Below are 56,015 nucleotides of genomic sequence, written 5' to 3'. Positions count from 1 at the left end.
CAGATCACCCCGATGCCGACCACCGTGGTCACATCGGGGGTATGGTTGAACACCAGCCAGCCCAACAACCCCGCGAACACGATCTGGCAATAGCCGAACGGCGCCAGCAAGGCCGGCGCCGCGAAGCGGAACGCCTGGGTCAGCATCAAGTGCGCCGTCATTCCGCAAGTGCCCAGGGCCAGCATCAATGCGCCGTGCCACAGGGTCGGGATCTGCCAGAAGAACGGCACCATCGCACTCATCACCAAGGTATTGCACAGGCCGGCAAAGAAGTTGCTGGTGGTGGGCGTGTCGTATTGGCTGAGAATGCGCGTGAGCAGTTGGTAGAAGCAGAAGAACAGCGCCGAACACAGCGGCAGCAGTACTGCCGGGGTGAACAATTCGCCACCGGGGTGGATGATGATCAGCACGCCGACAAACCCGCAGATCACCGCCAGCCATTGGCCACGGGTCACGTGTTCACCGAGCAGCGGCACCGAGAGCGCCGTCACCAGGATCGGCGCCAGGAAGTTCACCGCCGTGGCTTCCGCCAGCGGGATGTAATGCAGCGCCGCGGTAAAAAACAGACTGGTGCCCAACAGGCACAACGCCCGCACCACCTGCATCCCGGGTCGCTTGCTGCGCAGCACGCGCAAGCCCGACTGCGGCAGGAAAATCCCGGCCATCAACAAGGTGTGCACCAGGTAACGCGCCCACACCACCATCACGATCGGGTAGAACCCCGCCAGGTATTTGGACAAGGCGTCGTGACTGGAAAACAGAAACGTCGCCAAAACAATCAGCAAAATGCCCTTGAAGGGATGGTTGACGCCGGATAAAGGGGTACTGACGGTCATCGGATTCTCGTGTGTGGCGCGCGGTCGAGCTCAACCCGGTAATCTAGCAGCCGGGTCGGAGCCTGCTCCAAGAGCATAACCAAACACCGTGCGAACAGCGCACTAAATCACCGGTTTCGAGTCCAACGCTGCACGTTGACCGTCCAGTTGTACACTTTTCAACCAAGGCCTTGCTGCTATGAAAAAAATCCTCTTTGCTCTTTCTGCCCTTGCCCTGCTCACCGCCTGCAATCAGGAAACCAAGGAAGCGCCCAAACCCGCGCCGGCTTCCGTACAAGCCACCCTGGTGCCGCAAACCCCGCCCACCGACAAATGGGTCGGCAAATGGATCGGCGTCGAAGGCCTCTACCTGACCATCGCCAAGGACGACAGTATCGGTCGTGGTCACTACCTGCTGACCATGAAATACGGCCTAGATGATGACGACGCCGGCACCTTCAAAGGTGAAGCCAACGAAGATGGCATCGCCTTTACCCGCCCGGACGGCCCCCAGCAGCTGAGCGCCGGCAACGGTGAAGCCACCGGAATGAAATGGTTGGCGGATAAAAAGGATTGCCTGATTGTCGATACCGGCGAAGGTTATTGCCGCGATTAACGGCCATACTCTTTCCCAATCAATGCAGGACCGTTCACCGAGAGGATTGCCCCATGCTATGGAAAAAAGGCCGACGCAGCGACAACGTGGTGGATGCCCGCGATGACAGTGGCGGCGGCGGTGGCGGCATGCGCTTTGGTGGCGGCAAGGGCCTGAGCCTGACGGCCATTGTGCTGATCGTCGGCATCGGTTGGCTGACCGGCCAGGACCCGTTGCAGATCCTCGGCCAGTTGACCGGCCAGATGGAACAGGCGCCGTCGGTGAGCACCCAATCACGCCAGGCGCCGCCGGCCAACGACGAACAAGCGGATTTTGTCCGCGCAGTGCTGGGCGATACCGAAGACACCTGGGCCCAGGTATTCCAGGAAAACGGCTTGGCGTACAAGAACCCGAAACTGATTCTGTTCCGCGGCCGGGTGAATTCCGCCTGCGGGGGGGCCACTTCGGCCAGCGGCCCGTTTTATTGCCCGGCTGACCAGCAGGTGTACCTGGACCTGGATTTCTTCCGGGAAATGTCGCAACGCTTTCAGGCCGCCGGTGACTTTGCCCAGGCTTACGTAATCGCCCACGAAGTCGGGCACCACGTGCAGACGCTGCTGGGTATCTCGTCGAAGATCCAGGCGGCGCGCCAGCAAGGCCGGCAGATGCAAGGCGACGGCGGCCTGCTGGTCCGCCAGGAACTGCAAGCCGACTGCTTCGCCGGGGTGTGGGCCAACCGTGCGCAAAAGCGCCTGAACTGGCTGGAACCCGGCGACATTGAAGAAGCACTGAATGCGGCCAACGCCATCGGCGATGACCGCTTGCAGCAACAGGGTCAAGGGCGCGTGGTGCCGGACTCGTTTACCCACGGCACCTCGGCACAGCGGGTGCGCTGGTTCAAGACCGGCTTCGCCCAGGGCCAGATCACTCAATGCGACACCTTTTCCGCCAAGAGTCTCTAAATGAAAAAACGATGGGGATTACTGCTGGGCTTGCTGGTCACCGGTTCCGCCTTGGCTGCCGGGCATAACGTCAACGAGGCCAATCTCGATCGCTTCCCCCTGAAGGCCGGGGATCTGAGCCTGGGGTTGAGCCAGGATTGGCGCCAGCCACTGCCCAACGTCACCCGTGCGTTGATCATCGTGCATGGGCGCCTGCGCGATGCGCAGACCTATCTGGAAAGCGGCGAGAAAGCGGCCGAGAATGCCGGGCAAGCGGCCAACACCTTGGTGATCGCGCCAAGGTTTCTCATTGAGTCGGATGCGCGGCACGAGCATCTGGACAATCAGCTACTGCGCTGGACCGACAATGGCTGGATGGCCGGCGAGCCGTCCACCGGCCCAGGCCAAATCAGCTCCTACGGCGCCCTCGACCAGATCATCAAGCACCTGGGCAACCGCAAACTGTTCCCTGCGTTGAAAGAAATCGTGGTGGCCGGGCATTCCGGGGGTGGCCAGGTGGTACAGCGGTTTGCCCTCACCAGCCACGACCATCCGAAACTGCAAACCGAAGGCATCCGCCTGCGTTACGTGGTGGCCAACCCGTCCTCCTACGCCTACTTCACCCCGCAGCGCCCGGTGAAATTCGACATTGCCAGTTGTCCTGGTTTCAACGACTGGAAATACGGCCTGCAAAACCTGCCGGCCTACGCCAAAGGCCAGAGCGCCGAACAGCTTGAACAGGCGTATGTGTCACGCAACATCACCTACCTGCTGGGCCAACAGGACATCGACCCAAACCATCACGCGCTGGACAAAGGTTGTGAGGCCGAAACCCAGGGCGCGTATCGCCTGATTCGCGGACACAACTATTTTGACTACCTCAAGCAGCGGCATCCGCAGTTGAGTCATAAGCTGGTGGAAGTGCCGGGGGTGGGGCATAACGGGGATGGGATGTTTACGTCGCCGGAAGGGCAGCGGGTGTTGTTCGTCCAATAACTGACGGAACCGGATAAAACTGTGGGAGCGGGCTTGCTCGCGAATGCGGTGTGTCAGTCACTGAAAATGTTGACTGGCACACCGCATTCGCGAGCAAGCCCGCTCCCACATTTGATCTTCAGAGGCCGATCTAGATCATTCGGCGCAAGGCCAAGCAATCCTCGGCATGCCAATCGGCCAACTCCGGCCAAGGATTCTCCGGCAAATTCACCAACACCGTGCGCGCCCCCGCCGCTCGGCCACAGTCCAAGTCGAAGCGGTAATCACCGACCATCACCATCTCACTCGGCGCCACGTCCCAAGCGGCCGCCAGCTTCAGCAAACCATCCGGGTCGGGCTTGGGTTGCGCATCATCACGCCCCAACACGTCCTTGATGGCAAAGCAGTCCGCCAAGCCGATCGCTTCCAGGGTGACGTGCGCCAACTCGCGCGCATTGCGGGTCAGGATGCCCAGGCGGTAACCACGCCCGGCCAACTCGCGCACCAGCTCAACCGCGCCTTCTGCCGCAACTGAACCCAGCGCCAACTCGCGCTCATGCTCCAGCAACCAGGCATGCTTGGCCGCCGCGACATCCGCCGGCAACGCCGCCAGGTGCGTGAGGATGTCGTCCTCGGGCGGAATCTCCAGGGCCACGCGAATAGCCGCGAAGTCATGCACGGCCACCGTGAGGGTGCCGTCCATGTCGAACACCCAGTGTTTTACCTCCGACAGGCTCATGCCCAATCCTTGCGATGGCGGATCAGGCCTTCCTGGGTCACCGAGGCCACCAGTTGCCCGGCGCGGTTGTACACGCTGCCACGGGAGAAACCCCGGGAATTACCGGCCCATGGGCTGTCCATGGCGTACAGCAACCAGTCGTCGGCACGCAGGTCGGCGTGGAACCACAGCGCGTGGTCGAGGCTGGCGACTTGCATGTCTTTCTGCCAGACCGTCTTGCCATGGGGCAGCAAGGAGGTGGTCAGCAGGCCGAAGTCCGAGGCGTAGGCCAGCAGGTATTTATGCAGCGCCGGCGAGTCGGCCAGGGCGCCATCGGCACGGAACCACACGTACTTGACCGGGTCGGACGGCTGCGGGTTGAACGGGTCTTTTTCGGTGACCGGGCGCACTTCGATGGGCTTGGGGCACAGCAGCTTGTCGCGCATGTGCTCGGGGATCAGGTGTGCGCGTTGCTGGGTCAGTTCCAGCTCCGACGGCAGGTTTTCCGGGCCCACGACCACGGGCATGGTGGTCTGGTGGTCGAAGCCTTGTTCGTCGTACTGGAACGAGGTGGTGCAGGTGAAGATCGGGTGGCCCTTCTGGATCGCGGTCACGCGGCGCGTGCTGAAACTGCCGCCATCGCGCACACGGTCCACCGAATACACCACCGGCAACTTAGCGTCACCAGGGCGCAGGAAGTAACCGTGCAGGGAATGCACATGCCGCGCTTCTTCTACGGTCTGGCTCGCAGCCGACAGCGACTGGCCGAGCACCTGGCCGCCGAACAGTTGGCGAAAACCCAGGTCCTGGCTGCGGCCGCGAAAGAGGTTTTCCTCGATCGGCTCCAGGGTCAGCAAGTCCACCAGATCTTCCAATACTTGGCTCATAGAGCAACTCCTAAAATCTACGGGGCATTCCGGGCTGCCTATCCGTGCAGCGTGTCCAACCATTGGGCGCGGGTGATGCGGTACAAAACATGAGGGCGCAGCGGGTCATCGGCTGCGACCTTGGGGTGTTCAAAATCTGCCTGGGGATCGTAATGCATACCGATGGCCTGCATGACTTTTTGTGAGGGCAGATTAGCTTGCGTGGTGAAGGCGACGATTTCGTCCAGATTCAAACGATCAAACCCACAGCGCAACGCGGTCCACGCGGCCTCGCTGGCATAGCCCAGGCCCCAGTGTTCGCGGGCCAGGCGCCAGCCGATTTCCACCGCCGGGGTAAAGTCGGCCTCGAAGCTGACATTCAGCAACCCGGTGAGGCCGATGAATTCCCCGGTGTCCTTGCGCTGCAACGCCCACAGGCCAAAGCCATACTCGGCGAAGTGCCCACGAATGCGGCCGATCAACGCGGCGCTTTCCAGGTGGCTCAGCTTGGCCGGGAAATAACGCATCACCTGCGGGTCGGCGCACATGCGCGCGAACTCCGCCAGGTCGCTGTCGCGCCATTGGCGTAGCACCAGGCGTGCGCTTTCCAATTCCAGTATCGGCTCCATGGGTCCCCTCCCTTGCCATGTGCGTGAGTGTACAACGCGGGTAAGATGCGTCGCAGGTTCCCGTCAGAAAATCCCATGCCTTTGCCATTGATCTACCACGATGACTACAGCCCCGAGTTCCCGGCGGACCACCGGTTCCCCATGGACAAGTTCCGCCTGTTGCGCGACCACCTGGTGGACAGCGGCCTGACCGAGGACAGCCAACTGCTGCGCCCACAACTGTGCCCACCGGAGATTCTGGCCCTGGCCCATGACGCTGGGTATATCGAGCGCTACATGGGCGGCGAATTGTCCCGCGAAGACCAGCGTCGCCTCGGCCTGCCCTGGAACGAAGCCCTGGCCCGACGTACCGTTCGGGCGGTGGGCGGCTCGATTCTCGCGGCGGAACAAGCCCTGGAGCACGGCCTGGCCTGCCACCTGGCGGGCGGCACCCACCACGCTCACTACGATTACCCGGCGGGTTTCTGCATCTTCAATGACCTGGCGGTGATCAGCCATTACCTGCTGGCCAGCGGCCGGGTCAATCGCGTGCTGATCTTCGATTGCGACGTACATCAGGGCGATGGCACCGCGCGTATCCTCCACGACACGCCAGACGCCATCACCGTGTCGCTGCACTGCGAAAAGAACTTCCCCGCGCGCAAAGCCCAGAGCGACTGGGACATCCCGTTGCCCATGGGCATGGGCGATGCCGACTACCTCAAGGTGGTGGACGATGCGCTCAACTACCTGTTGCCGCTCTACCAACCCGACCTAGTGCTGTACGACGCCGGCGTCGATGTGCACAAGGACGACGCCCTCGGCTACCTCAAGCTGACAGACCAAGGCGTCGCCGCCCGTGATGAGAGCGTGATGCGCCACTGCCTGGGCCGCGACATCCCGGTCATGGGCGTGATCGGCGGCGGCTACAGCAAGGACCGCCCCGCCCTCGCCCGCCGCCACGGCATCCTGCACCACAGTGCGCAACGGGTGTGGACGTCATCAGGTTGTCATTGAACTGTGGGCGTTACCCACAATCCCTGTGGAACCACCTGTGGATAACTTGAGCGTAAGGGCCTGAAAGCCAGTAGCCGTATGGCCTGTAAGAAACTGTACGTTTTTTGACCAGATACTTTTCCACAGCCGTGAAACGTTGTGGAACTTGGCGTCCGCCGCCGTTTTGCAACAAAACTGCCGCACGCCGTCGTCAACCTGAAGGCCTCTCCCGCTTTCAGAGTACCCCGCGATGGCAACTTACAAGATCGGCAGCAGTGCGACGCCCGGCAATGACGACGCCCTGAAGAAAGTCGCCGCCACCTTCGACGCCGCGATGTCCCGCGCTGTGTCCGGCTTCAAGGAAGCCGCCCACCCCGGTAATTTCAAAGTCCTGGCGGTGACCGACAACACCAAGGACAAGAAAATCGCTGACGTCAAAGCCACCGGCGACCAAGAGGCGATCAAGCGCCTCAACGACCCGAACCTGGCCGACATCAGCAACACCGGCGTGCCGCTGGCCAACATCGCCAGCATCACCAAGATTTCCGACAACGTCCTGGAGCTGAAAACCCGCGACGGCAAGGACATCATCATTATCAAGCAGATGACCCCCTATCTGTTCGACGGCATGGCCGGCAAGGTCGACGCCGTGGACGCGCTGAACAAAAGCAAGGCCGACGGCTACCGCATCGCCCAGGCCGGCGACACCGCGCCGGGCCTGGACACCTACAAAGGCATCGGCCCGGCCGATGAAGTGGGCCCGGGGATGATTCGTTACGAAACCCTGTCAGGCGACAAGGTCGTCGTCAGTAAGGAAACCAACAGCGACCTGTATGAAAAGGTTAAGTCCGATGGCGAGACCTGGGGTCTGATCAACGACAGCAAAAAAGACGGTTATCGCCTGGCAAGCGCCGATGAGGCCGGCAGCGTGAGCCTGGTGGGCAAGCCGGAAGAACTCGGCCACGGGTTGATCCGCTACGAAACCGCCTCCGGCGAAAAAATCATCGTGTCCCAGGCCATCAGCCCAAACCTGTATGCCTCGGTGGTCAAGGAGTCCAACGGCATCTTTGGCGTCGACGGCGCCGTGGACACCAACTGGATCGACAACTCCAAGTACGCCAGCGCCAAGGACTGGGACAAGATCGTCGGCAACACCAGCGGCACGCCGACCCAGGAAGAGCGTGATCTCGACCGCCCACGCGCCGCCTCGAAAATGCTCAGCGACAACTGGGACAAATGGGGCCTGCACGACCGCCCCATCGACTTCTCCAACCCGCCCGCCGACCTGCCGCCCGAAGCCCAGGCCTGCCTCAAGTACCTGGCCGGCAGCCCGAGCCTGATGAACGCCCTCGACAGTGGCGGCCTGGGCAAAAGCGATGGGGTGATTACCCACGCCGATGTGGATAAGTTCATCAGCCAATCGAACAAAGATCTGTCAGCCGCTTCGAAATCCTACAGCACCTTCCTCAGCAAGAACCCCGACGCCACGGGTTTGGCCAAGGAAAACGCCAAGTCCGCCGCCATCGTCATGGCCAATATTTCCCTGGTGAGCAGCGCCGGCCCGGAAATGCAGGGGCCCAACCAGCGTGCCAACAACGGCAGCCTGAACACCGCCAACCTCAAGGCGATCAAGGATGACTCGGGCCTGAGCCCCGAGCTGACCGGCTCCGCAGGCTATTGGTCCACCCCCGGCATGCTGCGCACCCTCGACATGGCCGGCGACCTGCCCGCCACCGCCAAGGCCGACGGCATCACCCAACAGAAAAACCTTGGCGCCTGGCTGGAAAACCAGGCGCCCAAGGACGACCACGGCGTGTTGATGATGCTCAGCAACGCCGCGGTGCGCAGCTCGGTGGCCGACGTCGACACCTCCAAACTGACCAAGGATGTGCTCGAACACCCGGAGAACTACGACGGCAAGACCAAAGCCGCCGTGATGATGGAAATCAGCGACGCCCGTGCGCGCATGGCCGCCAGCGACAAAGTGGGCGACGGCGACCTGTATGCGGGGATTACGGCGGACACCGAATACCACCTCAACCCGACCAAGTCCAAGGTCACCGACCAGCTCGACGCCGCCATCGGCAAGTTGTCCAGTGACCCGGATGTGAAGACCTTCCTCTCGCAAAACCAAGCGTCCGGCATGCGCGATATCGTCAACAGCGACCCGGCGATCAAGCATGAACTGCAGGCCTATCAGGACGGCCAGATCAACAGCGGCAACGTGCTCAACACCGCCCTGAACACCAAAGGGGCCGACGGCAAACCGCTGTCGTTGATGGACGCCATGAGCCTGGCCGGCACAGACGCCACCCTCACCGACCTGGCCCTGGGTGGCGACGGCCATGTGGACCTCAGTGTCATCGCGCAAAAGTCCGGTAAATCCGGGGACATCGAGCAGTTCTTCAAGGACCACATCCTCAACGGCAAGGACCTGGAAGACGCCCTCGCCCAGCCGAATGCCGACCCGATGACCGCCATCGGCCAGTACGCCGCCCACGCCGAGTTGGTCAAGGAGTTCCTCGGCGACAAGGTCTCGGCCCAGGACGCGTCGACCGTGCAGCAATACGTCAACCAGGCGGTGTCCGACTCGCTGGTCAACGGCGCCAACGACGACGTGCTCAAGGGCGCATTCGGCGATGCCAATGGCAACTTCGACGAGGCCAAGACCACGGCCATCATCGAGAAAGCCATGGCCGACGACCCGGACATGTTCAAGGACGCCAGCGGTGCGCAAATCAAGCCGCAGGACGTGATCTCGTTGATCCGTTCGATGTGGGACGTGAACCGTCAGGGCCAGAAAATCAGCGACGTACTGCCCAAGGCCGTCGACGGGCTCAAGCTCAACGTCAGCGACTCCTATAAACAGGGCCTGCTGCACATCGGCAGCGCCCTGCTGGCCGGCGGCGTGCTGGCGGCGCGTTCAGCCACGGGCGGCAACAGCCCGGCGGACAACGCCGGGCGCGTGGCGGCGGGCATGCAGTTTGCCGGCCTGATCACCGAAGGCGGCACCAAATATGCCAAGGAAGCCGGCTACGGCATGACCTGGAAACCCACCCCGATCGACCCGAACAAACCCCAAGGCATCGGCGATTTCCCCACCGGCAAAATGGTGCAGAACACCGACGGCCTCAACCGCCTGGGCAACCTGGGCAAGATCGTCGGAGGCAGCGGCAGCTTCATCGGCGGTGTGTTCGGCCTGATCAGCGGGGTCAACAGCGCGTTTGCCGGGGATAAACTCAACGCCGGTTTCTCCCTCACCAGCGGCGCCCTGGGCACCGGCGCGGCAGTCGCCTCGATCATCGAAGGCGGCGCGGGCCTGTTCGGCATTGCCGATGCGGCGGCCATCGCGGGGACCTTCGCCGGCGTACTGGGTTGGGCCACCGCCGGTCTGGGCATCGTGACCAGCTTTGTGTTCCCGATCATCGAGGTGGTAAAGCGGGAAAAACAACAGGACGCGTTCTTTGGCAACTTGGTGCCAACCCTGGATAAATATGGCCTGACGGGCGGCCCGATCACCGACGCCGACCGCAAGGATGAATACCCGCCCTACGCCAACACCGGTTTTGCCTAAAGCCCGGTCAGCTTGTTGTGGTGAGCGGGCTTCCTGTGGCGAGCGGGCTTGCCCCGCGTTGGGCTGCGCAGCAGCCCTAATAGAGCCACCGCATTTTCTCAGAAAAAATGCGGTAGCCGTTTTTGGGGCCGCTTCGCAGCCCAACGCGGGGCAAGCCCGCTCGCCACAGCGGTCCATCCAACCACCACAATTGCGCAGCATTGCTTACAATGGGCGCCCTTTGTTTTTGACCAGGCCTGCCGATGTCCGCTACTGCTTCTCCCCACGTTGCCATCATCGGCGGCGGCCCTGCCGGGCTGATGGCCGCCGAAGTCCTGAGCCAGGCGGGCGTGCGGGTGGACCTGTACGACGGCATGCCCTCGGTGGGGCGCAAGTTTCTGCTGGCCGGCGTGGGCGGCATGAATATCACCCACTCCGAAGCGTACCCGGCATTCCTGTCGCGCTACGCCGAACGCGCGCCGTACATGGCGCCGTTACTGCGTAGTTTTGGGGCCGAGGCGTTGTGTGAATGGATTCATGGCTTGGGCATCGAAACGTTTGTCGGCACCTCCGGTCGTGTGTTTCCCACCGACATGAAAGCCGCGCCCCTGTTGCGCGCGTGGCTCAAGCGGCTGCGAGATCAAGGCGTGGTTATCCACACCCGTCATCGCTGGCTGGGCTGGACCGCCGAGGGCGACTTACTTATCCACAGCCCCGAAGGCGAAAAAACGGTCCACAGCGACGCCGTGCTGCTGGCCCTTGGCGGCGGCAGTTGGTCACGGCTGGGATCTGACGGCGCCTGGCTCAGGTTGCTGGAGGACAAAGGCGTGCCTTACGCCCCGCTGCAACCGAGCAACTGCGGTTTCGAGGTGTCGGCCTGGAGCGAGTTGATGGTCAGCAAATTCGCTGGTGCGCCGTTGAAAAATGTCGCCATCGGGTTGGGGGATGACAAGCCTCGGTTGGGCGAATGCGTGATCACTGCCACGGGCATTGAAGGCAGCTTGATCTACGCGCTGTCGGCGCCGATCCGCGAAGCCATCAACCGCGACGGCTCGGCCACTGTGCATATCGACCTGCTGCCGAGCAAGCCACTGGACAAGGTTCAGGCCGCGCTGGCGAAACCGCGTGGCTCACGCTCGATGAGCAAACATCTGCACAGTCAGTTGGGGTTGGATGGGGTCAAAGCGGCACTGCTGCGCGAGTTGGCACCGGCGGAGCACTTCAACGATCCGGCGCAATTGGCGGTGGCTATCAAGGCGCTGCCTTTGACGCTGGTGCAAACCCGGCCAATGGATGAGGCGATCAGCACCGCCGGCGGCGTGCCGTTTGAGGCGTTGGATGAGCGCTTGATGCTCAAGCAATTGCCAGGGGTGTTTTGCGCGGGGGAGATGCTGGATTGGGAAGCGCCGACTGGCGGGTATTTGCTGACGGGGTGTTTCGCCAGCGGACGAGCCGCTGGGCGAAGCATCAGGGAGTGGTTGAACGTGTAAAAAACGGGCTTTGTTCATCACATCCTCGAAAGAATGCAGACTTTACAGGTGGTGTTTTTTTAACCCGGATGGGAAGGAATGATGCACCTTCATCTGCCCCGCTGTATTGACGAGTGTGTCTTGAGCCATATGCAAAAATGCGTTCAAACTCTTTTGGACATGCTCGTCGACAGGCAGTTTTTTCTCCGCGTCAGGGTTTGAAAATGCAGGAGGCCAATGATCACACTTCTCCATGACTGTCGCCCCTCCATTTCGCACCACTGCCAACTCTTCGAACAGCAAGGCACTCTGGCGCTCCGTCAGGGAAAAGTGCTCGTTAAAGTGCCTTATTAACGCCTCGTAAGTTCTACCCGAAGACAGAAAGTCTTTTTTTTCTTGAAAGTCAGAAACCCTTTCCATCAATTCGTGCACGTTCTTTATAGCACTCGTTTCCTGCGTTACGACATCCATATGCGCCGGCAACAACGTCCAGACAACCGACGTTTCTATGATAAATGGTATCTTCATAAAAGCCCCACTCCAAGACCATTCAAACTCGCCATCAATTGTTCGGCAAACTGTTCCATTTCCGATTGAAGCCTTCCTGCGCAGACTTGAACGACGGATGATCTTCACCCAGCATGACTTTCAATTTTTCAATGAACTGCTCATGATTACGATAACTGTCTGCAGGTTTCGTGAGCTCATTATTTTTACGCTTAAACTCAGATACCAATTTATCAACAGCCTTCTGCCCATTCGCCTCTAAAACTTTCAGGTTCGATTCCAACCTATTCAAACTCTCTGGAGACAAATCGTAGTTCTTCTTCATAAAGGTTACATATTCTCTAGCCGTTTCAATACCTGCCACGATCTCGCCTTTCGAAACGTGATCTTTCAACTTAGCAGTCAACTCACCCCGCGTCTTCTTGATACGATTAATACGCTCCTCAGCCCCCTCGCCAGCCAGCGCCTTAGTACCTTCATAGACGACAAACCCAGCGACTATAGCAATAATTCCAGCTACAACTGGCGCAACCATATTTCTACTCTCCACTAAAAGACTGTATTTAAATATCGGCTAACCGACTCACATCCTCAGTGGAGAAATACGCAATAAGGTTCCTATACTTCACACGACAAAATGTAAGAAACAATCAATAGAAGCATAGCTTGGCGACGTTATTTTACTGAGCAGGTTTAGCTGCTCAGTACCCTGTCGCATATATTTTCTTCAAACGTTACTTTTTCTTACGCGGCCCGGTATTAAAAACAGGCACCTTGCGCACCGGCTTGATCGACGGCTCCGACGGCGCCACTTCTCCGCTGTCCACCCACTTGCCGAGGTTGCGCTTACCGCCACCGCCCGAGGTTTTAGGCTTCTTCGGTTTCTTTGGCTTCTTCACCACCTGCCCGCTGGCATCGGTCTCTGGCACACGGTGTTCGGGTTCGAAATCCTGCTCCATGTGACGGGTCAAGGTCTGACGCGTCAGCATCTCGATGGCTGACAGCATGTTCACTTCATCGGCACACACCAGGGAAATCGCCTCACCGGTGTTGCCCGCACGCCCGGTACGGCCGATACGGTGGATGTAGTCTTCGGCCACGATCGGCAGGTCGAAGTTGACCACCAGCGGCAAGTCTTCGATATCCAGGCCACGGGCCGCCACGTCGGTAGCCACCAGGATCTGCACGTCACTCGACTTGAAGCGGTCCAGCGCACGCTGGCGAGTAGCCTGGGGTTTGTCGCCATGGATGCCGTCAGCGTTGATGCCCAGGCCCTGCAACTTATCCACCAGCGCATCCACGCCGTTACGGGTTTTGGCGAACACCAGCACCTGCTTCCAGCGGCCTTTGCGCATCAGGTGTACAAACAGCTCCGGCTTGCGCTTCTTGTCCACCGGCACAATCCACTGCTTGACCGTGTTGGCGGCAACGTTGCGCGGGCTGACTTCGATGCTCAGCGGGTCATTGAGCATCTGCCCGGCCAGCGTGCGGATCTCATCGGAGAAGGTCGCGGAGAACAGCAGGGTCTGGCGCTTCTTCGGCAGCATACGGTAGATGTTCGCCAGCTCTTCGGAGAAACCCAGGTCGAGCATGCGGTCGGCTTCGTCCAGCACCAGGGTTTGCAGTTGGTTGAGTTTCAGCGCGTTCTGGCGGAACAGGTCGATCAGGCGGCCCGGCGTGGCGACCAGGATGTCGACGCCTTTGCGCAGCTTCATCATCTGCGGGTTGATGCTCACGCCGCCGTACACCGCGTAAGTGGTCAGCGGCAGGTTTTGCGCGTACTCGGCAACGCTGGCATGCACCTGCTCGGCCAGCTCGCGGGTCGGGCACAGGATCAGCGCGCGCGCCGAGTTGGCGGCGACTTTCGGCCCTTCCATCGTCAGCAGTTGCAACAACGGCACGGCGAAACCGGCGGTCTTGCCGGTGCCGGTCTGGGCGGCGGCCATCAGGTCGCGACCGGCCAGCACCGCCGGAATGGCTTGCGCCTGCACCGGCGTCGGGGTCTGGTAGCCAAGCGTCTCAAGGGCGCGCAGCAAGGGTTCGATCAGGCCAAGGGTGGCGAAAGTCATGTGTTTACCGTAGGAAAAATTCAGCGCAAGGTCGCAATGCGCCGCAGTTTACCTTATTTCCGCCTTCGGCTTGCGCCACTGGGGCAGGCTGATCAGCAGGACGGCGCTGATAATCACCAGCATGGCCAAAGCTTCTTCCAGACCAATGGTCTCGCCGACGAACACGATACCGAGCAATACGGCGACCGCCGGGTTCACATAGGCATAGCTGGTCGCCGCCGCCGGGCGCACATGCTTGAGCAGGTACATATAGGCGTTGAAGGCAATGATCGAGCCGAACACCGTCAGATAGGCCAGGGCCAGCCAGCCTTCCAGCGGCGGCACGGCTTGCAGGCGTTCACCGGATAGCGCACTCACGAACAACAGCGCCACACCGGCGACCAGCATCTCCGCGGCACTGGCCATGGCGCCCTGGGGCAACGGCAATTGCCGGCTCCACACCGAACCGAACGCCCAGGAGGCCGCCGCCACCAACAGCAACACAGCGCCCATCGGGCTCGACTGCAACGTGCTGCCCATATTGAGCATGGCGATACCGATGATCCCCAGGATCACCCCCGCCCATTCCAGACGGGTATTGCGCGCGCCCCAGAAATACCCACACAACAAGGTGAACAACGGCACGGTCGCCACGGCCAACGCCGCCACGCCGGACGACACGCCCATGTGTTCCGCCACGCTGACGCCGCCATTGCCCACAGTGAGCAGCAAAAGACCGATCATCCCGGCCGCCTTCCACTGCGGCCACGTCGGCGCCGGCACCCCGCGCCAGCGCAGGAAGCCATACATCAACGCCCCTGCCGTACAAAACCGAATCCCCGCCAGCAGCAACGGCGGCCAGTACTCCACGCCGATGCGAATCACCAGATAGGTGGAACCCCAGATCACATACAGCGCAAAAAAGGCGGCGATCAACGGTAAGGGAAAGCGACGTGGGCCAGGCATTGGGCGGCTCTATGGCAGGAGATGGGAGGCTTATTCTAAAAAGACAGGTCGTTAAACATAAGTTACAAAACCTGTTTAAAACGCCAATACACTTTTCAAAGCATGGTTGTGAAGGCTATAAACCGTGCTTTCGAAAGTCACGCGCAACCGGAGCCTTATCATGGACAAATACGACCGCATGCTCCTCAGCGCCCTGCTCGAAGACGGCCGCGCGTCCTACGCGCAACTGGCCCGCACGGTAAACCTCTCCGCCCCCGCCGTGGCCGAGCGCGTGGCCAAGCTGGAGGCCAGCGGCGTGATCACCGGGTATCAGGCCAAGGTGGACCTGTCCAAAGTGGGCTTGCCGATTCAGTGCGTGATTGAGCTGCGATTGACCAATCACGGCAGCCAGAAGGTGTATGACGCGTTGGCGGAAATTCCGGAGTTGACGGAGTGCCATCGGGTGACGGGGGATCCGTGCGTGATCATGCAGGCGGCGGTGGGGTCGATGCCGGAGCTGGAGAGTTTGATCAACCGCGTAGCGAAGTTCGGGTTCAGCAAGACCTCTATTATTTTGTCGAGCGCGATAGAGCGGCGGGTGCCGTTGGGGCAGTTGGAGGGCAATGGGAAAAGTGGTGGCTGAGCCGCCGTCATCGCGGGCAAGCCCGGCTCCCACAGTTAAAGTGCATTCCAATGGTGGGAGGTGGCTTGCCTGCGATGACGCCAGTTGCATCAGAGCAGATTTGAGCGCTCAACAATCAAATCGACAATCTGCTTGATCGTGGTGATGTGATTCCAATCTGCCTGAGTGGCCTGCAGGTTGAACTGCCATTTGATCTGCATGACGAAGCAGGTCAAGTCGTCATCGATAATCTTGAAGTCGCGGATGAAATCCGTTTGCTCCGTCACCTGGCTTCGGTCGATGAAGCCAATGATGTCGACGAACAGTTGAATCACCTTTTCGCTGATCTCGGCCCTGGTCAGATTACCGTCCATTTCTTGCCTCATAGGCACACTTACCAATACTGATTAAATCAAAGACGGCCAATCCTGCAGCAACGAAGGGAATGCCTCGCCCAATAATGCCAAATACCCGGACTGTGCCAAACGTTGCCTTAGCCATCCTAGCCATTGTGGGCTGCCTGATCAGCGTGCGAGGGAAAAAGCGCATGCCAATGAGGCTAGCCAGGTTTGTCGTTTTGCTTGAACCCACGTGAACCCAAGTACCCACGGCTATTTTGCTGATTGGTATGCCTGCCGACGCGGTGACAAATGTTGCTGCCGTCAACCCATAGTGCTCCTGAGTGCATTTCCAGAGGTCCTCGGCCGTGGTGTTTGGCCCCATAGAATCGGCATGAATGGGTTTAAGCAGGTGATAACTGCCGCCACTGCTAATACCTGGGGAGTTCGGTAGTGCAATGACCGCAGGACAGCTTGTCATCGTGTTACCCAAGTGAAACGCCAGGCTAGAGGTTGAGCCAAGATCAATACGATCTAACCCGAGCTCGAGCTGACTTCTCATGATTGCTGTATGAAGATCGCTTTCCTGCATGCCTGTAATCCCTGTACGTAAATGGCAGGCGGGATGGTAGGTCGCAAAAAGAGGTGGTAGTCGGATGAAGTGGAAAAACAGAAGGGTCCTAGGCAGCGATAGGATTCTACCTACTGACCATTCAGAAGCCTGCCTTCAAAAGCCAAGTTTTCAATGGACAGCAAGACCCATCTCTTTCATTTGAAGGACGTTTCCGAGAGAATCCCACGGCCTTGTTTCCGTCGGATCAGGTAGCTAGTCTCGCTCAGTCATCGAATGTTCGGTGATCGGACGTGCAAGTCCGACGGCAAGCAGAATCCACAGATCAACCTACAGCATGATGCCCAGCTTGATGCTTGGCGTTCGCCCGTTATGGCGGCTGTGCGTGGGAGGCCTTCGGGCCTGCTGGGTTTAGCTTCTTGCCCCGGTCTTGCACACCTACGTACAGTTGCCACCCTCATTCGTGTGCAAGCGAGGGGTGTCGACTTCTTCCCTGCAAGGAGTGTTCACCATGATCAAAGTCACCCCCGATCCACCCAGGTTCCTCAGCGAAGACGCCCTGCTCAATCGCCGAGCCATCGACTACTACCTCAAAGCGTCCGCCCCGGATGCGCCCCATTTCATTCTGAATGACAACCTGAGCTTCGAAGACGCCCTCGCCCATGCGGCGGATTTGCTGCATTGCGCGGTGGAGACGGTGCAGGATTCGGCTGAGTTGCTGAGCGCGCAGCAGCGGGCGGTGATGCATTTGGTGGGGATGGCGAAGGGGGTGGTGGATCGGGCGTTGGAGTGTGTGCAGCCTCGGTAGGAAAGTTGGCAGGACGGGCGCCATCGCCGGCTTGCCGGCGATGGCGCCTTCAGAACCCGCGATGCTTCTTCAGGTGCTCATTGATCTTCGCCGCCGGCACTTTCTGCAAGGTGCACAGCAGATCATGGGACAGTTCACGCAAGCCATGGGTCCCGCGCAGTTCCTGGGCCAGGTGGGCCGTGAGGTTGGCGGCCATCTCCGCATCCGCCATCGCCCGGTGAGCCTTGCCGGTGTGGGGCAGTTGGGCGTAGGCGTTCAGCGTGCCGAGCTTGTGGTTGGGCGCCGATGGCATGAGGCGGCGGGCCAGCAGCAGCGAACAGGCGAACTTCTGCAAACGGGTGCGGCGAATCAGCCCCAGCTCAAAGTCCCAGAACTTTTGGTCGAACGCGGCGTTGTGCGCCAGCAACGGCGTGACGCCGACGAACTCATTGACCTCATTCATCACCCGCTCCGCCGGCGGCGCGCTGCGCAGCATGGCGTTGCTGATGCCGGTGAGTTGTTCGATGAACGCCGGCACATGCACGCCGGTTTTCATCAGGCTCTGGTAGCGGTCCACGATCTGGCCACGCTCAAGGATGACCACCGCGATTTCCGTGGCACGGCAGTGGCTGCTGGGGGTGATGCCGGTGGTTTCAAAGTCGATGACCGCTATACGTTCCAAACCTGTTCCAACTCCGTCTTGGCATTTATTTGAGCAACAGCGCGCCTTCGATCGGCACATAACGGCTGGCGGCGCGTATCAATGAATTGGCCGTCAGCCCCGGTACGCCATAGGCCACGGCTTCGACGCCGTGCTTGTGGATAACCCGGTCGAGCAGCATGTCGAAATCGCCGTCGCCGGAAGCCAGCACGATTTCGTCGACGTGGTCGGCGGCGTCCATGATGTCGAGGGTGATACCCACGTCCCAGTCGCCTTTGGCCGAGCCGTCGCTGCGCTGGATGTAGGGCTTGAGTTTTACCGTAAAGCCCAGGTTGCGCAGGATCTGCTGGAATTGCTGCTGCTTGCTGTCGCCACGGTCGATGGCATACGCGTACGCCTCGACGATCTGCCCGCGCGCGCTGATGTCAGCCCACAGCGCGGCGTAGTTGAAGTGGCAACCATAGGCCTGGCGGACGGTGTAATAGAGGTTTTGCACATCGGCGAACACTGCAATTTTCTTCACCGCACTTCCTCATGACAGCCAGGCGCCAAGGCCCGGAAAGGGTGCAAGTATGCCAGCCGCGAGAAGGTTTCCGGGAAAAATCAGACCGGGGCAACGAGTCGCCCCGGTCTGGGTGGGTCAGACGAAGGAATCGTCGTCGCCGAAGGAGGAAGAATCGTCGGAGTAATCGCTGTCGGCAAAGCTGTCCGAATTGTTGCTGCCCCAGCTGTCATTGCCGGCGTACTTCTGGTCGTCGTTACCCCAGCTGCCGTTATCACTGGCAGGGGCTGGCTCTTCACGGATGATTTCTTCCACGACTTGCGGCTGTTGCGAGTTGTGGTTGAACAGGCTGCTGATGCCTTCGGCCAGCAACACGCCACCGGCCACGCCGGCTGCGGTTTTCATCGCGCCGCCGAGGAAGCCGCTGCCCGCCGGAGCGGCTGGAGCAGGCTGTTGATAATTCTGCTGCGGGGCAGGCTGGCTGAACCCAGGCCGCGTCGGTTCGCGCCAGCCACCACCGGAAGACGGCGGTGCACTTTGAGCCGGCGGCTGATCACGGGAACCACCGCCGCCAAAGATGCTCGACAGGAAACCGCCGCTGCTCGCCGGAGCAGGCTGCGCGGATTTGGCCCGCTGCAGCTCGTCCTGCAATTGCTGGATCTGCTGCGCCTGCTGCTTGTTCTGCGCGTCGAGGCTCTTGAGCGCGTGTTCCTGCACCAGGATCGACTGGGTCATGTAATACCCGGCCGCAGGTTGGCGCGTCATGTGCTCCTTGATCCGCGCTTCGGCCTGGGCGTCGCGGGGGGCTGAGTCCGTTTCGGCTTGTTGCAACCGTGAAAACAGTCCATCGATCAGGGTTTGCTCTTCGCTGTTCATGGCGACCTCGTTAGATTGCCGGTAGAAATCGTGGGCTCGCCTGTAATCAGGCGCCGTCCTAGTTATGGGGGTGTTACGAGTTGTTTCAATGGTCTTTACTCAAGGTTTACGTTTGCTTACCTCCGGTAATGATCGGTTAAAGTGTTGCCCTTGCTTTCAGGCCTGCGATGAACTTGATGAATCCGTTAGACGTGCTGCGCGACTCCTTCCGTTTCACCCAACGCAACCTGGGCGCCATCGTCCAGCTGTGTCTGCCGTTGGTGATTTTCGAAGCCCTGCTGCAACAGGTGCTCAACCACGTCGTCGGCCCGGATGCGTTTCCCGGCTACAGCGTGGTGGTGGGGTTGCTGGTGTACCCGCTGTACACCGGCGCGCTGATCCTGTTTCTGGATGCTCGCACCCGTGGCGAGTCGCCGCGCACTAAAGATGTCTGGGCCATGGCCCTTACCCTGTGGCCGCGCTTCGCCCTGCTGACGGCCATGAGCACGCTGCTGATTCTGTTGGGGCTGTCGCTGTATTTCCTGCCGGGGCTGTGGCTGATGGTGGTACTGGCGTTTGCCGAGTACCTGCTGGTGCTGCGCGGCATGCCGGCGTTGGAGGCGATGAAGGAAAGTTTCCGCCTGAGTCGTGGGCATTTCTGGCTGATCCTGGTGTGCCTGCTGTGCGTGATGACGCCGCTGTGGTTGCTCAAGGGCGCCAGTGTTGCAGCGTATCCAACACCTGCGCCGCTGATTGGCTTGCTGTTGGACAGTGCCCACAGCTTTCTCCAACTGTTTACCAGCGTGGTGCTGTTTCGTTTATTCATGCTGATCGGTGGCGATGCCGACGCGCGGTGATATGCTCCGTGCCACCTCTGAAACGCTATAAGCCGAGCCGATGACCCGTTTATTGCGCATCACCTTGCTGAGCCTGCTGATCATCGCAGGCTTGCTGACCGCCCTGATCTACAGCCTGACCTGGCGCCCCGAGGCTAAGGAAACCCTGCCGGTAAGCTGCGTCGCGCCGCGTGCGCCGACACTATTGCCGGGGCAGGCGCTCAAGGTCATGACCTGGAACGTGCAATACCTGGCCGGCAAGAACTATGTGTTCTGGTACGACACCGCCGACGGCAGCGGCCCCGACGACCGCCCCACCGTGGAAGACATGGCCGCCAGCCTCGACGAAGTAGCGCGGGTGATCCGCGACGAACAGCCCGACATCCTGCTGCTGCAGGAACTCGACGAAAACGCCAAGCCTTCCCACTACCAGGACCAGTTGGCCCTGCTGCAAGAGCGCCTGGTCGACCTCTACCCCTGCAGCGCCCAGGCCTTCGACTGGAAAGCCGACTTCGTGCCAAACCTGCACATCTTCGGCAGCGTCGGCCGCAAACTGGCGACCCTGAGCCGTTACCAGATCGAACACGCCGAACGCCTGCAACTGCCGGCGCCCGAGGCCAATATCATCAGCCGCCAGTTCCAGCCCAAGCCGGCTTTGCTGCTGACTTACCTGCCCCTAAGCGACGGTGGGCAACTGGCGGTGCTCAACACCCGCCTGGATGGCGATGCCCCTGGGCGCAGCGCGGTGCAGGATCAGGTGAAAACTACGGTCAAACTGCTGGATAAATTCGAGGGCCGTGGCACGCCCTGGCTGATCGGCGGGGATTTCAATCTGCTGCCCTTGGGGCAATTCCTACGCCTGGACGCCACCAAACGCGGGCAGTATTCGCCGGACAGCGAGCTGCATTTGCTGTGGGACAAATACCCAATGATCCCGAGCAATAGCCAATCCAGCGGGATTGATCGTGAGAAATGGCTGACGAACTTCCCCAACGACCCGAGCGTGGACGGCCCGGATCGTACGCTGGATTATCTGTTCTACAGCCCGCGGATCAAACGGGTGGAAGCCAAGGTGCGGCAGGAGGATACGTTGCGTATTTCCAACCATTTGCCGGTGATTGCGCGGTTTCTGCTGCCGGCCGCCCAGTAGTCACTTGCGCGGTTTGATCCGCGCCGTCGCCTCCGCCACCAGCGGGTCATCCGGCCAATAGTGCTTGGGGTACCGCCCCTTCAAATCCTTCTTCACCTCGGCATAGGTACTGCGCCAGAAGTTCGCCAGATCCTGCGTGACCTGCACTGGCCGCCGCGCCGGGGACAGCAAATGCAGCTTCACCACTTGGCGCCCTCCAGCAATGCGCGGTGTGTCGGCCAGCCCGAACAATTCCTGCAAGCGCACCGCCAGGATCGGCGGCTGTTCGCTGTAATCCAAACGCACTGACGAACCCGACGGCACTTTCACATGCTGTGGCGCCAGTTCGTCCAAACGTTGGGGCAGTGGCCAGGGCAGCAGATTGTGCAGGAAGCTTGCGATATCCAGGTTGGCAAAATGGCTCAGGCGCGAGACTTTGCCCAAGTAAGGCATCAGCCAGTGTTCGAGGCTGGCGAGCAAAGCTTTGTCACTGAGGTCGGGCCATTCGCTGGATTTACCGGCGTCGAGTTGGCGCAACAGCATGACCCTGGCCTGCCATTGGCGCAGTTCCGGCGTCCACGGCAGCAGTTCCAGGCCTTTGCGGCGGACCAGGTTGACCAGCGCCTGGCTGCGGGCGGACTCGTCGAGGCCGGTGAGCGGTTCGCGGCTGAGCACCAGCTCGCCGACTTTACGCTGGCGTTCGGCGCGCAGGACACCTTCGCGTTCGTCCCAGTCGAGTTGGTCGACATTACGCACTTGCTCGGCCAGCACCGTGTCGAACAGCGCCGGATCAAAATCCGCCGCCAGGTAGATACGCTCTTCGCGCTGGCCCTGGCGACTGCCCAGGTCGGCGATGACCAGCCAGGCCTGTTTCATCAGGCTGTCGGCTTCGGCGAACAGCGCCGCGCGGCCGTTGGCCAGTCGATATTCGGCACCGCCGGGGCGACGCTGCTGGGCGACGCGGTCCGGGTAGGCCAGCGCCAGCAAGGCACCGAGCCAGCGCGGGTGATCGGGGTCGGCAACGGCTTGAGTCGCCTGGCCTCTCAAGTAACCGCGATATTGTCGCGCCAGTTGCCTGGCCCGCTGCACGCCGCCTTGGGTACCGCGTGCGCGCTCTTCGCCGGATAACAGCGCCAACCGACTGTGCAAATCCGCACCGCCACCGCGCAGGATATCGCGCTCTCCCAGCAATGCGGCCACGTCGCAGGCCGTCGCCGCCAATCCAAAATCCTGCCCGCGCAGCAGCAGATGGGCGATACGCGGATGGGCCGGCAACTCAGCCATCTTCTGCCCATGGGCGGTCAGTTTGTCTTCATTCAAGGCGCCGAGGCGCACCAGCAAGTCCTGGGCCTGGGCATACGCGGCGGTTGGCGGCACATCCAGCCACACCAGTTGGTTGGGTGTGACACCCCAGCGCGCCAATTGCAGGGTCAGTCCGGCCAGGTCGGCGGCGAGGATTTCCGCACTGCCATAAGCGGCCAGGCCTTCGTGCTGGTCTTCGGACCACAGGCGATAACACACGCCCGGCTCCAGGCGCCCTGCCCGGCCAGCCCGCTGGGTGGCGCTGGCGCGAGAGATACGTTGGGTATCGAGGCGGGTCATGCCGCTGCCGGGGTCGAAACGCGGCACTCGCGCCAGCCCGGCGTCAATCACCACGCGCACGCCGTTGATGGTCAGGCTGGTCTCGGCGATGTTGGTCGCCAGCACCACTTTGCGTTTACCGGCGGGGGCCGGATCGATGGCGGCGCGTTGAGCGTTGAGGTCCAGTTCGCCATGCAGCGGGCACAACAACACATCGGTGCGCTCGCCGAGGGCGTCGGCCAGTTGCTGGTTGACCCGACGAATCTCCGCCTGCCCCGGTAGGAAAACCAGCACGCTGCCGGTTTCGTCGTGCAGGGCTTCGAGAATGGTCTGCACCACGCGCGGCTCGATGAACTCACCGGGCTGGTAAGGTCGGCCCCAGCGCATCTGCACCGGGAACATGCGCCCTTCGCTGCGCAGGATCGGCGCGTCGTCCAGCAGACTGGCCAGGCGTTCGCCTTCAAGGGTGGCGGACATCAGCAGGATTTTCAGCGGTTGATCGTCGCGAAAGAGTTCGCGGCCGTTGAGGCTCAGGGCCAGCGACAGGTCGGCGTCGAGGCTGCGTTCGTGGAACTCGTCGAAGATCAGCAAACCCACGCCGTCCAGCGCCGGGTCATCCTGCAGGCGGCGGGTGAGGATGCCTTCGGTGACCACTTCGATACGCGTATTGGGGCCGACTTTGCTATCCAGACGAATGCGATAGCCGACGGTTTCGCCGACCTTCTCGCCCAGTTCACTGGCCAGGCGTTCGGCCGCCGCACGGGCGGCAAGACGGCGGGGTTCGAGCATCAGGATGGTCTGCCCGACCAGCCAGGGTTCGTTCAATAACGCCAAGGGCACGCGGGTGGTTTTACCGGCGCCGGGGGGCGCTTCGAGCACGGCTTCATGGCGATTCGCCAAGGCGTCACGCAGTGCAGGTAAAACTTCATCAATCGGCAACGAATTCATACTGGCTCCAAAGCAGAGCGGCGAGTATAACGGCGAACTGCCGAGTGCCGACGATGGTCTCAGAAACGCCACCCACTTCAATTGCGAATGCAATCAAAGGTGGGAGCTGGCTTGCCTGCGATGGCGGCGTGTCAGCCAATGCACTTCTGACTGAACCACCGCTTTCGCAGGCAAGCCAGCTCCCACATTGGAACGGCGTCGTTCAGCCGATCTAGCTTATAGTCCTCTTTAAATCGTGTTCAGGAGAATGTTATGCGTATCGCTTCCCGTGTCATTGGCGGTGTCCTCGCCGTCACCCTGCTGAGCCAATTGACGGCCTGCGGTTCGATCTTCTATCCGGACCGCCGTGGCCAGATCGACGGCAAGATCGACCCGACCATCGCCGTGCTCGACGCCGTGGGCCTGCTGTTCTATGTGATCCCTGGCCTGATCGCGTTCGGCGTGGACTTCGCCACCGGCGCCATCTACTTCGAACCGGGCAAGACCGCCCAGGTCGACCCGCAAAAACTCCACGAAGCCATCGGCGCCGACGGCAAGGTCGACAACGCCAAGCTGCAAAGCATCATCCAGAACGAAACCGGCCGCAGCCTGCCGCTCGACGACCCGCGCATGATCCAGTTCAAGGGCAGCGTGCAACAGCTCGCCAGCCTGGGCCTGCAACCCGCCGCTTAAGGATCCGAGCCGCCTATGACCAGCAGTCCCGAACACGCCAGGCTCTTGCGCCTGGCCACTCGCGCCTCGGTGGGCGTGGCTTGTGCACTGATTATCACCAAGGCCATCGCCTGGTGGCTCAGCGGCTCGGTGAGCATGCTCGCCGGGTTGACCGACTCACTGCTGGACGGCGTGACTTCGCTGCTGAACCTGGTGGCGGTGCATTACGCGTTGCGCCCGGCCGATGACGATCACCGCTATGGGCACGGCAAGGCGGAGTCGTTGTCGGGCATGGCGCAGGCGCTGTTTATCGGTGGCAGTGCGGTGTTGATCGCGTTCCAGGCGTACCAGCGGCTGCAACACCCGGAGCCGGTGGGCGCACCGTGGTTGAGCATTGGCGTGATCGTGTTTTCCCTGGTACTGACCGTGGCTTTGCTGATGCTGCAACACCGGGTGATCCGCGAAACCGGCTCCAACGCCGTGCGCGCGGACTCATTGCACTACCGCTCCGACCTGATGCTCAACGGCAGCATTTTGGTGGCGCTGGTGTTGGCGGGGTTTGGCTACCATCAGGTCGACGCCTGGTTCGGCCTGGGCATTGCCGCCTACATCTTGTGGAGCGCCATCCAGATCGCCCGTGAAAGCTTTGCGGTATTGATGGATGAAGAACTGCCACCGGACGTCAGCCAGCACATGCTGGAACTGGCTCGTGGGGTACCGGGCGTCTTGGGCGCGCATGATTTGCGCACGCGGATTTCCGGCAGCCATTGGTTTGTGCAACTGCACCTGGAGTTGCCGGGGGAATTGACGCTGTCAGTGGCCCACGGCATCAGCGACCAGGCCGCCGATGCGATTCACAAGGCGTACCCGCGCGCCGAAGTGCTGGTGCACGCCGACCCGCGGGAAGTGGTCACAGGCAATAAAACCTAGTACTGCACCTGATAACCGCGGCTGCTCAGGCAGTTGCCCTGGGCCTGGCGGTAGGTTTGCACCACCGCCGGGTCGGGGGCATAGGTGACTTGCTGCGGGTCGAAGCCACTTTGCTGCACGGCCCAGCGATAACAGTCATACCCGTCCTGCTGCACCTGGGCCGGTGACTGACCGTTGGCCGGATACGCCACCACGTCATAACCATTGCCTTGCGGCGCGGGCTGCGGTGCCGGTACGGCGGCTGGCGGTTGCACCACCACGTATTGCTGGGAGCTGCTTTCGTAGGTGTAGTAGGAACCCGCCGCGAGGAAGAACAGCGCGCTGCCGATCCACACTTCACGCGCGTAGTCCGGCAGGTAATGCACACGGATGCCGTACGGTGGCGTCACCACCACATAACGCGGGCCTTGCGGGCGGTACCAGTAGCCGCCGGAGTAGAAGTAATCCTGGCCACGGTAAGGCACGCGGTAATTGCGGTCGGGGAAGCGGTCGATCACATAACCTGGGCGATGCTGCGGGCCTGGGCCCCAGCCGTTGCCATGGCCGTCGGGGCGACCGGGCCAGCGGTTGTCGCCGGGGCGCGAGCCTGGGCCGCCCGCTTCCCAATGTTGGTTGCCGTCATTGCGTCGAGGGATGTCACGGTAATAGCCCTGGCGCGGTTCCTGGGTCTGGCGCACGGTGTCGGGGCGACTCTGGATCGGCAGGTTGTTCGACGGCTGTGGTTGTGGCTGGGGCCGCCCCTGCTCATTGCCCTGGGGACGCCCTTGCCATTGGCCACCACCGTTCTGGCCTGCGCGATCAAAATGCTGATTCTGCGGGCGCGGCTGGTTGTTTTCCTGACGTGGTGGGTTGTTCTGCGGACGCGGCTGTTCATTACCGCCTCCTGGCCGTCCGCCCTCCGGCCCTCTTTCATGCTGACCACCGCCCTCACCACGCGGCCCGGTATCACGTTCGTCGGCCACTGCCTGGGCGCCAACGGTGACCATCAGCAAACCTACACCTGCCAAACGCCAGATGCGCTTCATGCTATTCCTCACTGCGGATTAGGGCCTGTCCATGAGACTGGAAAAGCCAGGCCCGGTTCTCGGACAGGTTATCAGCAGGCAAAAGAAAAGGGGTGACCCGTCGGCCACCCCTTGAGAACTTCGTCCTGGCTCAACGCTTTTGACGTTGGCTCACCTCACGCCGTCTTGTGGACAGTGTGCAGCCTGGAGGCCGGCTCAACCCTGCTGGGGTGGCGGCCGCAGCGGGCCTGATTGGGCGCGCTGCTTTGGACTGTTGTCCAGGCGGTGATTCTGTTGATAAAGATACCCGCCAGCGCCCGGCAGATGATTGCGAAGATTGCGTCAATAAACAGTGCTTGCGCAATTTTTAACCCTTCATAGATAATTCACCGCAATAGTTACGACAAAGGCCAACCCAATGAGCAAGCTTGACCGATACGACCTGAGTATTTTGGCGGAATTGCAACGTGATGCGAGGATCTCCAACCAGGAGCTGGCCGAACGCATCGGCTTGTCGCCGTCGCCATGCTCGCGCCGGGTCAAGCAGTTGGAGGACGACGGCTACATCGCCCGCCAGGTCGCCTTGCTCGACCGCAAGATGCTCGGCCTGAGCCTGACCGCCTATGTGCTGATCGGCATGGATCGTCACACGCCCGAACGCTTCGAGAACTTCGAAGCGGCGATCCGCACCCTGCCTCAGGTGCTGGAATGCAGTTTGGTCACCGGGATGGATGCGGACTATCAGTTGAAAGTGGTGGTGCCGGACATGGATCACTATCAGAAACTGCTGCTGGGTCATCTGACCCGCATTGAAGGTGTGACCAGCGTGCGGTCGAGCTTTGTGCTGAACCAGGTGCTCAACAGCACCGAATTACCGCTGACGCACCTGCGCACCTGAGATCAACACGAAACAATGTGGGAGCTGGCTTGCCTGCGATAGCATCACCTCGGTTTTACTGGCACACCGAGTTGCCTGCATCGCAGGCAAGCCAGCTCCCACATTGACCGCGACCGACTCAGGTCAATGTTGCGCCTTTGACGCTGCCGTATACTGCCCTCCTGCCCTGTCGGAAGCCCCCATGAACAACATCGACCCCGCCCTCTTTGAAGAATGGATGATGACCGGCCTGGTCACGATCCTGATCATTTTCATGGGTTTTATCGTCTGGGACCTGGCGAAGAAGTCCAAGGCCGGGCGTTTTGGCTCGTTTATCCTGTTCTTCGTGTTGGGCCTGGGCGTGGCCGCGTTCATCATCAAGAGCGTGGTGATCGGCCTGATCGAGTCCGGCGCCTTATAAGCGCGCCGGCACTTCCTTCCACTGGCCTTGATCCAGGCCGTCAATCGTCCAGTCGCCAATGCGCACGCGCACCAGACGCAAGGTGGGCAAGCCCACGGCGGCAGTCATGCGCCGCACCTGGCGGTTACGCCCCTCGCGAATCACCAATTCAAGCCAGTACGTCGGTATGTTTTTGCGAAAGCGCACCGGCGGGTTGCGCGGCCATAACTCGGGCTCGTCCAACCGGCGCGCTTCGGCCGGCAGGGTCTTGCCGTCATTCAGTTCGACACCGTCGCGCAAGCGTTGCAGTTGCTCTTCGGTCGGTTCGCCTTCCACCTGCACCCAGTAGGTTTTCGCCAACTTGTGCTTGGGGTCGGCAATCCGCGCCTGCAACTGGCCATCGTTGGTCAGCAGCAACAAGCCTTCGCTGTCACGGTCCAGGCGGCCCGCCGGGTAGATGCCGGGGATGTCGATGAAGTCTTTGAGCGTCGCGCGTCCGCCTTCGTCGCTGAACTGGGTCAGCACGTCGAAGGGTTTATTGAACAGGATCAATTTCGGCTCGGCCGGTGGCGCCTTGGCGACACGCCGCGCGGCGGAATACGGAGGTTTCACGCCAGGGCGGCGCGAATCGGGACGGGTGGGACGGGACATGGCAAGGAACATCTAACGGTCAGGACCGACAATGCTAGTGGCCTGACCGTTAAATGACCATCCCAACCGCTTAGCGGAACGGCGGCTCGTCGAAGCTGCGCAGTTTGCGCGAGTGCAGCGAATTGAGTTCGGTGCGCAGCAAATCCACCGCCTCGATGCCGATCTTCAAGTGCTGACTGACCGCGCGCTCATAGAATGCGTTGGCCGAACCGGGCAGCTTGATCTCACTGTGCAGTGGCTTATCCGACACACACAGCAAAGTGCCGTACGGCACCCGCAAGCGATAACCCTGGGCGGCGATGGTACCGCTTTCCATGTCCACGGCCACGGCGCGGGACAGGTTGATCAGCGGCCGCTCCTGTGCCCAGCGCAGTTCCCAGTTACGGTCGTCGTAGGTCAACACGGTGCCGGTGCGCAGGCGTTTTTTCAGTTCTTCGCCTTTTTCGCCGGTGACGTTGGCCGCCGCTTGCTGCAAGGCCAACTGCACTTCGGCCAGGGCCGGGATCGGGATGTTCGGCGGCACCACGCGGTCGAGAATCCCGTCGCGGCGCATGTAGGCGTGAGCCAGCACGTAATCGCCGATGGTCTGGGATTGGCGCAGGCCGCCGCAGTGACCGATCATCAGCCAGCAATGCGGACGCAGCACGGCCAGGTGGTCGGTGATGTTCTTCGCGTTGGACGGGCCGACGCCGATGTTGACCAAGGTCACGCCGTGGCCGTCAGTGGCTTGCAAGTGATAAGCCGGCATCTGATACCGGTGCCACACCACGCCAGCGGCAATCGCGGACGCTTCGCCGTGGTCCATGCTCTTGTCGATCACCACATTGCCCGGCAGCACCATGCGGATAAAACGCGGGTCGCTGCGCAGTTGCTCCAAGCCATGCAGGATGAACTGGTCGACATAACGGTGGTAGTTGGTCAGCAGGATCCACGGCTGCACATGGCGCCAGTCGCTGCCGGTGTAGTGCACCAGGCGGCGCAGGGAAAAGTCCACGCGCGCCGCATCGAACAACGCCAGGGGCAGCGGGTCGGTGTTTTCCCAGTCGTACAGGCCATCGGCGATGCCATCGGTGGCGGCCGACAGGTCGGTGCTCGGGAACACGCGGGCCAGGGTCGCCGCGGTCACGCCGGAGCCGGCCAGTTCATCGCCCTGCTCCACCACATACGGGTACGGAATGTTCTGCTGGCTGACGCCGACTTCCACCGTCACGGTGAAGTCATGCATCAACGGCACCAATTGCTCCAGCAGGTATTTACGGAACGCCGCAGGATGGGTGACGGTAACGCTGTAGGTTCCCGGCAACTGAACCTTGGCATACGCCCGGGTAGTTTGTGGGACTTCGCCGTGGCAGTGGTAGGTCAGGCGCAGTTCCGGGTAGCGAAACAACGCACGTTGTTCGGCGTCGGGTTCGACGCGGTCCTTGAGGTATTGCTTGAGGGCTTGATTGAGCGCGCCCGTGGCGCGCTCATGCAGGGCCGCCAGCCGATCCACGGCTTCTTCGGCGGTTTGAACGACAACAAAAGCTTCGGTCACGGTAAGCATCCTGTGTTCTGACGTGCAGGCCTTTATCTTGCCTGTATCCCCGTCAGACGCAAACTTTGAATGCAATCAACAAGGTGTGGACCTGGCGACAATCGCCGCTACATCCACACCTCGCGGCAACGTGCCATACACCCGACCGGACGATTCACCCAAGCGACTGGCGACAAACCCATCGCTGACCGCCGCATTGCCGGCTTCCAGCAACAGCTTGGCCTGCAACGCCACGGCGATGTCTTCGGTAAGCTGGCGCGCACGGTATTGGATGTCCTGGGTGTCCATAAAGGCTGACTTCAATTGCTCGATATGCCGCGCCAGTAGCTTGTCGCCATGCCCATCCCCCAGTTCGACAAACAACGTCTCCAGCACGCCCGGCTCTTTCGACAACGCGCGCAGCACGTCCAGGCATTGCACGTTGCCGGAACCTTCCCACGTCGAATTCACCGGTGCCTCACGGTACAGGCGCGGCAAGATGCTGTCCTCGACGTACCCGGCACCGCCCATGCACTCGGCGGCTTCGTTGATCATGGCCGGGGCGCGCTTGCAGATCCAATACTTGCCCACCGCCGTCACCAGCCTGGCGAACTTGGCTTCCTGCTCATCGCCCAGGTTATCCAGGGCCCTGCCCATGCGCATGCTCAGGGCCAGGGCGGACTCACTTTCCAGCGCCAGGTCCGCCAGCACGTTTTGCATCAAGGGTTGTTCACTGAGTACCCGGCCTCCCACCGAACGATGGGCACAATGATGGCTGGCCTGGGTCAGCGCCTGGCGCATCAACGCGCTGGAACCGACCATGCAATCGAAACGGGTCATGGCGACCATCTCGATGATGGTTGGCACGCCACGCCCTTCTTCACCGATCATCCAAGCCAGGGCGCCACGGAACTCCACTTCGCTGGAGGCATTGGAGCAGTTGCCGAGTTTGTTTTTCAGGCGCTGGATGTAGAACTCGTTGCGCGTGTCATCCGGGCGGTGCCGGGGCAGCAGGAAGCAGGTCAGGCCCTTGTCAGTCTGCGCCAGGGTCAGGAAGGCATCGCACATCGGGGCCGAGCAAAACCACTTGTGGCCCACCAGTTCATACGCCTGGCCCGGACCGCCGGCGCCCACCGGGTAGGCGCGAGTGGTGTTGGCGCGCACGTCGGTGCCACCCTGTTTCTCGGTCATGGCCATGCCGATAGTGGCACCGGCCTTGTGGGCGATGCCGACATTGCGCGGATCGTAGTGGGTATTGAGGATTTTCGGCAGCCAGGTCTTGGCCAGGTCCGGTTGCAAGCGCAGGGCAGGCACGCAAGCGAAGGTCATGGTCAGCGGACAGCCGGTGCCGGCTTCAGCCTGGCTGTGCAAATAAGTCATGGCGGCGCGGGCCACATGGGCGCCGGACTGCGGATGCGCCCAAGGCAGCGACGGCAAGCCATGTTCGACGGCGGTGCGCATCAGTTCGTGGTAAGCCGGGTGAAACTCCACCAGGTCGATGCGATGACCATAACGGTCATGGCTGCTGAACACCGGTTTGTTCTGGTTCGCCAGGAACCCGGCCTCCATCAACGGCCCACCGGCCAGCGCGCCGTAAGTATCGATACGCGCTTCTGCCCAGCCCGCGCCAAAGCGGCGCGACCAGTCCTGCAGGGGTAAATCGATACGGTACAGGTTGGTGCCGTCCAGGGACGGTGGCTGGTTGGTGACGTCGTGGGTTTCGGCAAACTGATGCAGGTTCATGACGGGCCTCCTGGAAAAAAGCCCATTTCGATTGAGGCTGTTTGTAGGAGCGAGCTCGCTCGCGAAGAACGTGAGAGCACCGCGCTTTTACAGGGTGCTCGCGTTATCGTTGACGTTCTTCGCGAGCAAGCTCGCTCCTACACGGTGCCCGTCGATTGAGGCCGGTTTTTTCAGTTAAGCACTGCCATGGCGCTTAAAAAAGTGGCATACCCGCCGAATGTCCGGCGCTTTCGCCCTCTACCGGACACAGCAACCGACGCTCCAACACCGCCTGTAAGGCCTCGAAACGCACAGGTTTGGACAGGCGATCGGAGAGGCCGATGCCATGGCAGCGCTCACGCTCCGACGCATTCAGCGACGTACTCAAGGCGATCACCGGCAACTCACCACAGCCAGGCAGTGCACGGATCTGACAGCACAACGAGAAACCACCTTCAGGGATATCCAACAGTACTGCGTCGAAATCTGCGGCTTGCAAGGCGGCCAACGCGCTCGGGCCGGTGTCCACGGTTTTCACCCGATATCCGAGCTTGAGCAGCATGCCGCGCACCACCAGTTGGCCGACGCTGTTGTCGTCCACCAGCAGCACCGAGCACTCCTGAGGTGCGCGCTGCTTATCCGGCGCAGGCCGGGACTCAGGTGCTAGGGGACTGACCTCCACTTCCAACTGGAAACGGCTGCCTTTGCGCGGTTCGGAGTGATGGGTGAGACGCCCGCCCAGCAGCTCGATCAGTTGCCGGCAGATTGCCAGGCCGATACCCAGGCCGCCGTACTCGCGCGTCATGGAGCCATCCAGTTGGAAGAACCGCTGATACAGGGTCGCTTCGTCGAGGAAGGCGAAGCCGATTCCGGTGTCGGTGACGATAAAGCTCAAGCGCAGGCCACCGTCACTCTGCGGCACACCGACCACGCGCAGGCGCACCGCGCCTTCATGGGTGAACTTGAAGGCGTTGTCCAGCAGGCAATCCAGGCACTGCAGCAGTTTGTCGGCGTCGCCCAGTACGCGGTCCGGCAACTCGTCCGCCACATCGATGGAAAACGCCAGGCCTTTGCTCTGGGCGCTGGCGGTGAACTGCTGGCGCAAGGTGTCGAGCGTGCCTCGCAGGCTGAACACCTGAGGCTGGGCACTCAAGCGGCCGGCCTGCAATTCGGTGAGGGTGAGAATGCCGTTGACCATGCGCATCATGTCCCGCGCCGAACCGGCGGCGGTCTGATGGTATTGCGCCAGATCTGCGTCCAAGGGCACGGTCTGCATCAGTTCGAGGGAGCCGATCACGCCGTTCATCGGCGTACGCAGTTCGTGGGTCAGGGTGGCGAGGAACTCGTCCTTGAGGCGGTTGCTGCGCGCCAATTGCTGGTTGAGCACTTCAAGTTTCTGGCTGGCATCGAACAGGATCTGCGCCTGTTGCTCGCGCATGGAATTGATGCGGTCGGCCAGGGCCAGGGACAGCAGCGCCACTTCAATCGCCGAGCCGATCTGGCTGGCGTACATGGTCAGGAATACGTTAGGCAGATAGCCCAGCACCATCAGCGTATTCACCACTCCACCTAGCAGGAACGCCGACCAGGCGATGATGAAATAGCGCGCCACCCGCTGGCCGCAATACCAGGCCTTGATGGCGGCGACAAAAATAGTCACGGTAAACACTAGGGCCAAACCGGTGGCCAGGCGCAGTGCCAGCGCGTAGCTGGTCATCAACGACAGCAGCATCACAACGCCACCGCAGGCCACCAGCGCCAGCAACAGCCGGTTGATCCAGCGACTGTGCTGGGCCGTGTGCAAAAAGCTGCGCGCAAACAGGCTGCCGAACAACGCCGCCGAGCCGATCAGGAAAGGCGTCGCGGCATTCGCCCACCAAGGATTGTTCGGCCAGAAATACTCCACCGCCGCACCGTTGACCGACAGCTGATACATGCCAAACGAGGCGATATAAAAGATGTAATAGAGGTAGCTGGTGTCGCGCACGCTGAGGTAGATGAACAGGTTATAGACCAGCATCCCCAGCAACACGCCATAGATCAGGCCCAACACATACAGGCGCAGCGGCTGCTGCTCCAGGTAGGCGGTGCTGGACCACAGCGTCACAGGCGCCTGGATCGACCCTTCGCTTTGCAGGCGCAGGTACAGGGTTTTTGCCTCGCCCGGCGTGAAGTCGACCTTGAACAAGTAGTTGTTCTGGCGGATCTCACGGGCGGAAAACGGCAGCGCATCCCCGGTACGTCCTGCCAGCCGATAAGTGCCGGTGTTGTCGGGCAGGTACAGGTCAAGATGGTCGAGCGGCGGGTACGCCAGCTCCAGCAACCAGGTGCGCTGCGCTTCGGGATTAGTGGGTAGGTACTGCAGATTGACCTTGAGCCAGAACACCGAGCGCGAGTAGCCAGCATTCAGGGTGTCTTTATCGTGGGGCTTGAACTGCGCGGTGGCGGACGGCGCACTCACATCCGCGATGGTGAGAGCATCGGTCGGGTCTTCGAGCACTTGCATGACTCGGCCCAACGGCAGGCTTTGCGTGTCCTGGTTAAACTCGATGGCGTTGGCGAGCATCGGCAACCCGCACAACAATAAAATCAGCAAATAGCGCATAGAGCCCCAGCGTGGCCTGTCCGGTTATGTCAAAAAGCCCCCCATTCCTTTTGAGAAGACGTACACCGGCAATACAGTAAGTAGTTAGGATCCACTCTAGCATAGCCACTAAAGGCTATTGGACACCATTGAAATAATTTTTTGAAAGGCTCTAGAACAAGGCTTTCAGCGATTTTAACCGAGTGCAAAACCGCCAAAAAAGCGTCACTGCGATGGCAAAATTCAACCATCGCCAGACGGCCCCGCCAAAAGCGTTTGGTGGTAAGCTCGCGCACCATGAATATCTACAGCTCTCGTCCCGTTGTCCTCTGTCTCTCCGGCCATGACCCCAGTGGTGGCGCCGGCTTGCAGGCAGATATCGAAGCCCTGCTCGCCCAGGGTTGCCATGCAGCTCCGGCCGTCACCGCATTGACCGTGCAAAACACCGTCAATGTCATCGATTTCCGCGTGCTCGACCGCGAGTGGGTACTGGCCCAGGCCAATGCTGTACTCGGCGATTCCGAAGTGGCGGCGGTCAAGCTGGGCATGCTCGGCTCCACCGCGATGGTCGACACCGTAGTCGAACTGCTGCAGGCGCATCCGCACCTGCCGGTGGTGTGCGACCCGGTGCTGCGCGCCGGCGGCGGTGGCAGCCTGGGCAAGGACGAAGTCGGTTATGCAATGCGCGAGCGGTTGTTGCCGCTGTCGCTGATCGCCACGCCCAACCTGCCGGAAGCGCGCATCCTCGCGGAGCTGCCTGAAGGCACGGCGGACGAATGCGCCGAGAAGCTGCTGCCGTACATCAAGCACCTGCTGATCACCGGCGGCCATGGCGACGAGCACGAAGTGCACAACCGCCTCTACAGCCGCGACGGCACACGCCGGACCTTTACCTGCCAGCGCCTGCCCGGCAGCTATCACGGTTCGGGCTGTACGTTGGCCAGCGCGCTGTCCGGTCGGATTGCCCAGGGCGAAGGCTTGGTGAGCGCCGTACAATCGGCCCTCAACTACACTTGGCGCACCCTGCGTGACGCCGAACAACTCGGCCAGGGCCAGTTCGTACCGCGCCGGTTGCCGCTGGATTTCTGCTCTTAAGATCAAGGGGCCTGCCCGATGAAATTACGTGGCCTTTACGCCATTACCGACAGCCAACTGTTGGCCGGTAAATTCCTCGCCTACGTCGAAGCCGCGTTGGACGGTGGCGTGACCCTGCTGCAATACCGCGACAAAAGCAGCGACGAAGCCCGGCGCCTGCGTGAAGCAGAAAAACTGCGGGAGCTGTGCTCGCGCTACAAGACCCAGCTGATCATCAACGACGACGCCGAACTGGCTGCGCGCCTCGGCGTCGGTGTGCACCTGGGCCAGACCGACGGCCCGCTGACCCCGGCCCGCGCCCTGCTTGGCTCCAAAGCCATCATCGGTTCCACCTGCCACAGCCAGATCGAACTGGCCGAGCAGGCCGCCAAGGAAGGCGCCAGTTATGTCGCCTTCGGCCGCTTCTTCAATTCCAACACCAAGCCCGGCGCACCGGCCGCCACCACAGAGATGCTGGCCCAGGCCCGTACACGTTTGCAGCTGCCGATCTGCGTGATTGGCGGCATCACCCTGGAGAACGCCCAGCCCTTGGTGGCCCACGGCGCCGACCTGCTGGCGGTGGTGCATGGCCTGTTTGGCGCCGACAGCACCCAGGAAGTCACGCGCCGCGCCCGTGCGTTCAACGCCCTTTTTCAGATTTGATTTTAAGAGAGCCCGATCATGTCCCGTTCCGAAACGCTGTTTGCCAATGCCCAGAAACACATCCCCGGCGGTGTGAACTCCCCCGTGCGTGCGTTCAAGAGCGTGGGCGGCACGCCGCTGTTCTTCAAACATGCCGAAGGCGCCTACGTCACCGACGAAGATGACAAGCGCTACGTGGACTACGTCGGCTCCTGGGGCCCGATGATCCTCGGCCACAGCCACCCGGACGTGTTGGACGCGGTGCGCAAGCAACTGGAACACGGCCTGTCCTACGGCGCGCCGACCGCCATGGAAACCGAGATGGCCGACCTGGTCTGCTCGATCGTGCCGTCGATGGAAATGGTGCGCATGGTCAGCTCCGGTACCGAAGCCACCATGAGCGCGATCCGCCTGGCCCGTGGTTTCACCGGCCGCGACAGCATCATCAAGTTCGAAGGCTGCTACCACGGTCACTCCGACAGCCTGCTGGTGAAAGCCGGTTCCGGCCTGCTGACCCAAGGCGTGCCCAGCTCGGCCGGTGTGCCGGCGGCGTTCGCCAAACACACCCTGACCCTGCCGTTCAACGACATCGCCGCCGTCGAGCAGATGCTCAACGAAGTGGGCCAGGACGTGGCCTGCATCATCGTCGAGCCGGTGGCCGGCAACATGAACTGTGTACCCCCGGCGCCGGGCTTCCTCGAAGGACTGCGCGAGCAGTGCGACAAGCACGGCGTGGTGCTGATTTTCGACGAAGTGATGACCGGTTTCCGTGTCGCCCTCGGCGGCGCCCAGGCTCACTACGGCGTCACGCCGGACCTGAGCACCTTCGGCAAGATCATCGGCGGAGGCATGCCGGTGGGCTGCTTCGGCGGCAAGCGCGAAATCATGCAGCACATCGCGCCACTGGGCCCGGTGTACCAGGCGGGCACCTTGTCGGGTAACCCGCTGGCCATGGCCGCCGGCCTGACCACCCTGCGCCTGATCAGCCGCCCGGGCTTCCACGCCGAGCTGACCGACTACACCACGCGCCTGCTCGACGGCCTGCAACAGCGCGCCGATGCCGCTGGCATTCCGTTTGTCACCACCCAGGCGGGCGGGATGTTTGGCCTGTACTTCAGCGGCGCTGACGATATCGTCACGTTTGATGACGTGATGGGCAGCGACGCCGATCTGTTCAAGCGCTTCTTCCACCTGATGTTGGAAGGCGGCGTTTACCTGGCGCCAAGCGCTTTCGAAGCCGGCTTCACCTCAATCGCCCATGGCGAAGCCGAGCTGAAACTGACCCTCGATGCCGCCGAACGCGCCTTCGCTGCACTGAAATAATTGGCCGCAAAAATCAGGCACCGCGCAAACGGTGTCTGATTTGCTACTTTGCTTACAGAGATTTCCGCGTTTTTTAGAGAAATCACCTGCAATCCGGCAGATAACTTGCCCAAGCAGCAGAAAAACGAGTAAAGACTTTGTAAGCAGAGGCCTGCTTATTTCATAATGCGCGCTTATTGGATCCCCTGAGGGTCCGCGCGCCCCGTCAGAGGTAAGTCGATTCCCATGAAACGCACCGGCCGCACCCTGGTTCTGGGCTGCCTGTTGCTCCTTCAGCCGCTGCTGGCACATGCACAAGCAGGCGGCAACTCGTTGTTAATCCCAGCGATGGGTCGTTGCACCCTCAATACCCAGCCAGACAGCCAGGCCGAAGCCCTGAGCGCGTGCCAGAAACAGGCCGACAGCGGGGATGCGCAGGCGCAATACGAGTTGGGTGAGTACTTTCACGACAGCAAAAACCCGGCCCGCGACCTCAACAAAGCCTTGAGCTACTTCGAGAAAGCCTCGCTGCAGGGGCACGCCCAAGCGCAATTCGAACTGGGCAACATGTTCTTCAAAGGCGAAGGCGTGCCGGCCAACAACGTCCAGGCGTATATCGTGCTGAAAATGGCCGCGGTCAACGGCGCAGAAGACGCACTGGACACCGCCGACGAAGTCGCCGAGCACATGCAGCGCGATGAGTTGGAAGTGGCGACCCAGGTGCTGGGGCAGATTTTCCGCAATTATCTGCAGGAGTTGCAGAGTGCCGACGGGCGTTCGCCCTTCTCACCCCTGCCTTAAATCTTTAGTGCCTGTGAAGGGCGCGACGCGGTCTGAAGCCCTACTTTTCAGGCATCGGCATCGGGAAGGGCATCACATTGCTCACACCCCGTGCCTCGCTGATCTTCGGCGTGCCCAAACGCTCGACCTCATCGATACGCACAATCGAATGCATCGGCACAAAGCTGCGCACCACGCCTTCGAACTGCGCCTTGAGCTTCTCTTCGCCCGGGTCGACGACCAACTGGGTGCGCTCGCCAAAGACGAACTCTTCCACCTCCAGGAAACCCCACAGATCGCTCTGATAGATCTGCTTGGCGTACATTTCGAACACCTGGCCCTGGTTGAGGAAAATCACCTTGTAGATTGGAGCTTCGCGTTTGGTCATGGTGGGCGGATAACACATCGGGGATATAAAAGAGGGCGCGAACTATAGCATGGCACCCGATGCACAACGCTAGGAACCAATGGGCATGCCCCCTATAATGCGCGGTTCTTTACCACCAGTTGACGATTCCCATGGCCAAGAAGCTTTACATCGAAACCCACGGTTGCCAGATGAACGAGTACGACAGCTCGCGCATGGTCGATCTGCTGGGCGAACACCAGGCCCTGGAAGTCACCGCCCGCGCCGAAGATGCCGACGTGATCCTGCTCAATACCTGCTCGATCCGCGAACGGGCCCAGGACCGTGTGTACTCGCAACTGGGCCGCTGGCGCGAATTGAAACTGGCCAACCCGGACATGGTGATCGCCGTCGGCGGTTGTGTGGCCAGCCAGGAAGGCGCCGCGATCCGCGACCGCGCGCCCTATGTCGACGTGGTCTTCGGCCCGCAGACCCTGCACCGCCTGCCGGAAATGATCGACGCCGCGCGCGTTACCAAGCTGCCGCAAGTCGACGTGTCATTCCCTGAAATAGAAAAATTCGACCATTTGCCCGAGCCACGCATCGACGGGCCGAGCGCCTACGTGTCGGTGATGGAAGGCTGCAGCAAGTACTGCACTTTCTGCGTGGTGCCCTACACCCGCGGCGAAGAAGTCAGCCGGCCATTTGACGATGTGCTGTCGGAAATCATCCACCTGGCCGAAAACGGCGTGCGCGAAGTGACCCTGCTGGGCCAGAACGTCAACGGCTATCGCGGCCAGACCCACGACGGCCGCCTGGCCGACCTGGCGGAATTGATCCGCGTGGTCGCCGCCGTGGACGGTATCGAGCGCATCCGCTACACCACCTCGCACCCACTGGAGTTCTCCGACAGCCTGATCCAGGCCCACGCCGAAGTGCCGGAACTGGTCAAGCACCTGCACTTGCCGGTGCAATCGGGCTCTGACCGCATCCTCTCGGCGATGAAGCGCAACCACACGGCCCTGGAGTACAAATCCAAACTGCGCAAACTGCGCGCGGCGGTGCCGGGCATCTGCATCAGCTCGGACTTTATCGTCGGCTTCCCCGGCGAGACCGAGAAAGACTTCCAGCAAACCATGAAGCTCATCGAAGACGTCGGTTTCGACTTCTCCTACTCGTTCGTCTACAGCCAGCGCCCCGGCACCCCGGCGGCCGACTTGCTGGATGAAACCCCGGAAGCGCTGAAAAAAGAGCGCCTCAACGCGCTGCAACACCGCTTGAACCAACAGGGTTTCGAGATCAGCCGACAGATGGTCGGTTCCACCCAGCGCATCCTGGTAACCGACTACTCGAAAAAAGACCCGGGCGAACTGCAAGGCCGTACCGAGAACAACCGAATCGTAAACTTCCGTTGCGATAATCCGACCCTGATCGGCCAGTTTGCCGACGTGCACATCGACGCGGCGCAACCCCATTCGCTGCGTGGGTCGTTGATCCCGTAATCACTTTTTGAATTATCGCCAGCCAACATGTGCCGTTTAAGTGCTTTCGCACACAGCCGGCTGGCGTTATTCTCTATTTCACCTCAACAGCCAAAGGGCGGCTAAAAGCGACCTTGAACGCACCCATAGCAGAACCCCATCGTTTTATCCTCGAGCCCTTTGAGGCTCTCCGTTTCGCCAACCTGTGCGGACAGTTCGACGAGCACCTGCGCCTGATCGAACAACGCCTGGGCATCGAGATCCGCAATCGCGGCAATCAGTTCGAGCTCATTGGTGAAGCCCTGCACACTAAATCCGCAGAAAACCTGCTGCGCCGTCTCTACCGCGAAACCAAGGGTAGCGAGCTGTCGCCAGAAATCGTGCACCTGTATTTGCAGGAATCGGCTGTGGAAGACTTGGCCAATAACCCAGTCGCTGAAGCCAGCGTGGCCCTGCGTACCAAAAAAGGCATGATTCGCCCAAAGGGCTTGAATCAGCAGAAGTACGTCAAGGCAATCCTGGGTAACGACATCAATTTCGGCATCGGCCCCGCCGGTACCGGCAAGACCTACCTGGCCGTGGCCTGTGCGGTCGACGCGCTGGAGCGTGAGCAAGTACGCCGCATCCTGCTGGTGCGCCCAGCGGTAGAGGCCGGCGAAAAACTCGGCTTCCTGCCCGGTGACCTGGCCCAGAAGATCGACCCGTACCTGCGTCCGCTCTACGACGCGCTGTACGAGATGCTCGGCTTCGAATACGTGGCCAAGCTGATCGAGCGCCAGGTGATCGAGATCGCCCCACTGGCCTACATGCGCGGCCGCACCTTGAGCAACAGTTTCATCATCCTCGACGAAAGCCAGAACACCACCGTCGAGCAGATGAAGATGTTCCTGACCCGCATCGGGTTCGGCTCCACAGCCATTATCACCGGCGACATTACCCAGGTTGACCTGCCCAAGGGCACCAAGTCGGGCTTGAGCCATGTGATTGAAGTACTCAAGGACGTGCCGGGCATCAGTTTCACGCACTTCTCGCCCAAGGACGTGGTGCGCCATCCGCTGGTACAGCGCATTGTCGAAGCCTACGAGCGCTTCGAACACCGCGATGACGGGCTGTCCAAGGACGTTCGCCGCGATGCTTGAGCTTGACCTGCAGCTGGCCACCGATGCGCCCGCCCCCAGTGAAGCCCAGTTCCGCCAATGGTGCGCCCTGGCCTTGCGCCAGCGCACCGCCGACTCGGAGCTGACCATTCGTCTGGTGGACGAGCCCGAGGGCCGCGAACTGAATCACACCTGGCGCCAGAAGGACTACGCGACCAACGTGTTGTCCTTCCCTGCCGACGTACCGGATGAACTGCTGGATATCCCGCTGTTGGGCGATCTGGTCATCTGTGTCGCCGTGGTGGAGCGCGAGGCGAAGGAACAAGGCAAGGAACTTGAGGCCCATTGGGCCCATCTAGTCATCCACGGCTGCTTGCATCTCTTGGGTTACGACCATATAGACGATGACGAAGCCGAGGAAATGGAAACACTGGAACAAACGTTGCTTGCAGAATTGGGTCATCCGGACCCGTATGCCGACGACGAAGTTTAAAAACACTCAACTGTAACAATAAAGGATTCAGAGTAATCGCTATGAGCGAAGACCGATCGAGCAACGGGCAGAAGTCATGGCTGGGTAAATTGACCCAGGCTTTTGCCCACGAGCCGAAAAACCGCCAGGAGCTGCTTGAGCTGCTGCGCGAGGCCCATCAGAACAAGTTGCTGGACAGCGAAGCGCTGGCCATCGTCGAAGGCGCCATCCAGGTGGCTGACCTGCAAGTACGCGACATCATGGTCCCGCGCTCGCAGATGATCAGCATCAAGGCGACCCAGACCCCACGGGAATTCCTCCCGGCCGTGATCGACTCAGCGCACTCGCGCTACCCGGTGATCGGTGAAAGCCATGACGACGTCATGGGTGTCCTGTTGGCCAAGGACCTGCTGCCGCTGATCCTCAAGGAGAACGGCGACAACTTCAATATCAAAGATCTGTTGCGTCCGGCCACCTTCGTGCCCGAATCCAAGCGCCTGAACGTGTTGCTGCGCGAATTCCGCGCCAACCACAATCACATGGCCATCGTGATTGACGAATACGGCGGTGTGGCCGGCCTGGTGACGATTGAAGACGTGCTGGAACAGATCGTCGGCGACATTGAAGACGAACACGACGTCGAAGAAGACAGCTACATCAAGCCGCTGCCCAGCGGTGACTTCCTGATCAAGGCACTGACGCCGATCGAGAACTTCAACGAGTTCTTCGACAGCGAATTCTCCGACGACGAGTTCGATACCGTGGGCGGCCTGGTGATGAGTGCGTTTGGCCATCTGCCAAAACGTAACGAGACCACCGAGATCGGCGCGTATCGCTTCCGCATCCTCAATGCGGACAGCCGTCGTATCCATCTGATCCGCCTGACACCTATTGCCCGCTAAGGAATGACATGCAGCGCCTAACCCGCCCCGGCTGGCCCGGTAATTTGCTGGCCGTGGTGGCCGGCGCCATCACCACCCTGGCGCTGGCGCCGTTCGACCTGTGGCCGTTTGCGCTGGTGGCGGTCGGACTGTTCTATGTCGGGCTGCGGGACCTGAGCCCGCGCCAGGCATTGGGTCGTGGCTGGTGCTTCGGCTTCGGCCTGTTCGGCGCCGGTACCAGCTGGATCTACTACAGCATCCACCACTTCGGCGGCGCTTCGGTGCTGTTGGCGGGTTTCCTGATGCTGCTGTTTACCGCCGCCATCGCTTGGTTCTTCGCCCTGCCCGCCTGGTTATGGGCGCGCTGGCTGCGTCGTAACGAAGCGCCGTTGGCGGATGCACTGACATTTGCTGCGTTGTGGGTGGGCCAGGAAGCGTTTCGCGGCTGGTTCCTCACCGGTTTCCCGTGGCTGTACTCCGGCTACAGTCAGCTTGACGGCCCGCTGACGGGCTTGGCCCCAGTGGGCGGCATGTGGCTGATCTCCTTTGCCCTGGCACTGACGGCAGCGCTGCTGTGCAACCTGCCGCGTCTGCTGGCCGGCAAGCGCAACGCATTTATCGGCGCAGGCTTGGTGTTGCTGGTCGCGCCCTGGGCCATCGGCCTGGCGCTCAAGCATCACGCCTGGACCAGCCCCTCCGGTGCGCCACTGACCGTGGCCGCCCTCCAGGGCAACGTCGAACAAAGCATGAAATGGGACCCGGAGCAGCTCAACGCACAGCTCGCGCTGTACCGCGACATGAGCTTCAGCTCCAAGCCCGTCGACCTGCTGGTGTGGCCGGAAACTGCCGTGCCGGTGCTCAAGGAGTCTGTCGAAGGCTACCTGGGCATGATGGGCAAATTCGCCGCCGACCGGCACACCGCACTGATCACCGGCGTGCCAATCCGCCAGGAAGTGCATCACCAGAAACGCTACTTCAACGGCATCACCGTGGTTGGCGAAGGCGACGGCACCTACCTCAAGCAGAAGCTGGTGCCCTTTGGCGAGTACGTGCCGCTGCAGGACATGCTGCGCGGCCTGATCGCGTTCTTTGATCTGCCAATGTCGGACTTCGCTCGCGGACCGTCCGACCAGGCTATGCTGCAGGCCAAGGGCTATCAGATTGCGCCGTTCATCTGCTACGAAGTGGTGTACCCGGAGTTCGCTGCTGGCCTGTCGGCCCAGAGCGATTTGCTGCTGACCATCAGCAACGACACCTGGTTCGGCCGCTCCATCGGCCCGTTGCAGCACCTGCAAATGGCGCAGATGCGTGCACTGGAGGCCGGTCGTTGGATGATCCGGGCCACCAACAATGGCGTGACCGGTTTGATCAACCCGTTTGGGCAGATCACCGCGCAGATCCCGCAATTCGAACGTGGGATCCTCTACGGCGAAGTGGTGCCGATGCACAACCTCACGCCGTACCTGCAATGGCGTTCGTGGCCGTTGATCATTGTGTGCCTTGGCTTGTTTGGCTGGGCGCTGCTCGCGGGTCGGATGTCGAAAACCCTGTAGGTTTCGCGACGGGGTTATCGGTAGAACAACCGATAACCCAACTGCCCCACCGCTTCGTTGATCAACTGCCCGCTGCGCCACACTGATACGAACTCCGGCATCCAGCCACCCAGTGGGCGAGCGTTGTCCACGCCCAGGAAGCCCACCGGCGCAGGCACCACAGTGAACCCGGCTCTCTCGAAGCTCCACACCGAACGCGACATGTGCCAGGCCTGTGTCACCACCACCACGCGTTTGATGCCCTCAGGCAAGAGAATCTCTGCGCTCATCTGCGCGTTTTCCCAGGTGGTTCGGCTGCGCTCTTCCTTCCAGCGCACCGTCACGCCGAAGTCATCCTGCATCGACACTGCCATCAACTCCGCTTCGCTGGGCGGTGTGCCGTAATGCAGGCCGCCGCTGGTCAGCACCGGCAAGCCGGAAGCCTTGGCCAGTCGTGCGGCGTAGCGCTGGCGCTCCAGGCCGGTTCCCGTCGGTTGGTCGGTGCCCCAGGCCGGGTCACCGCGCTCGCGCCCGGAGCCCAGCACCACGATGGCGTCGGCGCGCTGGGCCAACGTCGACCAGTCTTCCCGCGCCAACGCCGGTTCGGTTTCCAGGGCCCGAGCGCCCCACTCCACCATGACTGGCAAGCTGATCAACCACATCCCCCCAAAACCCAGGGTAAAGAAGCACGCCGCCAAACGCGGGCGACTACGGCGAAACCACCAGGCAAGCGCCAGCAACAGCAAGAGAATGCCGGGCGGCAGGAGCAGTTGTTTGATGAAATAACGAATAGGCATCGGGCATCTCCAAAGATGCCCGAAGCCTAAGGTGTAACGGGGTTTAGCGACAATCTTTACGGTGACATGCTTTACAGTGAAACGGCGTGGTGAAGCCGTCCAGGGGGCAGTGAATTACTTGTAGCGGGCGGACCGGAGCTTTTCCGGGCCACGACCGGCCGACAAGTCCTTGAGCCACACCACCTTGGCTGAGTGCGTAGGCTCCTTGATTGGCGGGGTTGCCACCCAAGGAGGCGCACTGCGCCCATTCCTTTCCAGATACGCCTTGATCAGTTCCAGCTCCGCGAGGCTCAGACCGCGCAGTTCCAACTCCACAGGCCGTTCATTACGCAATCGGCCTGCTGTCCTCGCTGCATCCAATGCACGACCCAAGCGGTCGATCAGTCCTTCGTAGACATCCGGTTTCGATACGATTCTTTGCGATTCAACCATCCCCTCACCTCATTGAAGAAAGACTTGCTCCCCAATAAACAGCGTAGTCCTCGTGGCTGCGCGCGCCTGGCGCCGCGACAGACGGCCCTGCCTGCGCAATCAGGGTTTCCCTCGATAGAGTGGGGTCATGTATGCTACGGCGCTTCCTGTAACTCCACTTCCCGCAGGGTTTGGGCACGGACGCGCCGCTTTTTGGTGTCGATCAACCTGAACGTTGCACCGAAGAGGATTAGGCCACCCCTATTCAGTTCAAAAGTAGCCATGCACGAACAATATCAGCCCCGTGAAATAGAAAATGCCGCCCAAACCTTCTGGGACGAGCAAAAGTCCTTTGAAGTCAGTGAACAGCCAGGCAAGGAGACTTTCTATTGCCTATCAATGTTCCCTTACCCCAGCGGCAAGCTACACATGGGGCACGTGCGTAACTACACCATCGGCGACGTGATTTCCCGTTACCAGCGCATGCAGGGCAAGAACGTCCTGCAACCCATGGGTTGGGACGCGTTCGGCATGCCGGCGGAAAACGCCGCGATGAAAAACAACGTGGCCCCCGCCAAGTGGACCTACGAAAACATCGCCTACATGAAGACCCAGCTGCGCAGCCTGGGCCTGGCGGTGGACTGGTCCCGCGAAGTGACCACCTGCAAGCCGGATTACTACCGCTGGGAACAATGGCTGTTCACCCGCCTGTTCGAAAAAGGTGTGATCTACAAGAAAAGCGGCACCGTGAACTGGGACCCGCTGGACCAGACCGTACTGGCCAACGAACAAGTGATCGACGGCCGCGGCTGGCGTTCCGGCGCGCTGATCGAAAAGCGCGAAATCCCGATGTACTACTTCAAGATCACCGCCTACGCGGATGAACTCTTGTCGAGCCTCGACGATTTGCCGGGCTGGCCTGAACAGGTCAAGACCATGCAGCGCAACTGGATCGGCAAGTCCAAGGGCATGGAAGTGCAGTTCCCGTACAACGTCGATTCGATCGGCGAAGCGGGCGCACTCAAAGTCTTCACCACCCGCCCGGATACTTTAATGGGAGCGACTTACGTCGCCGTGGCCGCCGAGCACCCGCTGGCCACCCAAGCCGCACAGAACAACCCTGAGCTGCAGGCGTTCATCGCCGAATGCAAAGGCGGCAGCGTGGCCGAAGCCGACGTCGCCACCCAAGAGAAAAAAGGCCTGCCAACTGGCCTGTTCGTCGAGCACCCGCTCACCGGTGAAAAGCTGCCGGTATGGGTCGCCAACTACGTGCTGATGCACTACGGCGATGGCGCCGTAATGGCAGTGCCGGCGCACGACGAGCGCGATTTCGAATTCGCCACCAAGTACAGCCTGCCGATCAAATCCGTGGTGCGTACCAGCTCGGGTGATACCAACCCGGCCCCGTGGCAAGACGCCTACGGCGAGCACGGCACCCTGATCAACTCCGGCGAGTTCGACGGCCTGGACTTCCAGGGCGCCTTCGACGCTATGGAAGTTGCACTGATCAAGAAAAACCTGGGCGCCTCGCGCACTCAGTTCCGCCTGCGCGACTGGGGCATCAGCCGCCAGCGCTACTGGGGCTGCCCGATCCCGATCATCCACTGCGAAAGCTGTGGCGACGTACCAGTACCGGAAGACCAACTGCCGGTAGTCCTGCCGGAAGATGTGGTGCCGGACGGCGCCGGTTCGCCATTGGCACGCATGCCTGAGTTCTACGAGTGCAGTTGCCCGAAATGCGGCCAGCCTGCCAAGCGTGAAACCGACACCATGGACACCTTCGTCGAGTCCTCCTGGTACTACGCCCGCTACGCTTCGCCGCACTACGAGGGTGGCCTGGTAGAGAAATCCGCAGCCGACCACTGGCTGCCGGTTGACCAGTACATCGGTGGTATCGAACACGCCATCCTTCACCTGCTGTACGCGCGTTTCTTCCACAAGCTGATGCGTGACGAAGGCCTGGTGAGCTCCGATGAGCCGTTCAAGAACCTGCTGACCCAAGGCATGGTGGTCGCCGAGACTTACTATCGTCGCGAAGCCAATGGTGCCTACACCTGGTTCAACCCGGCTGACGTAGAGCTTGAGCGCGACAGCAAAGCCAAGGTCATCAGCGCCAAGCTGATCGCCGACGGTCTGCCGGTGGAAATCGGTGGCACCGAGAAGATGGCCAAGTCGAAGAACAACGGCGTTGACCCGCAGTCGATGATCGACCAGTTCGGTGCCGACACCTGCCGCCTGTTCATGATGTTCGCCTCGCCGCCTGACATGAGCGCCGAATGGTCCGACTCCGGCGTCGAAGGCTCGCACCGCTTCCTCAAGCGCGTCTGGCGCCTGGCGCACGCCCACATCAGCCAGGGCCTGCCGGGCAAGCTGGACGTGGCCGCCTTGAGCGACGAGCAGAAACTGATTCGCCGCAGCACCCACCTGGCCATCAAGCAAGCCAGCCAGGACGTGGGCCAGAACCACAAGTTCAACACTGCCATCGCCCAGGTGATGACGCTGATGAACGTGCTGGAAAAAGCACCACAAGCCACTGAGCAGGATCGCGCTCTGGTACAGGAAGGCCTGGAAACGGTCACCCTGCTGCTGGCCCCGATCACGCCGCACATCAGCCACGACCTGTGGAACCGTCTGGGCCACAACGATGCCGTCATCGATGCGCGCTGGCCGGTGCAGGATGACAGCGCCCTGGTACAGGACACGCTGCAACTGGTGATCCAGGTCAACGGTAAACTGCGTGGCCAGATCGACATGCCGGCTACCGCCAGCCGCGAAGACGTCGAGGCGGCTGCCCGCGTCAACGAGAACGTGCTGCGCTTTACCGAAGGCCTGACGATCCGCAAAGTGATCGTGGTGCCTGGCAAACTGGTCAATATCGTCGCTAGCTAATCGGATCGGGCGCAGGGTTCAAACCCTGCGCCGAACAAAGCCTTCAGGGCCTCGATAAGGCCCACATGGTTTCAAGGGGAGCAACAAAATGATCAAACGCAATTTGCTGGTGATGGGCCTTGCCGTGCTGCTGAGCGCTTGCGGCTTCCAGCTGCGCGGTACCGGCACCAACGACTTGGCGATCAAGGAACTGGACGTCAGCGCCCGCAATGCCTACGGCGAAACAGTAACGCAGTTGCGCCGGGTCCTGGAAAACAGCGGCGTGCACGTTTACACCGGCGCAACCTACAAACTGTTTCTGGCCGATGAGAGAGAAACCCAGCGTAACCTGAGCTATGCCAGCGCCGGCCGCGCGTCGGACATCGAGCTGAGCACCGAGCTGAGCTTTCAAATCCAGGGCCGCGATAATCTGCCGTTGATGGGTGACAAGATCCAGGTCCAGAAGGTCGTGAGCCACGATGGCAACAACCTGGTGGGCTCGGACTCGGAAATCGTCCAGGTGCGCAAGGAAATGCGTCGTGAGCTGGTTCAGCGCATGATCCTGCGCCTGCAACTGCTGACGCCGGTGCAATTGGAGGCCCTGCAGCAACAGGCTGACAACAAGGCCAAGGCCGATGCTGACGCGCTGAAAGCCGCCAAAGAGTACGAAGACAACACGCCGAAACAATCGCCTGTTGAAGTCCCTGTCGAGTAAGCCAGACGGGGCGCGCCAAGCGCCCCGTTCGCCCTGCCTATGAAACTTGCTCCCGCCCAACTCGCCAAACACCTGCAAGGTGGCCTTGCGCCTGTCTATATCGTCAGCGGCGATGACCCACTGCTGTGCCAGGAAGCCGCTGACGCCATTCGCACCGCTGCACGCCAGCAAGGCTTCGACGAACGCCAGGTCTTCAGTGCCGACGCCAGCTTCGACTGGGGCACGCTGCTGCAAGCCGGCGCGAGCATGTCGCTGTTTGCCGAAAAGCGCCTGCTAGAGCTGCGCCTGCCTTCGGGCAAGCCTGGGGACAAGGGTGCCGCCGCCCTGATGGAATACTGCTCGCGACCTGCCGAAGACACGGTGCTGTTGATCAGCCTGCCCAAGCTCGATGGCAGCGCGCAGAAAACCAAATGGGGCAAGGCCCTGGTGGAAGGAGCGCAAACCCAGTTCATCCAGATCTGGCCAGTGGACAGCAACCAGCTGCCGCAATGGATCCGCCAGCGCTTGTCCCAATCGGGGCTGTCGGCAACCCAGGACGCGGTGGAGCTGATCGCCGCCCGGGTCGAAGGCAACTTGCTGGCCGCCGCCCAGGAAATCGAAAAGCTCAAGCTGATGGCCGAAGACGGGCAGATTACCGTCGAAACCGTCCAGGGCGCAGTGGCGGATAGCGCGCGCTTTGATGTGTTCGGGCTGGTGGATGCAATCCTCAATGGCGAACCCGCCCACGCCCTGCGCATGCTCGAAGGCCTGCGCGGTGAAGGCGTGGAGCCTCCGGTGATTCTCTGGGCCCTGGCCCGGGAACTGCGCGTACTGGCCAATATTGCCCTGCAATACAGCCAGGGCACGCCGTTGGACAAGGCCTTCAGCCAAGCTCGACCGCCGGTCTGGGACAAGCGCAAACCGCTGATGAGCAAAGCGCTGCAACGGCACTCGGCGCAACGCTGGGCGCAACTCTTGCTGGAGGCGCAGCGCATCGACGCACAGATCAAGGGCCAGGCCGCCGGTTCGCCATGGATGAGCCTGAGCCGTTTGTCGCTGTTGATGGCCGGCCAGCGCCTGACACTGCCGGCAGGATAGTCCTACCTCTCGAAGGGCTTTACAGCGGCGCAACATCGGCAGATGATTTGCACCGCTTCATCCCACCTATCGAGAGCAACGACCATGAGCAAAAAGCCATCCAAGCATGGCCCCAACAAGGCCAAATCCATCATCGCCCAGCCACTGTTCCGCAGCCGTCAAGAACGCGCCGGCAAAGGCAAAGGCAGCTACCGCCGCGAAGCCTTCCAGTCTAATAGCTGGGAGGCTTCTTACTTTCTGGCTGCCTGAAGGCAAGCGCCCCTCTGGCATGATAAGGTCTGCACCTGATTTGTAATCCCTGGACCTGTGCATGCCCTCTAGTCTTTCCCGTCGTTGGCACTTTCGCCAATTGATCGCTGCCTCCAGCCTCATTCTGCTTGTCGCTTGCGCGGAGAAACCCACCGCCGCCGACGCTCAACCCCTGCCCAAGCTCCAGACCGCCCCTGTGGTAGCGCCCGCTGTCGTGGCCCCGCTGGCTGTGGACAATCTGGATATCCAACCGACCCAGACCTTTGCCGAATGGCAGGCTGGCTTTCGTGTGCAAGCCTTGCAGGCGGGCATCACCGCCGCCGTATTCGATAACGCCTTCGCCAATGTCACCCCCGACATGGCGGTGATCCGTGCCGACCGCAGCCAGCCGGAGTTTTCCCGCCCGGTGTGGGAATACCTCGACGGCGCCCTCTCGCCACTGCGCGTACGTAATGGCCAGGCGCTGCTGATCAAGTACGCCGATATCCTGCAAAGCATCGAGCAGCGTTATGGCGTCGACCGCCAGGCGCTGGTGTCGGTATGGGGCATGGAGAGCAACTTCGGCCAGTTCCAAGGCAATAATTCGGTGATCCGTTCCCTGGCGACCCTGGCCTACGAAGGCCGTCGCCCGGCCTTTGCCCAGGCGCAATTGCTGGCCGCGTTGCAAATCATCCAGCACGGCGACATTCAAGCCGACCAGATGAAAGGCTCCTGGGCCGGCGCCATGGGCCAGACCCAGTTTATCCCGACCACCTACAACACCCACGCCGTGGACTTCGATGGCGACGGTCGTCGCGACATCTGGAACAGCCCGGCCGACGCCCTCGCCTCCACCGCGCACTACCTGCAAAGCTCCGGCTGGCAGAAGGGCCAGCCGTGGGGTTTCGAGGTAAAACAACTGCCGGCGAACTTCGATTACACGCTGGCCGATGGTGGCATCCGCAAAACCGTTGCCGAGTGGATGAAACTTGGCATCCAACTGCCCTTTGGCGCGAGTATGCCGCCAAATGTCGACCAACTGTCCGCCGCCCTGCTGCTGCCCGCAGGTTATCGTGGCCCGGCGTTCCTGGTGCTGGATAACTTCCGCGCGATCCTCAAGTACAACAACTCGTCGTCCTACGCACTGGCGGTTGGACTCTTGTCGGAACGCTTCGGTGGTGGTGGTGTGATTCGTGGCGACTGGCCGAAGGATGAGCGGCCATTGAGCCGCTCGCAGCGTATCGACCTGCAGACGGCCTTGAGCGCCAATGGCTATGACGCAGGCAACCCGGACGGGATTATCGGCGCCAATACGCGCAAGGCGATTCGTGCGGCGCAGCAAGCGCTGGGCTGGCCGGCGGATGGGTATCCGACGGTGAAGTTGCTGGAGTCGCTGCAGAACCGTTAGATTTGCGTATGGCGACTACCATCTTCGCGAGCAAGCCCGCTCCCACATTTGACTGCATTCCAAAGTTGGAACTCGGTTGAATGTGGGAGCGGGCTTGCTCGCGAAAGCGGCATCACAGGCAACAGCTATTTAAAGACCACATCCTGCTCCAACACCAACCGCTGCTCCCCCGCATCCAACCGCACCAGTGCACCCATCGGCAGCGTCAGGTTCGGATCGCAATGCCCACTGCGCCAGCCGGACAGCACCGGAATGCGCAACGGCTCGAAGGTCTGCTTGAGCAGTCGCTCCAGCGCGGCACTGTCCACCCCCGCCACATCCCCCACCAGTACGCCGGCAACCTGCGCCAGCTTGCCCGCCAACCGCAGGTGCGTCAGCAGGCGGTCGATGCGGTAGATCGGCTCGTTGACGTCTTCGATCAGCAGAATGATGCCTTCTGCATTGATCTCAAAGGGCGTGCCCATGACTGCCGCGATCATCGACAGGTTGCCACCCAGCAGACGTCCACAGGCGATGCCAGGTTCGATGATGGTCAGCGGGTAGGCTGCGGGGTGCGCCAGCACGCTGCCAGCACCTAGTTGACCGCGAAGCATGCTGAACAATGAAGACTCGGTAGGTGGCTGCTTGTCACCCAACAGGTCGGCGTTGAGCATCGGACCGTGGAAGGTCACGAAACCAGCGTAGCGACTGATGGCCAAGTGCAACGCGGTGATGTCGCTGTAACCTACGAATGGCTTGGGGTTGGCGCGCAGCAGTCCGAAATCCAGGCTGTCGAGCAGGCGTGGTGTACCGTAACCGCCGCGCAGGCAAAAAATGGCGTCGATGTCGGGATCGGCAAAGGCTTTGTGGAGATCGTTGAGGCGAGTTTTATCGCTGCCGGCAAGGTAGCCGTCGCGTTCATAGACGCCGGGGAAGATTCGCAGGTCGTAGCCGCGAGTGCGCATCCACTGGCCGGCTTTTTCGACGTCCAGGGTGGCGGGGCCGGCGGGGGCGATCAGGGCGATGGTGCCTTCGGACCGCAAGGCAGGTACGGCAATGCTCATCCACAACTCTCCTTGGCTAACGCGGAACCAAATGTGGGAGCGGGCTTGTGTGGGAGCTGGCTTGCCTGCGATGGCATCACCTCGGTGCATCTGTTGTACCGAGGCGTCTGCATCGCGGGCAAGCCCGGCTCCCACACAAGCCCGCTCCCACATTGGACCAGCGGTGTTATCCAGGTCTGTATTACGAAACCAGGCTCGCCTTGACCAGCTTGGCCTGCTCGTCCGCGTGGTACGAGGAACGTACCAGCGGGCCCGACGCCACATTCTTGAAGCCCATCTTGTAACCTTCCTCGGCGAACCAGGCAAAGGTGTCCGGGTGCACGAAACGCTGCACCGGCAAGTGGCTGCGGGACGGTTGCAGGTACTGGCCCAGGGTCAGCATGTCGATGTCGTGTTCGCGCATGCGCTTCATGACTTCGATCACTTCTTCGTCGGTCTCGCCCAGGCCCAGCATCAGGCCGGATTTGGTCGGGATGTGCGGCATCATCTGCTTGAATTTCTGCAGCAGGGTCAGCGACCACTGGTAGTCCGAACCCGGACGCGCGGCCTTGTAAAGACGCGGCACGGTTTCCAGGTTGTGGTTGAACACATCCGGCGGCTCGGCGGCGGTGATTTCCAGCGCTACGTCCATGCGGCCACGGTAGTCCGGCACCAGCGTTTCGAGCATCACGTTCGGCGACAGTTTGCGGATCTCGCGGATGCAGTCGGCAAAGTGCTGGGCACCGCCGTCGCGCAGGTCGTCGCGGTCTACCGAGGTGATCACCACGTACTTGAGGCGCAGGTCGGCGATGGCGATGGCCAGGCTTTCCGGCTCGTTGACGTCCAGTGGCTTCGGACGGCCGTGGCCGACGTCGCAGAACGGGCAACGACGGGTGCAGATGTCACCCATGATCATGAAGGTCGCGGTGCCGCCGGAGAAGCACTCGCCCAGGTTCGGGCAGGACGCTTCTTCGCACACGCTGTGCAATTTGTGTTTGCGCAGCAGGGCCTTGATACGGTCGACTTCCGGCGAAACCGGGATACGCACGCGGATCCAGTCAGGTTTCTTCGGCAGTTCGGTGGTCGGAATGATCTTCACCGGGATGCGTGCAACCTTCTCGGCGCCGCGCAGCTTGACGCCGGCTTCCACCTTGGCACGCGGGGCCGGGGCCGGACGGTCGGTAACGTCCACCGTCGGGATCATGGTTTGCACTGCATCAGTAGTCATAATCAGTCGATTCCGCCCGTAAGGGTCGTCTGCTCAGCATAGTCGAGGTGTTTGACGAGCTGCGCACGCAGCCGGGCACTCACCTCGGCAAATTTAATCGGTGAAGCATGGTCACTCAGTTGCGTCATCGCCAACCCGGCATAGCCACACGGGTTGATCCGCCGGAACGGGGCCAGGTCCATGTCCACATTCAGGGCCAGGCCATGAAAGGAACAGCCGTGGCGAATCCGCAGCCCCAGGGAGGCGATTTTCGCGCCGTCGACATACACACCCGGTGCATCAGGCTTGGCCGCGGCGGTCACGCCGTAACTGGCCAACAGCTCGATCAGGCATGTCTCCATGCGGCTGACCAGGTCGCGTACGCCAAACCCCAGCTTGCGCACATCCAGCAACAGGTATGCGACAAGTTGTCCGGGGCCATGGTAAGTCACTTGGCCACCTCGGTCGACCTGCACCACCGGAATATCCCCCGGCAGCAGCAGATGCTCGGCCTTGCCGGCCTGGCCCTGAGTGAAGACCGGCGGGTGTTCCACCAGCCAGATTTCATCGGGAGCCGTGGTGCCGCGCTCATTGGTGAACCGCTGCATGGCGTGCCAGACGGGCTCGTAGTCCATCCGGCCGAGCTCGCGAAAGCCCAGGACGTGAGACATCACAGCACCATGTGCACGAAGCCGGTGGCCCGCAGTTCGCTGTTGATGTTGTAGAGCTGGTCTTGATCGATCGCAACGATGTGCAACTGGATCGTGGTGTATTTGCCGGTTGAGCTGGAGCGCTCATCCACGCGCTGATCGTTGATCGTTGCGTGTTTGCGCACGATCTCGAGGATCAGGTCTTTACGGCCGACACCGGTATCGCTGATCACCTTGATGGGGTAGTCCACCACCGGGAATTCGATCTTTGGCGCCTTTACTTCTTTATCGGTCATGGCGTAACGGCCTCGTAAGCGTAAGCCGTGGCGACGGGCAAAGCCCCGCGTCGGATCAACACGGGGCTTTGCAGGTGCACACTATCAGTTGAACAAGCTGTAGAAGAATAGACGGATGCTATCCCAGACGCGGCGGAAGATACCACCTTCGTCAACGGCGTCCAGTGCGATCAGGTCGGCACTGTGCACCACTTTGTCGTCCAGCTTGACTTCGACCTTGCCGATCACATCACCCTTGGCGATTGGGGCAACCAATTGCGGGTTCAGGGTCATGCTGGCGGCGAGCTTTTTCAGTTGGCCTTTAGGCATGGTCAGGGTCAGGTCGTCGGCCAGGCCGGCTTTGACCTGGGAGGTCGCGCCTTTCCACACCGGCGCGGTCGCCAGCTCAGCACCCTTCTGGTAGAAGGTCTGGGTTTCGAAGAAACGGAAACCGTAGGTCAGCAGTTTTTGCGTCTCGGCCGCACGGGCCTGCTCGCTGTTGGTGCCGAAGACTACGGCGATCAGGCGCTGGCCGTCACGCACTGCGGACGACACCATGCAGTAGCCGGCTTCGTCGGTGTGACCGGTTTTCAGGCCATCGACGGTCTTGTCGCGCCACAGCAGCAGGTTGCGGTTAGGCTGCTTGATGTTGTTCCAGAAGAATTCCTTCTGGGAGTAGATCGCGTAGTGCACCGGGTCGACGCGGATGATCGCGCGCGCCAGGATCGCCATGTCGTGAGCCGACGAATAGTGCTCAGGGTTCGGCAGACCGGTCGGGTTCATGAAGTGGCTGTTGGTCATGCCCAGGTCGGCCACGGTTTTGTTCATCATGTCGGCGAATGCGTCTTCGCTGCCGGCAATGTGCTCGGCCAGGGCGACGCTGGCGTCGTTACCGGACTGGATGATGATGCCGTGCAGCAGGTCGCTTACGGTGACCTGCGAGCCGACCTTGATGAACATCCGCGAACCGCCGGTACGCCAGGCGTTTTCGCTGACGGTGACAGGGTCGTTCTCGCCGATCTGGCCGCGACGGATTTCCAGGGTCGCGATGTAGGCGGTCATCAGTTTGGTCAGGCTGGCCGGCGGCAGGCGCTGGTCACCGTTGCTCTCGACCAGCACGTTGCCACTGGCGGCATCCATGAGGACCCAGGACTTGGCGGCCAGTTGCGGGGAAGCCGGCACCATTTCAACGGCCCAGGCGGCCGGGGTGATGATCAGCGAAAGAAGCAGGCACGTGCGTTTGGCTAAGGTGGTGATGTTCATCCGTCTCTCGAAATTGCTTATGGAAACTTGCCCTCGCGGGCAAAACTTATTCAGACAGCCCGTTGCCAGACTGTCACGTGTTCGGTTGCCCGCTCACCCCTTGCCCCTGGGTTTTTATTGTTCAACGAGCCAACAACCAGGGTTCGAGCCCGCGCACGAGCCTGAACCATCAATTCTCTATTATTCCGCCGTGACCACACTGGGTTGCCCCAGGTTGGCCATGCGTACGCTGTTCTGTACCTGTGCCACTTCGCCCGGCGAGCCGATCGGGCCCATGCGCACACGGTGC

At 61.2% G+C, this 56,015-nt stretch carries 56 protein-coding genes (2 of these 56 only partly in view); 28 read left to right on the top strand and 28 right to left on the bottom strand.

All coding sequences use genetic code 11. The features are described 5' to 3' along the window. Positions 1–836: the 5' portion of a DMT family transporter gene (locus tag HX793_RS15920; protein WP_016976739.1), read on the bottom strand. The gene continues 43 nt to the left of window position 1, outside the view; the window shows 836 of its 879 coding nt (coding positions 1–836); its start codon is at positions 834–836; its stop codon lies beyond the left edge, outside the window. Between the two features lie 178 nt (positions 837–1,014). Between HX793_RS15920 and HX793_RS15915 the strand changes: the two genes are divergently transcribed. From HX793_RS15915 to HX793_RS15905, 3 genes are read left to right on the top strand one after another with little or no spacing between them, the layout of a single operon-like run. Beyond that, on the top strand, positions 1,015–1,431 hold the full coding sequence (locus HX793_RS15915; protein WP_177004263.1) for a lipoprotein: 417 nt from the start codon (positions 1,015–1,017) through the stop codon (positions 1,429–1,431). A gap of 53 nt (positions 1,432–1,484) precedes the next feature. Further along, a complete protein-coding gene (gene ypfJ, locus HX793_RS15910; protein ID WP_177095273.1) occupies positions 1,485–2,372 on the top strand; it encodes a KPN_02809 family neutral zinc metallopeptidase in 888 nt (295 codons plus the stop codon). Beyond that, on the top strand, positions 2,373–3,347 hold the full coding sequence (locus tag HX793_RS15905; protein WP_177095275.1) for an alpha/beta hydrolase: 975 nt from the start codon (positions 2,373–2,375) through the stop codon (positions 3,345–3,347). A 130-nt stretch (positions 3,348–3,477) separates the two neighbouring features. Here HX793_RS15905 and HX793_RS15900 read toward each other — a convergent pair whose 3' ends face one another. Genes HX793_RS15900 through HX793_RS15890 form a run of 3 tightly spaced genes read right to left on the bottom strand, consistent with a single transcriptional unit; the run spans position 3,478 to position 5,539 of the window. Continuing rightward, entirely contained in the window at positions 3,478–4,065 is a 588-nt protein-coding gene (locus HX793_RS15900) for an HAD family hydrolase (protein WP_177095277.1), read from the bottom strand. Beyond that, on the bottom strand, positions 4,062–4,931 hold the full coding sequence (gene tesB / locus HX793_RS15895) for an acyl-CoA thioesterase II (protein ID WP_016976734.1): 870 nt from the start codon (positions 4,929–4,931) through the stop codon (positions 4,062–4,064). Before tesB ends, HX793_RS15900 begins: the two co-directional genes overlap by 4 nt. Before the next feature lie 38 nt (positions 4,932–4,969). Beyond that, entirely contained in the window at positions 4,970–5,539 is a 570-nt protein-coding gene (locus tag HX793_RS15890; protein ID WP_016976733.1) for a GNAT family N-acetyltransferase, read from the bottom strand. A gap of 75 nt (positions 5,540–5,614) precedes the next feature. Between HX793_RS15890 and HX793_RS15885 the strand changes: the two genes are divergently transcribed. The 3 genes from HX793_RS15885 (at position 5,615) to HX793_RS15875 (ending at position 11,557) form a co-directional block, all read left to right on the top strand. Beyond that, positions 5,615–6,535, top strand: a complete 921-nt coding sequence (locus tag HX793_RS15885; RefSeq protein WP_016976732.1) for a histone deacetylase family protein — start codon at positions 5,615–5,617, stop codon at positions 6,533–6,535. Between the two features lie 229 nt (positions 6,536–6,764). Beyond that, complete coding sequence (locus tag HX793_RS15880) at positions 6,765–10,088, top strand: type III effector HrpK domain-containing protein (RefSeq protein ID WP_177095279.1); 3,324 nt, start codon at positions 6,765–6,767, stop codon at positions 10,086–10,088. 242 nt (positions 10,089–10,330) lie between these two features. Next, positions 10,331–11,557: a TIGR03862 family flavoprotein gene (locus tag HX793_RS15875; RefSeq protein WP_016976730.1), complete on the top strand. Its 1,227-nt coding sequence runs from the start codon at positions 10,331–10,333 to the stop codon at positions 11,555–11,557. Positions 11,558–11,599: 42 nt separating this feature from the next. Here HX793_RS15875 and HX793_RS15870 read toward each other — a convergent pair whose 3' ends face one another. From HX793_RS15870 to yedA, 4 genes are all read right to left on the bottom strand, one after another. Then, positions 11,600–12,064: a hypothetical protein gene (locus tag HX793_RS15870; RefSeq protein WP_177095281.1), complete on the bottom strand. Its 465-nt coding sequence runs from the start codon at positions 12,062–12,064 to the stop codon at positions 11,600–11,602. A 34-nt stretch (positions 12,065–12,098) separates the two neighbouring features. Beyond that, positions 12,099–12,578: a hypothetical protein gene (locus tag HX793_RS15865; protein WP_177053220.1), complete on the bottom strand. Its 480-nt coding sequence runs from the start codon at positions 12,576–12,578 to the stop codon at positions 12,099–12,101. A 199-nt stretch (positions 12,579–12,777) separates the two neighbouring features. Continuing rightward, positions 12,778–14,112: an RNA helicase RhlE1 gene (gene rhlE1 / locus HX793_RS15860; RefSeq protein WP_177053221.1), complete on the bottom strand. Its 1,335-nt coding sequence runs from the start codon at positions 14,110–14,112 to the stop codon at positions 12,778–12,780. 48 nt (positions 14,113–14,160) lie between these two features. Further along, positions 14,161–15,057: a drug/metabolite exporter YedA gene (gene yedA / locus HX793_RS15855; RefSeq protein ID WP_095013627.1), complete on the bottom strand. Its 897-nt coding sequence runs from the start codon at positions 15,055–15,057 to the stop codon at positions 14,161–14,163. 160 nt (positions 15,058–15,217) lie between these two features. Here yedA and HX793_RS15850 point away from each other — a divergent pair, with 160 nt between their 5' ends. Then, on the top strand, positions 15,218–15,679 hold the full coding sequence (locus HX793_RS15850; RefSeq protein WP_016976725.1) for an Lrp/AsnC family transcriptional regulator: 462 nt from the start codon (positions 15,218–15,220) through the stop codon (positions 15,677–15,679). 89 nt (positions 15,680–15,768) lie between these two features. Here the strand turns inward: HX793_RS15850 and HX793_RS15845 are convergent, their stop codons facing one another. Both HX793_RS15845 and HX793_RS15840 read right to left on the bottom strand, forming a co-directional pair. Continuing rightward, the gene (locus HX793_RS15845) at positions 15,769–16,032 is read right to left on the bottom strand and encodes an acyl carrier protein (RefSeq protein ID WP_177053222.1); all 264 of its coding nucleotides are present in this window, start codon (positions 16,030–16,032) and stop codon (positions 15,769–15,771) included. After that, the gene (locus HX793_RS15840; RefSeq protein WP_177095283.1) at positions 16,022–16,588 is read right to left on the bottom strand and encodes a hypothetical protein; all 567 of its coding nucleotides are present in this window, start codon (positions 16,586–16,588) and stop codon (positions 16,022–16,024) included. The genes HX793_RS15845 and HX793_RS15840 overlap by 11 nt, the downstream gene beginning before the upstream one ends. Before the next feature lie 490 nt (positions 16,589–17,078). Here HX793_RS15840 and HX793_RS15835 point away from each other — a divergent pair, with 490 nt between their 5' ends. Next, positions 17,079–17,375, top strand: a complete 297-nt coding sequence (locus tag HX793_RS15835) for a DUF6124 family protein (RefSeq protein ID WP_177053224.1) — start codon at positions 17,079–17,081, stop codon at positions 17,373–17,375. A 49-nt stretch (positions 17,376–17,424) separates the two neighbouring features. On the opposite strand, the gene HX793_RS15830 is transcribed toward HX793_RS15835, so the two are convergent. The 3 genes from HX793_RS15830 to HX793_RS15820 form a co-directional block, all read right to left on the bottom strand. Beyond that, the gene (locus HX793_RS15830) at positions 17,425–18,036 is read right to left on the bottom strand and encodes a 3'-5' exonuclease (RefSeq protein ID WP_038847543.1); all 612 of its coding nucleotides are present in this window, start codon (positions 18,034–18,036) and stop codon (positions 17,425–17,427) included. 25 nt (positions 18,037–18,061) lie between these two features. Then, positions 18,062–18,538 carry a LabA-like NYN domain-containing protein gene (locus HX793_RS15825; protein WP_025858209.1) on the bottom strand — a complete coding sequence of 159 codons (477 nt, stop codon included), beginning with the start codon at positions 18,536–18,538 and terminating at the stop codon, positions 18,062–18,064. A gap of 117 nt (positions 18,539–18,655) precedes the next feature. Continuing rightward, a complete protein-coding gene (locus tag HX793_RS15820; RefSeq protein WP_177061518.1) occupies positions 18,656–19,393 on the bottom strand; it encodes a DUF2076 domain-containing protein in 738 nt (245 codons plus the stop codon). Between the two features lie 176 nt (positions 19,394–19,569). On the opposite strand from HX793_RS15820, the gene HX793_RS15815 reads away from it, so the two are divergent. Both HX793_RS15815 and HX793_RS15810 read left to right on the top strand, forming a co-directional pair. Next, positions 19,570–20,229, top strand: coding sequence for a YciC family protein (locus tag HX793_RS15815; RefSeq protein ID WP_025999910.1), 660 nt, complete (start codon positions 19,570–19,572; stop codon positions 20,227–20,229). 40 nt (positions 20,230–20,269) lie between these two features. Continuing rightward, positions 20,270–21,358, top strand: a complete 1,089-nt coding sequence (locus HX793_RS15810; protein WP_177095285.1) for an endonuclease/exonuclease/phosphatase family protein — start codon at positions 20,270–20,272, stop codon at positions 21,356–21,358. Here HX793_RS15810 and hrpB read toward each other — a convergent pair whose 3' ends face one another. Further along, positions 21,359–23,866: an ATP-dependent helicase HrpB gene (gene hrpB / locus HX793_RS15805; protein WP_177095287.1), complete on the bottom strand. Its 2,508-nt coding sequence runs from the start codon at positions 23,864–23,866 to the stop codon at positions 21,359–21,361. It abuts the gene before it with no gap. Positions 23,867–24,118: 252 nt separating this feature from the next. On the opposite strand from hrpB, the gene pmcY reads away from it, so the two are divergent. Continuing rightward, complete coding sequence (gene pmcY / locus HX793_RS15800) at positions 24,119–24,538, top strand: periplasmic Zn2+ metallochaperone PmcY (protein ID WP_016978610.1); 420 nt, start codon at positions 24,119–24,121, stop codon at positions 24,536–24,538. Positions 24,539–24,553: 15 nt separating this feature from the next. Further along, positions 24,554–25,447 carry a cation diffusion facilitator family transporter gene (locus HX793_RS15795; RefSeq protein ID WP_016978609.1) on the top strand — a complete coding sequence of 298 codons (894 nt, stop codon included), beginning with the start codon at positions 24,554–24,556 and terminating at the stop codon, positions 25,445–25,447. Here the strand turns inward: HX793_RS15795 and HX793_RS15790 are convergent. Then, positions 25,444–26,472: a DUF6515 family protein gene (locus HX793_RS15790; RefSeq protein ID WP_177053228.1), complete on the bottom strand. Its 1,029-nt coding sequence runs from the start codon at positions 26,470–26,472 to the stop codon at positions 25,444–25,446. The two genes, HX793_RS15795 and HX793_RS15790, sit on opposite strands and share 4 nt — an antisense overlap. 397 nt (positions 26,473–26,869) lie before the next feature. On the opposite strand from HX793_RS15790, the gene HX793_RS15785 reads away from it, so the two are divergent. Together HX793_RS15785 and HX793_RS15780 are read left to right on the top strand one after the other, a co-directional pair. Next, on the top strand, positions 26,870–27,349 hold the full coding sequence (locus HX793_RS15785) for an Lrp/AsnC family transcriptional regulator (RefSeq protein WP_003194418.1): 480 nt from the start codon (positions 26,870–26,872) through the stop codon (positions 27,347–27,349). A gap of 190 nt (positions 27,350–27,539) precedes the next feature. Then, positions 27,540–27,749, top strand: coding sequence for a DUF2788 domain-containing protein (locus HX793_RS15780; protein ID WP_025999909.1), 210 nt, complete (start codon positions 27,540–27,542; stop codon positions 27,747–27,749). Here HX793_RS15780 and HX793_RS15775 read toward each other — a convergent pair. The 4 genes from HX793_RS15775 to HX793_RS15760 form a co-directional block, all read right to left on the bottom strand. Next, the gene (locus HX793_RS15775; RefSeq protein WP_025999908.1) at positions 27,744–28,379 is read right to left on the bottom strand and encodes a pseudouridine synthase; all 636 of its coding nucleotides are present in this window, start codon (positions 28,377–28,379) and stop codon (positions 27,744–27,746) included. The genes HX793_RS15780 and HX793_RS15775 overlap by 6 nt on opposite strands. Before the next feature lie 70 nt (positions 28,380–28,449). Further along, positions 28,450–29,922 carry an AMP nucleosidase gene (gene amn / locus HX793_RS15770; protein ID WP_161630243.1) on the bottom strand — a complete coding sequence of 491 codons (1,473 nt, stop codon included), beginning with the start codon at positions 29,920–29,922 and terminating at the stop codon, positions 28,450–28,452. Between the two features lie 66 nt (positions 29,923–29,988). Beyond that, positions 29,989–31,635 (bottom strand): acyl-CoA dehydrogenase family protein, encoded by a 1,647-nt coding sequence (locus HX793_RS15765; protein WP_177053229.1) that lies wholly within the window; start codon positions 31,633–31,635, stop codon positions 29,989–29,991. Positions 31,636–31,828: 193 nt separating this feature from the next. Further along, a complete protein-coding gene (locus HX793_RS15760) occupies positions 31,829–34,219 on the bottom strand; it encodes a hybrid sensor histidine kinase/response regulator (protein WP_177095289.1) in 2,391 nt (796 codons plus the stop codon). 276 nt (positions 34,220–34,495) lie between these two features. Here HX793_RS15760 and HX793_RS15755 point away from each other — a divergent pair, with 276 nt between their 5' ends. The 4 genes from HX793_RS15755 (at position 34,496) to HX793_RS15740 (ending at position 38,017) form a co-directional block, all read left to right on the top strand. Continuing rightward, positions 34,496–35,293, top strand: a complete 798-nt coding sequence (locus HX793_RS15755) for a hydroxymethylpyrimidine/phosphomethylpyrimidine kinase (protein WP_177053230.1) — start codon at positions 34,496–34,498, stop codon at positions 35,291–35,293. Positions 35,294–35,311: 18 nt separating this feature from the next. Further along, positions 35,312–35,935 carry a thiamine phosphate synthase gene (gene thiE, locus HX793_RS15750; protein ID WP_033896453.1) on the top strand — a complete coding sequence of 208 codons (624 nt, stop codon included), beginning with the start codon at positions 35,312–35,314 and terminating at the stop codon, positions 35,933–35,935. An 18-nt stretch (positions 35,936–35,953) separates the two neighbouring features. Continuing rightward, the gene (hemL, locus tag HX793_RS15745) at positions 35,954–37,237 is read left to right on the top strand and encodes a glutamate-1-semialdehyde 2,1-aminomutase (RefSeq protein WP_016973898.1); all 1,284 of its coding nucleotides are present in this window, start codon (positions 35,954–35,956) and stop codon (positions 37,235–37,237) included. A gap of 225 nt (positions 37,238–37,462) precedes the next feature. After that, positions 37,463–38,017 carry a tetratricopeptide repeat protein gene (locus tag HX793_RS15740; RefSeq protein ID WP_016978601.1) on the top strand — a complete coding sequence of 185 codons (555 nt, stop codon included), beginning with the start codon at positions 37,463–37,465 and terminating at the stop codon, positions 38,015–38,017. A gap of 40 nt (positions 38,018–38,057) precedes the next feature. On the opposite strand, the gene HX793_RS15735 is transcribed toward HX793_RS15740, so the two are convergent. Next, positions 38,058–38,384, bottom strand: coding sequence for a DUF1820 family protein (locus HX793_RS15735; RefSeq protein ID WP_003236992.1), 327 nt, complete (start codon positions 38,382–38,384; stop codon positions 38,058–38,060). Between the two features lie 131 nt (positions 38,385–38,515). On the opposite strand from HX793_RS15735, the gene miaB reads away from it, so the two are divergent. The 5 genes from miaB (at position 38,516) to lnt (ending at position 43,826) form a co-directional block, all read left to right on the top strand. Next, entirely contained in the window at positions 38,516–39,844 is a 1,329-nt protein-coding gene (gene miaB, locus HX793_RS15730) for a tRNA (N6-isopentenyl adenosine(37)-C2)-methylthiotransferase MiaB (RefSeq protein ID WP_016978599.1), read from the top strand. Between the two features lie 113 nt (positions 39,845–39,957). Next, the gene (locus HX793_RS15725) at positions 39,958–40,962 is read left to right on the top strand and encodes a PhoH family protein (RefSeq protein ID WP_016978598.1); all 1,005 of its coding nucleotides are present in this window, start codon (positions 39,958–39,960) and stop codon (positions 40,960–40,962) included. Further along, complete coding sequence (ybeY, locus tag HX793_RS15720) at positions 40,955–41,413, top strand: rRNA maturation RNase YbeY (protein WP_010206771.1); 459 nt, start codon at positions 40,955–40,957, stop codon at positions 41,411–41,413. The genes HX793_RS15725 and ybeY overlap by 8 nt, the downstream gene beginning before the upstream one ends. A gap of 41 nt (positions 41,414–41,454) precedes the next feature. Next, on the top strand, positions 41,455–42,294 hold the full coding sequence (locus HX793_RS15715; RefSeq protein ID WP_065886853.1) for a CorC family transporter: 840 nt from the start codon (positions 41,455–41,457) through the stop codon (positions 42,292–42,294). An 8-nt stretch (positions 42,295–42,302) separates the two neighbouring features. Next, positions 42,303–43,826 (top strand): apolipoprotein N-acyltransferase, encoded by a 1,524-nt coding sequence (gene lnt / locus HX793_RS15710; RefSeq protein WP_177059127.1) that lies wholly within the window; start codon positions 42,303–42,305, stop codon positions 43,824–43,826. Between the two features lie 14 nt (positions 43,827–43,840). Here lnt and HX793_RS15705 read toward each other — a convergent pair whose 3' ends face one another. Both HX793_RS15705 and HX793_RS15700 read right to left on the bottom strand, forming a co-directional pair. Next, the gene (locus HX793_RS15705) at positions 43,841–44,602 is read right to left on the bottom strand and encodes a YdcF family protein (RefSeq protein ID WP_177053232.1); all 762 of its coding nucleotides are present in this window, start codon (positions 44,600–44,602) and stop codon (positions 43,841–43,843) included. A gap of 114 nt (positions 44,603–44,716) precedes the next feature. Then, entirely contained in the window at positions 44,717–45,034 is a 318-nt protein-coding gene (locus tag HX793_RS15700; RefSeq protein ID WP_177095291.1) for a hypothetical protein, read from the bottom strand. A gap of 261 nt (positions 45,035–45,295) precedes the next feature. Between HX793_RS15700 and leuS the strand changes: the two genes are divergently transcribed. The 5 genes from leuS to HX793_RS15675 all read left to right on the top strand — a co-directional run bounded on the left by leuS (position 45,296) and on the right by HX793_RS15675 (position 51,309). Further along, positions 45,296–47,902, top strand: a complete 2,607-nt coding sequence (gene leuS, locus HX793_RS15695) for a leucine--tRNA ligase (RefSeq protein WP_177053233.1) — start codon at positions 45,296–45,298, stop codon at positions 47,900–47,902. Between the two features lie 88 nt (positions 47,903–47,990). Next, a complete protein-coding gene (locus tag HX793_RS15690; protein ID WP_016978593.1) occupies positions 47,991–48,596 on the top strand; it encodes an LPS-assembly lipoprotein LptE in 606 nt (201 codons plus the stop codon). A gap of 39 nt (positions 48,597–48,635) precedes the next feature. Continuing rightward, positions 48,636–49,673 (top strand): DNA polymerase III subunit delta, encoded by a 1,038-nt coding sequence (gene holA, locus HX793_RS15685; protein ID WP_177095293.1) that lies wholly within the window; start codon positions 48,636–48,638, stop codon positions 49,671–49,673. A gap of 84 nt (positions 49,674–49,757) precedes the next feature. After that, entirely contained in the window at positions 49,758–49,922 is a 165-nt protein-coding gene (gene arfA / locus HX793_RS15680; protein WP_003176285.1) for an alternative ribosome rescue factor ArfA, read from the top strand. Between the two features lie 61 nt (positions 49,923–49,983). Continuing rightward, the gene (locus HX793_RS15675) at positions 49,984–51,309 is read left to right on the top strand and encodes a lytic murein transglycosylase (RefSeq protein WP_016978591.1); all 1,326 of its coding nucleotides are present in this window, start codon (positions 49,984–49,986) and stop codon (positions 51,307–51,309) included. 125 nt (positions 51,310–51,434) lie between these two features. On the opposite strand, the gene HX793_RS15670 is transcribed toward HX793_RS15675, so the two are convergent. The 6 genes from HX793_RS15670 to HX793_RS15645 form a co-directional block, all read right to left on the bottom strand. Then, positions 51,435–52,352: a S66 peptidase family protein gene (locus HX793_RS15670; protein WP_177053683.1), complete on the bottom strand. Its 918-nt coding sequence runs from the start codon at positions 52,350–52,352 to the stop codon at positions 51,435–51,437. Positions 52,353–52,533: 181 nt separating this feature from the next. After that, on the bottom strand, positions 52,534–53,535 hold the full coding sequence (gene lipA, locus HX793_RS15665; RefSeq protein ID WP_017735632.1) for a lipoyl synthase: 1,002 nt from the start codon (positions 53,533–53,535) through the stop codon (positions 52,534–52,536). Between the two features lie 26 nt (positions 53,536–53,561). After that, on the bottom strand, positions 53,562–54,209 hold the full coding sequence (lipB, locus tag HX793_RS15660) for a lipoyl(octanoyl) transferase LipB (protein ID WP_016978588.1): 648 nt from the start codon (positions 54,207–54,209) through the stop codon (positions 53,562–53,564). Further along, positions 54,209–54,484, bottom strand: a complete 276-nt coding sequence (locus HX793_RS15655) for a DUF493 domain-containing protein (protein WP_010206784.1) — start codon at positions 54,482–54,484, stop codon at positions 54,209–54,211. Before HX793_RS15655 ends, lipB begins: the two co-directional genes overlap by 1 nt. A gap of 84 nt (positions 54,485–54,568) precedes the next feature. Further along, the gene (locus tag HX793_RS15650; protein WP_016978587.1) at positions 54,569–55,726 is read right to left on the bottom strand and encodes a D-alanyl-D-alanine carboxypeptidase family protein; all 1,158 of its coding nucleotides are present in this window, start codon (positions 55,724–55,726) and stop codon (positions 54,569–54,571) included. Between the two features lie 180 nt (positions 55,727–55,906). Then, positions 55,907–56,015, bottom strand: partial view of a septal ring lytic transglycosylase RlpA family protein gene (locus HX793_RS15645; RefSeq protein ID WP_016978586.1) — the 3' end only. 890 nt of this gene lie beyond the right edge of the window; the window shows 109 of its 999 coding nt (coding positions 891–999); its start codon lies beyond the right edge, outside the window — the gene reads right to left on this strand; it ends in the stop codon at positions 55,907–55,909.

Origin of the sequence: Pseudomonas reactans, assembly GCF_013387025.1 — a bacterium.
Lineage (GTDB): Bacteria > Pseudomonadota > Gammaproteobacteria > Pseudomonadales > Pseudomonadaceae > Aquipseudomonas > Aquipseudomonas reactans.
This window is presented reverse-complemented; position numbering and strand designations above follow the sequence as displayed.

Bases quoted from the DNA above. Each gene is read 5' to 3' on its own strand.
- HX793_RS15915 (WP_177004263.1), top strand. From the start codon at position 1,015: ATGAAAAAAATCCTCTTTGCTCTTTCTGCCCTTGCCCTGCTCACCGCC.
- ypfJ (WP_177095273.1), top strand. From the start codon at position 1,485: ATGCTATGGAAAAAAGGCCGACGCAGCGACAACGTGGTGGATGCCCGC.
- HX793_RS15905 (WP_177095275.1), top strand. From the start codon at position 2,373: ATGAAAAAACGATGGGGATTACTGCTGGGCTTGCTGGTCACCGGTTCC.
- HX793_RS15900 (WP_177095277.1), bottom strand. From the start codon at position 4,065: ATGAGCCTGTCGGAGGTAAAACACTGGGTGTTCGACATGGACGGCACC.
- tesB (WP_016976734.1), bottom strand. From the start codon at position 4,931: ATGAGCCAAGTATTGGAAGATCTGGTGGACTTGCTGACCCTGGAGCCG.
- HX793_RS15890 (WP_016976733.1), bottom strand. From the start codon at position 5,539: ATGGAGCCGATACTGGAATTGGAAAGCGCACGCCTGGTGCTACGCCAA.
- HX793_RS15885 (WP_016976732.1), top strand. From the start codon at position 5,615: ATGCCTTTGCCATTGATCTACCACGATGACTACAGCCCCGAGTTCCCG.
- HX793_RS15880 (WP_177095279.1), top strand. From the start codon at position 6,765: ATGGCAACTTACAAGATCGGCAGCAGTGCGACGCCCGGCAATGACGAC.
- HX793_RS15875 (WP_016976730.1), top strand. From the start codon at position 10,331: ATGTCCGCTACTGCTTCTCCCCACGTTGCCATCATCGGCGGCGGCCCT.
- HX793_RS15870 (WP_177095281.1), bottom strand. From the start codon at position 12,064: ATGAAGATACCATTTATCATAGAAACGTCGGTTGTCTGGACGTTGTTG.
- HX793_RS15865 (WP_177053220.1), bottom strand. From the start codon at position 12,578: ATGGTTGCGCCAGTTGTAGCTGGAATTATTGCTATAGTCGCTGGGTTT.
- rhlE1 (WP_177053221.1), bottom strand. From the start codon at position 14,112: ATGACTTTCGCCACCCTTGGCCTGATCGAACCCTTGCTGCGCGCCCTT.
- yedA (WP_095013627.1), bottom strand. From the start codon at position 15,057: ATGCCTGGCCCACGTCGCTTTCCCTTACCGTTGATCGCCGCCTTTTTT.
- HX793_RS15850 (WP_016976725.1), top strand. From the start codon at position 15,218: ATGGACAAATACGACCGCATGCTCCTCAGCGCCCTGCTCGAAGACGGC.
- HX793_RS15845 (WP_177053222.1), bottom strand. From the start codon at position 16,032: ATGGACGGTAATCTGACCAGGGCCGAGATCAGCGAAAAGGTGATTCAA.
- HX793_RS15840 (WP_177095283.1), bottom strand. From the start codon at position 16,588: ATGCAGGAAAGCGATCTTCATACAGCAATCATGAGAAGTCAGCTCGAG.
- HX793_RS15835 (WP_177053224.1), top strand. From the start codon at position 17,079: ATGATCAAAGTCACCCCCGATCCACCCAGGTTCCTCAGCGAAGACGCC.
- HX793_RS15820 (WP_177061518.1), bottom strand. From the start codon at position 19,393: ATGAACAGCGAAGAGCAAACCCTGATCGATGGACTGTTTTCACGGTTG.
- HX793_RS15815 (WP_025999910.1), top strand. From the start codon at position 19,570: ATGAATCCGTTAGACGTGCTGCGCGACTCCTTCCGTTTCACCCAACGC.
- HX793_RS15810 (WP_177095285.1), top strand. From the start codon at position 20,270: ATGACCCGTTTATTGCGCATCACCTTGCTGAGCCTGCTGATCATCGCA.
- hrpB (WP_177095287.1), bottom strand. From the start codon at position 23,866: ATGAATTCGTTGCCGATTGATGAAGTTTTACCTGCACTGCGTGACGCC.
- pmcY (WP_016978610.1), top strand. From the start codon at position 24,119: ATGCGTATCGCTTCCCGTGTCATTGGCGGTGTCCTCGCCGTCACCCTG.
- HX793_RS15795 (WP_016978609.1), top strand. From the start codon at position 24,554: ATGACCAGCAGTCCCGAACACGCCAGGCTCTTGCGCCTGGCCACTCGC.
- HX793_RS15790 (WP_177053228.1), bottom strand. From the start codon at position 26,472: ATGAAGCGCATCTGGCGTTTGGCAGGTGTAGGTTTGCTGATGGTCACC.
- HX793_RS15785 (WP_003194418.1), top strand. From the start codon at position 26,870: ATGAGCAAGCTTGACCGATACGACCTGAGTATTTTGGCGGAATTGCAA.
- HX793_RS15775 (WP_025999908.1), bottom strand. From the start codon at position 28,379: ATGTCCCGTCCCACCCGTCCCGATTCGCGCCGCCCTGGCGTGAAACCT.
- amn (WP_161630243.1), bottom strand. From the start codon at position 29,922: ATGCTTACCGTGACCGAAGCTTTTGTTGTCGTTCAAACCGCCGAAGAA.
- HX793_RS15765 (WP_177053229.1), bottom strand. From the start codon at position 31,635: ATGAACCTGCATCAGTTTGCCGAAACCCACGACGTCACCAACCAGCCA.
- HX793_RS15760 (WP_177095289.1), bottom strand. From the start codon at position 34,219: ATGCGCTATTTGCTGATTTTATTGTTGTGCGGGTTGCCGATGCTCGCC.
- HX793_RS15755 (WP_177053230.1), top strand. From the start codon at position 34,496: ATGAATATCTACAGCTCTCGTCCCGTTGTCCTCTGTCTCTCCGGCCAT.
- thiE (WP_033896453.1), top strand. From the start codon at position 35,312: ATGAAATTACGTGGCCTTTACGCCATTACCGACAGCCAACTGTTGGCC.
- hemL (WP_016973898.1), top strand. From the start codon at position 35,954: ATGTCCCGTTCCGAAACGCTGTTTGCCAATGCCCAGAAACACATCCCC.
- HX793_RS15740 (WP_016978601.1), top strand. From the start codon at position 37,463: ATGAAACGCACCGGCCGCACCCTGGTTCTGGGCTGCCTGTTGCTCCTT.
- HX793_RS15735 (WP_003236992.1), bottom strand. From the start codon at position 38,384: ATGACCAAACGCGAAGCTCCAATCTACAAGGTGATTTTCCTCAACCAG.
- miaB (WP_016978599.1), top strand. From the start codon at position 38,516: ATGGCCAAGAAGCTTTACATCGAAACCCACGGTTGCCAGATGAACGAG.
- ybeY (WP_010206771.1), top strand. From the start codon at position 40,955: ATGCTTGAGCTTGACCTGCAGCTGGCCACCGATGCGCCCGCCCCCAGT.
- HX793_RS15715 (WP_065886853.1), top strand. From the start codon at position 41,455: ATGAGCGAAGACCGATCGAGCAACGGGCAGAAGTCATGGCTGGGTAAA.
- lnt (WP_177059127.1), top strand. From the start codon at position 42,303: ATGCAGCGCCTAACCCGCCCCGGCTGGCCCGGTAATTTGCTGGCCGTG.
- HX793_RS15705 (WP_177053232.1), bottom strand. From the start codon at position 44,602: ATGCCTATTCGTTATTTCATCAAACAACTGCTCCTGCCGCCCGGCATT.
- HX793_RS15700 (WP_177095291.1), bottom strand. From the start codon at position 45,034: ATGGTTGAATCGCAAAGAATCGTATCGAAACCGGATGTCTACGAAGGA.
- leuS (WP_177053233.1), top strand. From the start codon at position 45,296: ATGCACGAACAATATCAGCCCCGTGAAATAGAAAATGCCGCCCAAACC.
- HX793_RS15690 (WP_016978593.1), top strand. From the start codon at position 47,991: ATGATCAAACGCAATTTGCTGGTGATGGGCCTTGCCGTGCTGCTGAGC.
- holA (WP_177095293.1), top strand. From the start codon at position 48,636: ATGAAACTTGCTCCCGCCCAACTCGCCAAACACCTGCAAGGTGGCCTT.
- arfA (WP_003176285.1), top strand. From the start codon at position 49,758: ATGAGCAAAAAGCCATCCAAGCATGGCCCCAACAAGGCCAAATCCATC.
- HX793_RS15675 (WP_016978591.1), top strand. From the start codon at position 49,984: ATGCCCTCTAGTCTTTCCCGTCGTTGGCACTTTCGCCAATTGATCGCT.
- HX793_RS15670 (WP_177053683.1), bottom strand. From the start codon at position 52,352: ATGAGCATTGCCGTACCTGCCTTGCGGTCCGAAGGCACCATCGCCCTG.
- lipA (WP_017735632.1), bottom strand. From the start codon at position 53,535: ATGATCCCGACGGTGGACGTTACCGACCGTCCGGCCCCGGCCCCGCGT.
- lipB (WP_016978588.1), bottom strand. From the start codon at position 54,209: ATGTCTCACGTCCTGGGCTTTCGCGAGCTCGGCCGGATGGACTACGAG.
- HX793_RS15655 (WP_010206784.1), bottom strand. From the start codon at position 54,484: ATGACCGATAAAGAAGTAAAGGCGCCAAAGATCGAATTCCCGGTGGTG.
- HX793_RS15650 (WP_016978587.1), bottom strand. From the start codon at position 55,726: ATGAACATCACCACCTTAGCCAAACGCACGTGCCTGCTTCTTTCGCTG.